Source organism: Galbibacter marinus, assembly GCF_000300875.1.
In the GTDB taxonomy this organism is placed as follows: domain Bacteria; phylum Bacteroidota; class Bacteroidia; order Flavobacteriales; family Flavobacteriaceae; genus Galbibacter; species Galbibacter marinus.
The window spans coordinates 57,672-115,342 of record NZ_AMSG01000003.1; the positions used below are offsets into that span (position 1 = coordinate 57,672).

Genomic DNA, 57,671 nt, shown 5'->3' on the forward strand with positions numbered 1-57,671 from the left:
CTTAACGCCTAAGGCGTTTAATTCTTCTTCTAACGCTTTTGCAGGGCCTTCAGAGGAACTATACGTAAATGCGACATTCGCACCTTGTTTAGCAAATTCCTCAGCAATGCCTCTACCGATACCTCTACTGGCTCCAGTTACAATGGCTGTTTTACCGTCTAATAATTTCATGTTTATCTGTATTGCATTTCAGTAACGATCTGTAAGTTTCATTTATGACCTTTACATCGTTGGTTTTTAATTATCCAAATATAGCAATTCGAATTTTCATCTTACAAAAATCGATTGAAATAAATTCTCCTATTGTGCATAAAAAAATCCATCCTCTTTACACAAGATGATGGATTTGATTTTATAAATGTTGTTTTCTAGAATTATGCGCCCACTACTTCAGCAACTTTTTTCCCGATTTCAGCAGGAGAATTTACCACATGGATACCACATTCTTGCATAATACGTTTTTTAGCTTCTGCTGTATCATCAGCACCACCTACAATTGCGCCAGCGTGACCCATGGTTCTACCTTTAGGTGCAGTTTCACCAGCGATAAATCCAACAACTGGTTTCTTATTCCCGTTTTCTTTCACCCATCTTGCAGCATCGGCTTCTAATTGTCCACCGATCTCACCGATCATAACAATACATTCTGTTTCTGGATCGTTCATCAATAGTTCCACAGCTTCTTTTGTAGTGGTTCCGATAATAGGATCTCCACCAATACCAATTGCGGTGGTAATTCCCAATCCTTGTTTTACAACTTGATCAGCTGCTTCATAAGTTAGGGTACCTGATTTTGAAACGATACCAACTTTTCCTTTTTTGAAGACAAATCCTGGCATAATACCAACTTTTGCTTCACCCGGAGTAATAACACCTGGACAGTTAGGACCAATTAAGCGACAATCTCTATTTTTAATATAGTCAGAAGCTTTGATCATATCTGCCACTGGAATTCCTTCAGTGATCGTTATAATTACTTTAATTCCTGCATCGGCAGCTTCCATAATTGCATCGGCAGCAAATGCTGGCGGAACAAAAATAATAGAAACATCAGCTGCGGTTTTCTCAACAGCATCTTTTACAGTATTAAAAACAGGTTTACCTAAATGTTCTTGCCCCCCTTTTCCTGGTGTAACACCACCAACAACTTGGGTTCCGTATTCGATCATTTGTTCAGCGTGAAATGTTCCTTCGCTACCTGTGAATCCTTGTACTATTATTTTTGAATCTTTGTTTACTAATACACTCATTAGGGTTGAATTTAATTAAAGCTATGCAAAAATAGCCTTTTGCATAGGAATAGAGAAATAAAGAATTGAAAATTAATCAATAATTTTAAACCGATTTTGCTTTTCACAATGGTGCATAAAATTACAGTCGTCTAGTTTCGATTTTAACCAAGTTTCTCAATTATCGTAGGTATTTTACGTATGGCAGCAAGTTCCTTGTATTTCTTTCTAGCCTCCTCAGCTGGATATCCAAAATAGGTCTTGTCTCCTTCTAAGGATTTGCTAATTCCTGACTGGGCAAGTATAACTGCATTTCTTCCGATACTAATGGCGCTTGCAATCCCAACTTGTCCCCATATAGTTACTTGGTCCTCTATAACAACACATCCTGCAATCCCTACCTGAGAGGCGATTAGACATTTGTATCCTATTACTGAGTCATGACCAATATGAACTTGATTGTCAATTTTACTTCCTTGTTTTATTAGTGTTATACCACTTACACCTCTGTCGATAGTGCAAAGTGCTCCCAGGTCAACATGATCTTCAATGACCACTTTACCTCCAGATTTTAACTTATCAAAACCTTCTGGTCTGTTTTTATAATAAAATGCCTCCGAACCTATAACGGTTCCAGCGTGAATGGTAACATTATCTCCGATCTCGCAGTGGTCATAAATAGCTACATTTGGGTGAATGACGCAGTTTTTTCCAATGCGAACATGATTTCCTATAAATGCCCCAGGTTGAACAATTGTTCCCTCTCCTATGATAGCGGTAGAAGCAATATGCTGTGTCGCTTTTTCAAAAGGCTTAAAATAATCTGTCAACTTGTTGAAATCACGAAATGGATCATCAGAAATTAACAAGGCTTTGCCCTTGGGGCATTCCACTTGTTTATTAATCAATACCACCGTGGCAGCTGATTCTAAAGCTTTGTCGTAGTACTTAGGATGATCGACAAAAACAATATCACCAGGTGTCACCACATGAATTTCGTTGATCCCCAATATTGGAAAATCATCATCCCCGACATAGGAGCAGTCTAACAGACCTGCAATTTGCTTTAAGCTATGTTGCTGTGGAAATTTCATTGAATAATTGTATTACTCCTTAGCGCGTTCCATGTATGCACCTTTTTCTGTATCGATCTTAATACGGTCACCTTCATTGATAAAAAGTGGAACATTAATTCTAGCTCCAGTCTCTACAGTTGCAGGCTTGGTAGCATTGGTTGCTGTATTACCTTTTATACCTGGCTCGGTATGGGTAACCTCTAGGATCACATGTGCTGGTAAATCAACAGATAAAGGCATGTTGTCCTCGGTATTAAATAAAATGGTTACAACCTCTCCTTCTTTTAATAAATCTGGAGCATCCAAAGCTTCTTTTTGAAGGGAAATCTGATTGTAATCATCTGTGTTCATAAAGTGGAACGTATCACCTTCAGGGTACAGGTATTGGTAAGATCTTGTTTCCACTCGAACATCATCAATTTTATGACCTGCTGAAAATGTATTTTCAAGCACTTTTCCAGTTGTTACACTTTTAAGTTTAGTACGGACAAAGGCCGGACCTTTACCTGGTTTCACATGTAGAAATTCAGTGATTTTATAAATGTCGTGATTAAAACGAATGCATAATCCTTTTCTGATATCTGATGTTGATGCCATATATAATATTTAATGATTTGAACTAAAATAACCTTTCATGATTCCGCGTTGAGAATCTTTGATGAATTGAAGAATTTCATCCCGCTCCGGCGTGGCTTCCATCTCGGCCTCAATAATTTCTACAGCCTGAGAATTGTTGTAATTCTTTTGGTATAGAATTCTATAGATATCTTGGATCTCTCTAATTTTCTCTGTAGAGTATCCCCTTCTTCTTAGTCCTACTGAATTAATTCCTACATAGGATAAAGGCTCTCTTGCGGCCTTAGTATATGGAGGAACGTCTTTTCTAACCAAAGAACCTCCAGTTACAAAGGCATGATTCCCGATGGAACAAAACTGGTGTACTGCAGTCATTCCTGCAAGAACAACATAATCCCCTACGGTAATATGTCCAGCCAAGGTGCTGTTATTTGAAAAAACACAGTGATCACCAACCACACAATCGTGTGCGATATGGCTATAAGCCATGATCCAGCAATTTTTACCTATGACTGTTTTCATGCGGTCTGTGGTTCCTCTATTGATCGTGACACATTCTCTAATGGTAGTGTTATCTCCGATTACAACAGTAGTATCTTCGTCATTATACTTTAAATCCTGTGGGACGGCTGAAATCACAGCGCCTGGAAAAATACTACAATTTTTACCGATACGTGCCCCCTCCATAATTGTGACATTACTACCAATCCATGTACCTTCTCCGATGATCACATTATTATTAATGGTCGCAAAAGGTTCTATTACTACATTTTTGGCGATTTTCGCGCCAGGATGCACATAAGCAAGTGGTTGATTCATTATTCCTTTGTTTCGTCTTTAACTTTTACTATTTGTGCCATTAATTCTGCTTCGGTCGCTAATTTTCCATTAGCGTATGCATAGGCTTGCATATGACAAATGCCTCTTCGTATAGGGGAAATTAATTCCATCTTAAATATAAGAGTATCCCCTGGAATTACCTGTTGTTTAAACTTAACATTATCAATTTTCATGAAATAAGTTAAGTAATTTTCTGGATCAGGGACCGTGCTTAAAGCTAATATTCCTCCAGTCTGGGCCAAGGCCTCTACCTGTAAAACTCCAGGCATAATTGGAGCCCCTGGGAAGTGCCCTTGGAAGAATGGTTCATTCATGGTGACATTTTTCATACCAACCACATGATTGCTTGATAATTCAATAATGCGATCCACCAATAAAAATGGGAATCGATGTGGCAGAATATTCATGATTTGATTGATGTCCATAAGTGGAGGCTGATTCAAATCATATTTAGGCACCTTATTTCTTCGTTCTATTTTGATTATTTTAGATAACTTCTTAGCAAACTGCGTATTGACATAATGTCCTGGTTTGTTTGCAATTACTTTACCACGAATTCTACATCCTACAAGAGCTAAGTCCCCGATCACGTCTAATAACTTATGTCGGGCAGCTTCATTAGGATGATGAAGGGTTAAATTATCCAAAATACCGTTAGGTTTCACTGATATAGAATCCTTTTTGAAAGCGACTCTAAGCTTCTCCATGGTTTCTTGAGATAGTTCCTTATCCACATAAACGATTGCATTGTTTAGATCACCTCCTTTAATAAGTCCGTGTTCTAGCAAAGTTTCTATTTCGTGTAAAAAACTAAAGGTTCTAGCATTAGAAATTTCAGATTCAAAATCACTCAACTTTTTAAGTGTTGCATTTTGAGTACCCAAAACTTTGGTTCCAAAATCCACCATGGTAGTGACTTGATATTCGTCCGCAGGAATTATAGTGATTTCACTACCAGTTTCTTCATCTGAATAAGAGATTACGTCAGTGACGATAAACTCTTCGCGATCTGCTTTTTGTTCTACAACTCCAGCTTCTTTAATAGCTTGTATGAAGAACTTAGAAGAACCATCCATAATTGGAGGTTCGGAGGCATCTAACTCGATAAGTACATTATCGACCTCTAAGCCTACTAATGCAGCCAGAACATGTTCTGAGGTTTGAATTTTCACCCCATTTTTTTCCAAATTGGTACCCCTTTGGGTATTGACCACGTAATTTGCATCTGCTTCTATTACGGGTTGACCTTCCAAATCTATTCTTTTAAACGCATAACCAAAGTTTTCTGGCGCTGGTTTAAAAGTCATGGTCACCTCTTTACCTGTGTGTAATCCTACACCTCTCAAAGAAACTTCGTTTGCAATAGTCCTTTGCTTTGCAGCTTGATTACTCATTGTATTATTTTTTTTCCAGTTGATCAATTCTATCTACCAATTTTGGTAAATTCTTAAAATGTACATATGATTTGTTAAAATCGCCGTAGCTTAATGCTGGCGAACCTTGAAGTACTTCGTCATCCTTAACATTGCGTCCAATCCCTGATTGTGCTTGTATTTTCACACGATCTCCAATGGTGATATGGCCCACAATACCTACTTGTCCTCCTATAATGCAGTTTTTACCTATTTTGGTCGACCCTGCAATACCAGTCTGGGCTGCAATTACAGTATCTTCTCCAATTTCTACATTATGGGCAATTTGAATTTGATTATCTAGTTTGACACCATCCTTTATGGTAGTAGAGCCTAATGTAGCACGATCGATTGTTGTCCCTGCACCTATTTCTACAGAATTCCCTAAAATGACATTTCCAGTCTGCGGTACCTTTTGATAATGTCCATCCTGGTCTGGAGAGAAACCAAACCCATCCGCCCCGATGACACACCCGCTATGGATGATGCAATTTTTCCCAATCACAGTTTCAGATTGGATCTGTGTACCTGGGAATATTGTTACATTATCATCGATTTTAGAGTTGGCCCCTATGTACACATTGGGATAAATTTTGACATTTTCCCCAATTGAAACATTTTCACCAATATAGGCGAAAGCTCCAATATAGTGATCGGCACCATATGTTGCAGAGTCTGCAATATATACAGGTTGCTCGATTCCAGTTTTATTAAGCTTTACCTGATTGTAGTATTCCAATAATTTTGAAAACGACTTATAAGCATCCTCAACTAATATTAGAGTGGTGCTTATGTTATGTTCGGCATCAAAGGTTTTGTTAACAATCGTGATTGAGGCTTTTGTTGAGTATATATAGGATGTGTATTTGGGATTCGCTAAAAATGTCAGCGACCCTTCAGTCCCTTCTTCGATCTTGGAGAGCTTGGAAACTTCCACGTCGGGATTTCCTATAATTTCTCCGTCTAGTATTCCGGCTATTTGACTTGCTGTAAATTTCATTTCCCGACAAAAGTATAAAAAAGTGCCATTATTTTTTAGGATAACACATGTAATATTTCGTTACTGGTTTAGAGAGTGCCTTTAAATTGAATTGATCAGAGGCTTTTGTAACATCTCGAATCTTTGCAGTTTTCATTAAAATATGAATATTTTGCTTGTCTAAATTGTAGGCTTGATTCTCTATAACCCCAGTAAACACAAAGTACTCAGCCTCCTCTCTACTTAAATTGTATTTGGTCATTAAATTTTCTAGATGCGTTTCCTTTAAGGTGTTTTTTATTGGTTTATTCTTAACTTTTATTTTCAATAAATTTCGGTTCAAAAGCATTTGACAAAGCTGTGATAGCACAAAATCCTTTTCTTCACTCCACCCTTTCATAGCAGAAAGGATATCGATGTCATCTAAATTTGAAAATACATCTAAGACTGATCGATCGAATTGATCTTTTCCTACTTGATGATCTAAGAAATATAGTAATGCCTTGTTAGCCTGAAGTTTGTAGGAAGAATGGTGTAGTTCTTTAGCCCTTTTTAGGATTCGGATCAGCAATTGTTCTGCAGCAAGGGATGTTTTATGTAAATACACCTGCCAATACATGAGTCTTCTCGCTACAAGGAACTTTTCAATTGAATAGATGCCCTTTTCTTCTACTACCAATTTATCATCCACCACATTAATCATTGTTATAATACGCTGAGAATTTATGTTTCCTTCGGATACACCAGTGTAAAAGCTATCTCTTTTTAAATAGTCCAAGCGGTCCATATCCAATTGGCCAGAGATTAATTGATTCATAAATTTACGATGATAATCTCCTTTGAAGATCTCAATAGCCAAGCTAAGAGCGCCATCAAACTCTTCATTGAGTGCTTCCATAAACTTTAATGAAATGTACTCGTGAGAAATCCCATTTACAATACTGTGCTCCATGGCATGAGAAAAAGGACCATGACCTATGTCATGAAGAAGGATTGCGATTAACAAACCATCCTCCTCCTGCTTTGAAATTTCTATTTTTTTAAAGCGCAACACACTAATTGCGTTCTTCATTAAATGCATACAACCTAAAGCATGGTGAAACCTAGTGTGGTGTGCACCAGGGTATACCAAATAAGAAAGACCCATTTGGGATATCCGCCTTAGACGTTGAAAATACGGGTGCTCTATTAAATCAAAGATAAGTTCGTTTGGGATGGTAATAAATCCGTAAATTGGATCGTTAAATATTTTAAGTTTGTTTTTTGTATTCAAACTGATAGAATTGAAAAGTTACATACAAATATATACATCAATAAGCATATATGGATGAAATAAAGATACTTTGGGTAGATGATGAAATTGAACTCCTTAAGCCTCACATTATATTTTTAGAAAAGAAAAATTATATCGTACAAACTTGTATTAGCGGAACAGAGGCGGTAGAGGCTGTTAAAGACACCAATTTTGATATTGTTTTTTTGGATGAAAATATGCCTGGATTATCTGGACTTGAGGCCTTGTCAGAAATCAAAAGTATTCGCCCTTCCCTCCCTGTGGTTATGATAACCAAAAGTGAAGAAGAGGATATTATGGAACAGGCCATCGGTTCAAAAATTGCGGACTACCTTATTAAACCAGTAAATCCGAATCAAATCCTTTTAAGCTTAAAGAAGAATCTGGATCATTCCAGATTAATTTCAGAAAAAACTACCTCTAATTATCAACAAGAGTTTAGAAAAATCGCCATGGATCTGACCATGGTAGATACGCCTGAACAATGGGTGGAACTTTATAGAAAGCTAATTTTCTGGGAAATTGAGTTGGAAAATATAGAAGATAGCGGGATGACCGATATATTGGAATCTCAAAAGGCAGAGGCCAATTCACACTTTGGAAAATATATTGAGAAAAACTATGAAAATTGGTTTAAAGGAAGTTCTGATATGCCACTGATGTCACATACAATTTTTAAGGATTTAGTATCTAAACAAGTCAATAAAAAGACACCTACCTTATTAGTGGTTATTGACAATTTGAGATACGATCAGTGGAAATCCATTGAAGGGATTGTTAATCTCCATTACAAAAAGGAAAAGGAAATCCCTTATTTCAGCATACTTCCTACGGCAACGCAATATGCCCGAAATGCTATATTCTCAGGATTAATGCCCTCTGAAATGGAGCGTCTACACCCAGAGTTATGGAAGAATGAGCACGATGAAGGAGGAAAGAACCTCTATGAAGCTGAGTTTTTAGAAAAGCAAATACGTAGGCTAGGTATGGATATTCAGTGGGAGTATCACAAGATCTCGAATCTTAAGTCTGGAAAGCAGCTTGCACAAAACTTTAAATCCAAAAAAGATAATGATTTAACGGTCATAGTCTACAACTTTGTGGATATGTTATCCCATTCCAAAACAGAAATGGAAGTGGTCAAGGAACTAGCCTCTGATGACAAGGCATACCGCTCTTTGACCCAGAGTTGGTTTAAAAATTCTCCTTTGCTAAATATTATTCAACAAGCACAACAATTAGGTTTCAAACTAATTATAACTACGGATCATGGAACCATAAATGTTAAGAACCCTTCAAAAGTTATTGGGGATAGGGACACCAGCTTAAATTTAAGGTACAAAACTGGAAAAAGCCTTACCTTTAATGAAAAGCAGGCTTATGCAGTTAAAAACCCTAAAGCCATTCATCTCCCCTGTCTTAATATGAGCAGCTCATTTATATTTGCCAAGGACGACATGTTTTTCGCCTATCCAAATAGTTACAATCACTATGTGAGTTATTACAAAAACACCTATCAACATGGTGGGATTTCCCTTGAGGAGATTATTATCCCTTTTATTCTATTGAATCCTAGAAATTAATGAGTGAAATTTTAGAAATTTTAAATTCTTAAAAAGTCGAAAAATACGGATTTCCACAATGAAATATCGTTGAAATACACAAATAGACGATAAAATACATGGAGGTGTTAATCTTTTCTAAAAAAATAACATTCCTTCTTTGGTGTTTAGTTTTTTTTCTATTTTTGAGGGAACCCTCAATTTAAGTAAAAATGGCAAAAGCAATTGATAGAATTTTCTCTATCATCCAATCCTTAGGAATGAGCGCAAGACAATTTGATATGTCTATTGGCGCATCTAATGGTTATACACTTCGTATGAAAAAGAATAATGCTTCCGTAGGTAGTGATATTCTAGAGAGAATTGTCGAGAAGTATCCCTTTGTAAACATTACATGGGTAGTTACCGGAAAGGGTACCATGTTTGGTACTGAAAACACCACCTCTGCAGACAGCAGTGCAAATCACGACAAAAGACTCACATATAAAGAAGTGGAAGCTATTATCGAACAAAAGATCAAAGCTCATCAAGAACGTGAATTGAGCAATTTGATGGATCAGATTAAAAATGAAATTGACACTACAAAAAGAAAAATCAGCGAGTAGACAGATTGCTTCTCAATGTAAAAGTTAAACACCTCATTGGGGTGTTTTTTTATTTATATACTTGATCAATACACCATTTTCTATTTTAGTGGTAATTTTGCATAAAAATTAGTGAAACAAATGGTTCAATACACCTATGGTCTCGAGGACTTGGAAGACATCTCAAATAAAATTATCGAAAATTCAAAAAGCAAGATATTGTGTTTTTATGGTGATATGGGGGTTGGTAAGACTACCCTTATAAAAGAGATCGTAAAGCAATTAGGAAGTAAAGACAGGGTGTCAAGTCCAACCTTTGCACTTGTCAATGAATATGATGCTAATGGAGCTGTGGTATATCATTTTGATTTCTACAGGATAGAACACAGTGATGAAGCCTACCAAATAGGGCTAGAAAACTATTTGTATAGTGGGGCTTGGTGCCTTATTGAGTGGCCTGATAAGATAGCAGAGTTATTACCTGAAAATGTTACTATAATCGATATTAAAGAGCAATTGAGCGGAAAAAGAACCTTAGTACTGCAATAATTAATTACATTGGTGAACTTTACGGAATAACATAATCTGCTGTGTATGAAAAATTTATCAAGATACGGCAAAGGTTTTTATTTTCCGCATCTAATTTTTTGGTAGGTTTGACGTACTAATAACCAATTAAATTATTACTCATGTATACTATCAAAAAGTATTTATTCGCCGCTGCAGCAGTTGCATTATTAGGTGTATCTTTTGTTTCATGTTCTAACGATAGCGTTGCTGATACAGACGCGTTATACAACAACACACAAGGATTTATTGATAAAGGTGATATCGTAGTTCCTCCACATGGATGATTAATAACGAAATAAGCAAAATATATGTAAAATCCTAATGTTTTTACATGCTATCAGATTTGGATATATTCTACAGATTGATTTAATTTGTGGTTATATCCAAATCTGATATATTGTGAACAATATAGGAAATAAGAAAATAAGAATTCTCTCCGTCGGTTCTTTGATGGCAATTCTAATTGCAATTTCTCCATACCTATTTTACCTCTACGAAAGCTTCCCCAATAATAATGTTTGGACTACAAGATTCTTTGACTTCAAAACTGAGTTCTATCCTTCTTTATATGTAGCAGCTTGGACTATTATTAATAAGCTTGTTCCTCTGATGCTACTGACCATTTGGTTTTTTACCTGCAAACATTGGTGGTACCATGTGATTCTTATTCCTATTAGTATGTATATACTTCAGTTATTAAGTTCCATTAATGCAGAAGTTCAATATGTGGATGAATTTGAAATATATTATATAATACCCGTAATGATGATTGTTATCCCAATAGTGTATATCGTTCGACTAAAATTAGTTGATAAATATGTACACGGTATTGATATGGATAAAATTAACAAGGAACTGAAGGCCTATAAAGAAAAAGAAAATAAGCCCTAAAGCATATTATTTCTTTTAGACTTAAAAAGTTTAAATTAACTTTGACCTTTTGAAGTAAACTAGATGTCGTATCCGCATACACCTTTTACGAAACAGGAATTAATCCCCCAGGAAGAAACGCTTGAGCTGTTAAAGCAAAAAGGTGAGTTATTTATTGGGATTCCTAAGGAGGTCTCTTTTCAAGAAAATAGGGTCTGTCTGATTCCTGATGCTGTAAGTGCACTTGTTTCCCATGGACATAGGGTTATTATCGAATCTAATGCTGGGGTTAGTGCTAATTATACCGATAAGGAGTACAGTGAAGCTGGGGCGCAAATTACTAGTGATCGAAAAAAAGTTTTCTCCTGTCCAATTATACTAAAAGTCGAACCGCCTTCTCTAGGGGAATTGGAGCTTATTAATCCACAGTCTATTATAATTTCAGCCTTGCAGATTAAAACTCGGAGCAAGAAATATTTTGAAACACTTGCTCAAAAGAGAATAACAGCCCTAGCTTTTGAATATATAAAAGATGATGATGGAAATTATCCTGCCGTTAGAGCCCTAAGTGAAATTGCTGGAACTGCCTCTGTGCTTATTGCCGCGGAATTAATGACCAATGCCAATAGCGGAAATGGATTGATGTTTGGAAACATTACAGGTGTGCCACCAGTGGATGTGGTTATTATTGGTGCGGGTACAGTAGGAGAATTTGCGGCTCGGTCTGCCATTGGCCTTGGTGCTAACATTAAAGTTTTTGATAATTCTATTACACGACTCAGGTGTATACAAAATAATTTAGGTAGAGCACTTTACACCTCTACCCTACAACCAAAGTATTTACTTAAAGCTTTGAAACGATGTGATGTTTTAATCGGCGCCGTTAGAGGTACTGATAGGGCGCCAATTGTCGTATCACAAACCATGGTTGAAAATATGAAAAATGGAGCGGTCATTATTGATGTCAGTATTGACATGGGTGGATGTATTGAAACCAGTGAGGTTACCTCACACGACAACTCTACTTTTGTAAAGCATGGTGTTATACATTATTGTGTGCCTAATATTCCAGCGCGATATGCTAGAACGGCATCCGTTTCATTGAGTAATATTTTTACACCATATCTTTTAAAAATTGGCGAAGATGGAGGTTTAGAACAGTCTATTCGGTTTGATAGAGGTCTGAGAAACGGGCTTTACTTCTATCACGGTATTCTAACAAGCAAATCCGTTGCACAGTGGTTCGATCTTTCCTATCGTGATATTAATTTATTGATTTTTTAAACTTATGTCTTTATTTAAACGGTTTGGTTTTTACTTATTTGGAGTTTGTTTAGGCCTGATTTTCGTAGCTTATTTTTTTAAAGAAAAAAGAGCTGAATTTTGTTATTTACCCAATTGCAGGACTCTTAAAACTATTAGAACTCAAGACACCTTGAGTTTTAGCCCTTCTGTACAATCCCTTATTGATAATAAGAAAATATTAGAAGAAAATATCGACTCCATACTTACTTATGGGTCGGTGAATTTTACTAAAAGTAAAATTGATAGAAGCGATGTCTCTTCTTTTGAGGTTTGTAATACTTATTACATCGATGGGTATGTTAATAAACAGCCCGTTGAACTTGTGGTTTATAATTGTAAATTTTCTGCTGAAATTCAAAAATTGAATAGAATTGCGAGCCAGTAGGATTAGATGGTATTAGAGAAGGATCATTCCATTGACTACCGTAAAAATACGAAAGCTACCTTAGCTAACGAAATCATCTATTAAAATATAAATATAGTGAATTACCCATCTTTAGGTTTACTATTGATGGGTAATATCATTCTTTATAATTTTCTTCTTTTTCGCTCTTGAGATAAAAGACTTAGCTCTCTTGTTGTTTGACCCGCTACCGAAGTGTTTTCTTCTGCTCTTCTAATAAGGTAAGGCATTACGTCTCGAACTGGTCCAAATGGAAGATACTTTGCTACATTATAGTTGCGGTTTGCAAGATTGTAGCTTATATGATCACTCATTCCGTAGAGTTGGCCGAACCATATTCTTGAGTCGTTGACTGCAAGATTCTTTTCCTTCATGATGTTTAGCGCTAACATGGTGCTTTCCTCATTGTGAGAACCAAGGAACAATTCCAATTCTCCGATGTGATCTAGCATATAACCAACGGCAGTATTGTAATTGTCATCGGTTGCTTTTTTTGACTCGCATATAGGTGTTGGATATCCATTCTCTTCTGCCCTATCATTTTCTTTTTCCATGTAGGCTCCACGTACAAGTTTCATTCCCACAACGAATCCATCTTCTTTTGCTCTTTGATGAAGGCCCTTGAGGTAATCCATGCGGTTCCATCGGTACAATTGTAGAGTATTGAAGACAATAGCCTTATTACGATTGTATTTTTTCATCATCTGCTCAACAATTTCATCGGCAGCATCTTGCATCCAACTCTCTTCCGCATCGATCAATAGCGCAACATCGAGTTCGTAGGCTTTGTTACAAATAGTTTCATAGCGCAAACATACTCGATCCCACTCCTGTTGCTCCTCTTTGTCAAGAGTTTTACCCTCTCCTATTTTGACATATAAGTCAAAACGACCAACGGCTGTAGGTTTAAAAACGGCAAATGGTATGGCCTGTTTCTCCTTAACTAGATCAAGGATTTTAAGAGTACGAGCAACCACAGCATCGAATTCTTCATCATTCTCATTCCCTTCTACAGAATAATCGAGCACTGAAGAAACTCCAGCGGTGTGTATGGCATCAACAGTCTTCATACAGTCGAGTTCACTAACACCACCACAGAAATGATCAAATACAGTCGCCCTTATCAATCCTTCCACAGGAAGATGTGCTTTGATAGCAAAATTGGTCACTGCAGTACCTATTCTTACTAGTGGTTGATGAGCAATCATTTTAAACAAAAAATATGCTCTTTCAAGTTCAGAATCGCTTTTTAATTTGAAAGCTATTTCCGTATTATCAAAAAAGTTTTCCATTTAACAAACCCATTAAATTTTTGCAAATATAGGACGAGAAAATAAAGATATATCTATAAAAATCTTGTTATTTTTGTGCGTGTTATAAAATATAAACCAATTCTTATGTCAGCAACCATTTTCAGTAATGATTCCCGTGTAATTTTTAATGATCAGGCCTATTTAGAACTCAATAATTTGTTAGCAGATCACCGTTATTCTAAGTTATTTCTTTTAGTAGATCAAAATACACACCAACATTGCTTGAGCTCCTTCCTGGGAAAGCTAGACAAAGAGCATGAATTTGAGATTATAGAGATTCCAGCAGGTGAAGCTCATAAGCAGATTGAGACTTGTTCACAAGTATGGGCGGCAATATCAGAACTTGGAGGCGATCGAAAATCTCTTTTGATTAATCTGGGTGGAGGTGTTGTGACTGACTTAGGTGGATTCGTTGCTGCAACCTATATGCGTGGAATTGAATTTATAAATATCCCGACAAGCCTATTAGCCATGGTTGATGCTTCGGTAGGTGGGAAAACTGGTGTGGATTTAGGTCCTTTAAAAAATCAGGTCGGTGTTTTTACAGAACCTTTAATGGTACTAGTGGATGTAGAATACCTTAAAACATTGCCTCCAAATGAATTACGAAGTGGTTTAGCTGAGATGCTTAAACACGGTTTAATTTGTGACAAAAACTACTGGGAACAACTCAGTGAGATGGATAAACTTGATCCTTCAGCACTTCAAGATTTAATTTACCGATCCGTTGAGATTAAAAACCAAGTAATTAAACAGGACCCTAAAGAAAGTGGCTTAAGGAAGATTTTAAACTTTGGACACACTTTAGGTCATGCCATTGAATCTTATTTCCTAGAACAGCCGGATAAAACAACCCTGCTTCATGGCGAGGCTATCGCTATTGGTATGATCATGGAATCATATTTGTCGGTTCACTTAACAGGATTATCCCAAGAAAAATTAGAGCAAATAAAAGACGTTTTCTCGAACTACTACCCTAGCCAAGAAATAAGTTCTGAAGAACTCGAAAGCATTATTGAACTAATGCGATTTGACAAGAAAAACAACAACGGTAAGGTGAATTTTGCACTTTTAAAAGACATCGCAAAACCAATCTGGGACATTAATGCAGACAACGAATTGATTCACAGGGCTTTAGAATACTATAAAAAATAATATTTTTAGTTGTGATTTTAAAAAAAATAATGATTTTTGTCTAGGTATAAATTTCATTGTACTTTTAAATGTATTTTTCAATCTGGCAGTTGATAAAGTAAACTGTCATATCGTATTAATGAATGTTTTTTTAAATTCCGCGTATATAGCGTCCAGGAAGTCTTCGCTATATGTATCTCAAGGTTTGAGGTCTCGGTTCTTAAATGTTACTTCCACTGATCTAATCAATAAGACCATGGCTATTTGGGTCATGTACTCCCCTGCCTATTTGCGTATTTAATAAACGGTAATAATTAACTAAAAAATCGAATTCTAAAAAATTTTCATTTTTAATTAATATTACACATCGCGTTATGAAAACCAAATATATCGATCTGATCGATCAATCATTTTATTTTCCTCAAGAGGAATTTACTTTAGCAGAGGATAAATTACAATTCCACGGCATCGACTTAATGGATTTGGTGAAAACCTACGGTGCACCTTTGAAATTTACTTACTTGCCGCAGATATCTAATAATATTAATCGAGCTAAATATTGGTTTCAAGAGTCCATTAAAAGGCATAACTACAAAGGGGATTACCATTACTGCTACTGCACTAAGAGCTCACACTTTAGCCATGTTCTAAACGAGGCCTTGAAAAACGATATTCACATTGAGACCTCTTCGGCCTTTGATATTGATATTGTTAAAAACCTGATAAAATCAGGAAAGCTTAGCAAGGATAATTATGTCCTTTGCAACGGTTTTAAAAGGGATAAATACATCGAGAACATCGCTGAACTTATTAATGGTTCCCATAAGAAATGCATTCCCATTATTGATAATTATGAGGAGTTAAACCTATTGACCGAAGCGATCGATGGTCCATTTAATGTCGGAATACGAATTGCCTCAGAAGAAGAACCTAAATTTGAATTTTACACCAGTAGATTAGGTATTGGTTATAAAAATATCGTTCCTTTTTACAATAGAGAAATTAAGGGTCAGGAAAACGTTAATTTGAAAATGCTTCACTTTTTCATCAATACCGGAATCCGCGATACCTCATACTATTGGAACGAGCTCTTAAAATGTTTAAAAGTTTACATCCAATTAAAGAAGGTTTGTCCTACGCTGGATTCACTTAATATTGGCGGTGGGTTCCCTATTAAGAATTCTCTTGCCTTTGAATATGATTACCAATATATGGTCGATGAGATTATCCACCAAATTCAAAGAGCCTGTGAGGAGGCTGGAGTTGATGTCCCAAATATCTTTACAGAATTTGGAAGTTTTACTGTTGGAGAAAGTGGTGGCGCCATTTATCAGGTGTTATATCAAAAGCAACAAAACGATAGAGAGAAATGGAATATGATAGATTCCTCATTTATTACCACTCTTCCTGATAGTTGGGCGATTAGTAAAAAATTTATCATGTTGCCTATTAATCGTTGGTATGAAGACTATGAAAGAGTATTACTTGGAGGACTAACATGTGATAGTGATGATTATTACAATTCAGAACAAAACCTAAACGCTATCTATCTGCCTAAATATATTAAGGATAATCCATTATACATAGGTTTTTTCAACACTGGGGCCTATCAAGAAAGTGTTGGAGGCTTTGGCGGGCTACAACACTGTCTAATCCCTTCGCCAAAACACATATTAATTGACAGAGATGACCATGGAAATGTGGTGACAAAACTTTTTTCCGAACAACAAACAGCAAATGACTTTTTAAAAATACTAGGTTACGATGAACAAAACTAATTATGCTGGTATACCAGATAAATACGCCCGGTTAGAAGATGCTAAAGTCGTCCTTATCCCGGTACCATACGATGGAACAAGCACCTGGCAAAAAGGTGCAGATAAAGGACCTGAGGCATTTTTGCAGGCTTCAGAAAACATGGAACTTTTCGATATTGAAACACGAAGTGAACCCTATAAAAAAGGCGTTTACCTTGCTCCTGCCGTTTTAGAGAATAACAGCCCAGAGAAAATGGTTGAGGCGGTGTATAAAACCACTAAGAACTATATTAACCAAGATAAGTTCGTTACTCTTTTTGGTGGTGAACATTCTATTTCAATCGGTTCTATTAAAGCTTTTACAGAGCTCTTTGAGGACTTAACGGTGCTTCAACTTGATGCACATGCAGATCTTAGAGAAGAGTACAACGGAAGTAAGTGCAACCACGCATGTGCGGTTTACCAAGCAAGTTTAACGACCAAATTGATTCAGGTAGGGATTCGCAGTATGGATATCTCAGAATTGGACAATATGGTTGAAGAGCAAACCTATTTTGCTGAACAAATTATTCAGGATGAGGATTGGATGTCGGACTCCATTGATCAAATGACTGAAAATGTCTTTATCACTATTGATCTTGATGCCTTCGACCCATCTATTCTACCATCCACTGGCACCCCAGAACCAGGTGGACTGTTGTGGTTTGAGACTTTGGAATACCTTAAAAAGGTATTTAAAAAGAAAAACGTTGTAGGATTTGACATTGTTGAACTATGTCCAAATCCAACTGAGAAGTCATCTGACTTTTTAGCTGCAAAGTTGTATTATAAAATGTTAGCATATAAATTTAAATATTCGAATTCCAAAAACATAAGCCATGAGTAGGACAAAGGGTGAAATCAGTAATTTTATAGAGAAATATTATTTACATTTTAATGCGGCTTCCTTAGTTGATGCTGCCAAGGCATATGAAGAGCAACTTGATAATGGTGCCAAAATGATGGTAACTTTAGCTGGTGCGATGAGTACTGCTGAACTCGGTAAAATATTTGCAGAAATGATCCGTCGCGATAAAGTGCAAATTATTTCATGTACAGGTGCAAACCTTGAGGAAGATATAATGAATCTTGTGGCCCATTCTCATTATAAAAGAGTTCCGAATTACAGGGATCTTACCCCACAAGAAGAATGGGATTTAATGGAAGGTGGGCTTAATCGTGTAACCGATACATGTATCCCAGAGGAAGAGGCCTTTAGAAGACTTCAAAAGCACATTTATAAAATATGGAAGGATGCAGATGATAAAGGAGAGCGTTATTTGCCTCATGAGTATATGTACAAATTGCTACTCTCTGGAGTTTTAGAGCAGTATTATGAAATTGATATCAAAGACTCTTGGATGTATGCAGCGGCCGAGAAGAACCTTCCAATCATAGTTCCAGGATGGGAAGATAGTACGATGGGAAATATCTTTGCCTCGTATGTTGTTAAAGGAGAACTCAAGGCCCAAACTATGAAAAGCGGAATAGAATACATGACTTTTCTAACGGATTGGTATACTAAAAATTCCTCTCAAGGTGTTGGCTTTTTCCAAATTGGAGGAGGAATTGCAGGTGACTTTCCAATATGTGTGGTACCGATGCTTTATCAAGATCTTGAAAGAACAGATACTCCATTTTGGAGTTATTTCTGTCAAATATCAGATTCTACCACTAGTTACGGTTCATATTCAGGTGCAGTACCAAATGAAAAAATAACTTGGGGAAAACTAGATATCAACACTCCGAAGTTCATTATAGAATCTGATGCAACCATTGTGGCGCCCTTAATTTTTGCATATCTGCTGGATATGTAATTTTAGAAATAAAATAAAAAATATTATTAACTTTCGTTTACATTTACAGCTGTAAACTTAGATTCTTTATCAACTATGAGACGTGTAATTGTTGATTTTAAAAAACTGACAAATGAGATTCTCTCTATGTTAGTAGAAAAGTATCCCGATGGTTATGGGGATGATGACATCATTAGATTCAAAAACGCTAATAACGAGTCTGTTGAAGCGGTAGAGGTGCGAACAGATGATACCATTTACCTAGTTAAAGTTAGTACGCGTTTAGCAAATACTATGGAGAAGTTTGAAGACGAAGATGAGGAAGATTTCGTTTCTGAAGAAATGAGTGATAATCTAGATATTCCTGGGGACGATGAGGACCAGGATGATGAGGAGTAAACAGTAAAAATCTTACGCCTGGAAATTAATTCAGGCGTAAGTATATACTTTGACTGTCGTTTTTAAAGATATCTGTTTTTTAAAATATCCAAATGGTGCTTCTGGTGCCCTAAAATGAAAAATCCTAATGCACCTACACTAGCATACTGACCTATTAAAATACCACGGTTTAATAATTCTTCATTTGAAAAACTCTCAAAGAGTTTCACACTACTATTACGAACACTTTCATATTGCTCCAGAAGGCTAGACTTAGAATTGAGCGATCGTTTTGCATTTTGAGCAAAAAGTTCATGATCATATCCTAGTAATTCGGATTCTGGATTTCTGGCAAAGTGGAATGCCCGGTACTGAAAGACACGTTCAGTATCCGTTAAGTGTTGGACAACCTCGGCTATACTCCATTTTCCTTGCTGATAGGAATAATTATATCGTTGTTCTTCTATGGTTTGCATATAGATTAAGAAACTGTCTTTGGATTGGTTTAAACCCTCTATTAAATTAACTGATCCCAGTGGGACAATATATTTGTTAAAATAGTCAGGGTAATCCTTTTGTTGTAAATCTGTAGAATACATCGGCTGGTTTTATGTATTTGCAAATTAAGTATTTTGTTGTGGAAGTCTAATATTTTTTAGCTAATATTGTAAACACCACAACCCAAAACTATAAGTGTTGGAATATAGGTTCAGCCTAGACCAATTAAATCAATGATTACGCATGAATCAAACTTCTAAGTTGAAGCTTTTACAACATATTCTCATTCTATTTTTCTTGCTTACCAGCTCGGTAGTGCGTGCTCAAGACTTCAATCAAATTAAAGCAGAGCTTATTGCGAAAACCCACACAATAAACATTCAACAAGAATTAGTATATACCAATAAAAGTTTAGATACACTAAATGAAATCTGGTTGTACGATTGGAATAACGCTTACGTTGACAAAACGACTCCCCTTGCAAAGCGTTTTGCGGAGGAGTTCAATAAGAGTATCCACTTAGCCAGGCCACAGCAAAGGGGATATACAGAAATTATTAGTCTGACGGATCCTAATTATGGGTTTTTGAAATGGAAACGATTAGATGTTCAAGATATTATAAAGGTCCAGCTAAACTACCCAATATATCCTGGCAAATCCTACCGTTTAAAATTGTCCTATAAAGTAAAATTACCTAGTGCAGAATTTACGGGTTATGGATACAATGATTTTAATGATTATAGACTGCGGTACTGGTACATCGTCCCTGGAATATACGACGGAAAGTGGTTGCCTTATAGCAATAAAAACCTCAATGATTTAAATCAATTAGTCAAGGAGATTTCTATTGAAATGACCCTTCCAGCCTCTTATGATGTTATCAGTGAACTTGATGAGGTCTCTTCCATTACATCGGAAGATAAAAAGACTTTGTATTTAAAAGGACAAAATCGAGGACAGATAAACCTAAACATCACCAAATCTCATGGATTTAAAACCGTTCGAACAAACGATATTGATCTTGTTACCAATCTGCAAAGTAAGGACACCCTGGAGGTTAATCAATTCCTTTCAGCCCAGCGGATCTTTTCCTTCTTAGAAGATAGACTAGGGACTTACCCTCATCAAAAAATTATGGTAAGTGAACAAGAATACCAACGAAGTCCGAATTATGGAATCAATCAGTTGCCATCCTTTTTAAGGCCTTTTCCTGATAGTTTTCAATACGATTTGAAACTTCTTAAAATTGCCACACAAACCTATTTAGACAATACGTTGTTTATTGATGATCGAAAGGAACATTGGGTGAAAGAGGGAATTCAAATTTACCTTATGATGGCCTATATTGATGAGTATTACGACAATATGAAGCTTTTAGGTAAATTATCTAAAATTTGGGGAATACGTAGCTATCATTTTGCACAGATGGATTTTAATGATCAGTATCCCCTACTCTATATGCTCACGGCAAGGAATTACACCGACCAACCACTTAGCACTCCAAGAGATTCGCTAATCAAATTCAACGAACGTATCGCTAACCGTTATAAGTCAGGAGTTGGTCTGGCATATCTGAATAGTTATTTAGGAGATCATTATATTGATCGAAAGGTAAAGGAGTTTTACAATAAGTATGCACAAAAAAATTGCGCTGCATCCGATTTTAAATCCATTCTGATGGATGATGCGACAAAGGACATCAATTGGTATTTTGATTCCTATGTGGGAACAGAGGATAAAATTGATTTTAAAATCACCAATTTCCACAGAACAGAGGACTCGGTTTATGTCAATATAAAAAATAAAAGAGGTACAAAGGCGCCTATCACACTCTTTGGAATGGATAGAAAGGATTCCATCTTATTTAAAACTTGGTATAGCGGAATTGATGACAGTAAAAGGGTACGTGTACCTAGAGAAAACCTAAAGCGTTTAGTGTTAAACTATGACCGTGTAATACCAGAGATTAATGAGCGTGATAATTGGAAGTCAATAAATGGATTTTTATCCACGGATCGCAAATTAAAATTCCAATTCTTTAAAGATTTTGAAGATCCTTATTACAACCAGATTTTTTACGTACCTGTGTTTAGCTTTAATATCTATGATGGTATAACAACAGGACTTCGATTTTACAACAAAACATTTCTGGCCAAACCTTTTATATACGATCTTAAACCTTCCTACGCTTTTGGAGAAAGTGCTCTTGTAGGATCTGGAACCTTTCAATATAGAGATTATGTGGAGCACGGCAATATGTATCAAATTGATTATTATCTCTACGGCTCGTCTTTTCACTATGCCCACGGGTTACGGTATAGTACCATAACACCTTCGATTACCTTTAAATTTAGAAATGATGACCTGAGATCAAATGAGCGCGAACTTCTCAATGTTCGTTTTGTGAATGTGATAAGAGATGAATCACCGACAATCGATTCAGATCCTGATTACAGTGTGTTAAACGCAAGGTATGCGTATGGAAATAACGGGATTATTGATTTTCGCTCTTGGTTTGTTGACTTGCAAGTAGCTAGTGAATTTTCCAAACTTTCCTTTAATTGGGAAATGCGTAAACTATTTCCCAATAACCGTCAGTTAAACCTAAGGTTTTTTGCTGGAAAATTTATTTACAACCAAACCAATTCAGATTTTTTCAGTTTTGCTCTTGATCGCCCTACTGATTATATGTTTGACTATGATTATTTAGGACGCTCTGAGGATACAGGGATATTTAGCCAGCAACTCATTATATCTGAAGGTGGATTTAAATCCAAACTGTCAACTCCTTATGCCAATGATTGGATTGTGACCACTAATGCGAGTATCAATGTATGGAGATGGGTAGAGCTCTATGGAGATATAGGTATGATAAAAAATAAATATCAAGACGCTCACTTTGTGTATGATTCAGGAATTCGGTTAAATCTTGTGACTGACTATTTTGAGCTGTACTTCCCTATTTACTCTAATAATGGTTGGGAAATAGCTCAACCGCAATACGATGAGAAAATTAGATTCATTGTTACCTTAAGTCCTAAAACACTTATTGGGCTTTTTACAAGAAAGTGGTTTTAATTAAAATTAATTTAAAAAGGACATTTTAAATACTATACGGTTATAGTTGTTTTTAAAAAATAATGAAAATTATTCAGTAAATTAGGTGATTGTTAATTATATTTTAAAGAATCATCAATTGATTAAGATATTTATGGTTTATTGTTAAAAATGGCTCATTTTTTTTAATTGCATAACCGATTCTTTTTACCTACTTTTGCGTTGGTAAGATCTAATATTTTATGCAAGCTACATCGTTTACTAAAGAAGATATTTCATTCGAAGATTTTAAAAGCCAAATTCTCAATGACTACAAAGTTGCTCTCATTAGCCGAGAGTGTAGTTTATTAGGAAGGCGTGAGGTTTTAACTGGAAAAGCCAAATTTGGAATATTTGGTGATGGAAAAGAATTACCTCAATTAGCCATGGCAAAAGCTTTTAAAAATGGTGATTTTAGAAGTGGTTACTATCGTGATCAGACTTTTATGATGGCCATCGGTGAGCTGAGTATAAAAAACTTTTTTGCTGGATTGTATGCCCATACTGACATTGAAAAGGAGCCCATGAGTGCTGGTAGGCAAATGGGTGGGCACTTCTTAACTAGAAGTAATAATCCAGATGGCAGTTGGTTGGATTTAACCAAGCAAAAAAACAGTGCCGCTGACATCTCCACAACCGGTGGACAAATGCCTAGATTACTTGGACTTGCACAAGCCTCTAAAATATATAGAGAAGTTAACGACATCGACAGTACAGGCTTTTCAGTAAATGGTAATGAAGTCGCTTGGGGAACTATTGGGAATGCCAGTACAAGTGAAGGAATTTTCTTTGAAACAATTAATGCTGCTGGTGTTATGCAAGTCCCTATGGTAGTTAGCATCTGGGATGATGATTACGGGATTTCTGTACATGCAAAGCATCAAACAACCAAAGAAAATATTGGTGAAATTCTCAAAGGATTCCAGAGAACGGAAACAGAAAATGGTTTCGAAATTATCGTTGTTAATGGGTGGGACTATGTGGAATTAACCAAGGCTTACTCTAAGGCAGAAAGTATCGCTAGAGAACAACACGTTCCCGTAATTATCCATGTGAAAGAACTTACCCAACCTCAAGGACATTCAACCTCTGGTTCTCATGAGCGTTATAAATCAAAAAAGCGCTTGGATTGGGAAAAAGAATATGACTGTAATATCCAGTTCAGATCGTGGATTGTTTCAAATAACTTTGCCACCACTCAAGAATTGGAGATAATTGAAAAACAGGTCAAAAAAGATGTCCGTGATGGGAAAAAAGAAGCGTGGTTAGAGTTTATTACTCCTATCAAAGAACAAAAGAAGATCGTTGTTAAATTGCTAGCTGAGTTAGGCACCTCTAGTAAAAATAAAAACTTCATTGACAAAATCAAAAATGACCTTATTGCTTTAGACGATCCTGCTAAACGTCAGATTTTAGGTTCAGCTCGAAAAGCACTTAGGTATGTTGTTGGTGAGAATTCTAAAGAGAAAACAGCTTTAATCCAGTGGATTGATAGTTTCTATGTCAAAACACAACCAGAATACAGTTCGCACCTTTATAGTGAAACCAAAAATAATGCAGTAAATGTGGCTGCCGTAGCACCGCTCTACGGGGATAACCCAGAGCAAGTAGATGGAAGAATTGTCCTTAGAGATAATTTCGACAAGCTTTTTGCAAACCATAAAAACGCTTTAGTTTTTGGGGAGGATAGCGGAAAGATTGGAGATGTAAATCAAGGTTTAGATGGGCTTCAAGAAAAATATGGCGAACTCCGCATAGCGGACACTGGAATCCGTGAAGCATCTATTGTTGGTCAAGGAATTGGACTTGCTATGAGAGGTTTGCGGCCCATAGCTGAGATTCAATACTTGGATTATATCTTGTATGCACTTTATGTCTTAAGTGATGATTTGTCTACCTTGTTATACCGTACTGTAGGTAAACAAAAAGCTCCTGTTATTATTCGAACGCGTGGACATCGTTTAGAAGGAATATGGCATGCCGGATCGCCAATGGGAGGGTTAATTCACTTATTAAGAGGAATGTATATTCTGGCGCCTAGAAACATGACTAAAGCAGCTGGATTCTACAATACCTTGATGGAGAGTGATGAACCTGCACTTATTATTGAAAGCCTTAATGGGTATCGCCTAAAAGAACCACTTCCAGAAAACATAGGAGAATTCAGGGAGCCTATTGGCGTTGTTGAAACCCTTAAAACAGGAAGTGATATTACAATCGTATCTTACGGATCGACTATTAGAATTGTAGAACAAGTTGCAAAAGAACTACAAGAAGTTGATATCGATGTTGAACTCATCGATGCTCAGAGCTTACTTCCTTTTGATATTGATCATCATACGTTAGAGAGTTTGAAGAAAACCAATCGTCTGTTAATTGTAGATGAAGATGTACCAGGTGGATGTTCAGCTTATTTACTTCAAGAAATAGTTGAAAATCAAGGTGGTTACAAATACCTGGACAGCGCTCCACAAACGCTAACCTCTAAAGCTCATAGAACAGCCTATGCGAGTGATGGAGATTATTTCTCTAAACCAAATGCTGAAGATATATTTGAAAAAGTATATGCTATTATGCATGAGTCAAATCCAAGTAAGTATCCAACATTACGTTAGATATCCTTTAAAACCACTTGTGAAAAGCTAAAATAATAGGTTTTAAAAAAGGGCAAGTTGTAATTCTTTAAGTAGGTCTTCTTGAGACATATTGGTTGCTCCTACCCCTTTACCTTTCATATCGAGTTGGCGCAATTTTGAAACCACTTGACTACACCGTTTCATGGGAAAGTTTCTTGCCGCCGTTTGGTATTCGGAAACAAAATACGGATTTATTCTAAGGGCTGAAGCTACTGCAGATTTTGATTGATCTTTTAATCCGTGATACTGCAATAGTTGTGAGAAAAAGCTATACAGCAAAGATACGGTAACTACAAAAGGATTGTCCTTTGGGTTTTGAGAAAAATACTGAATGATTCTTGCTGCTTTAACCACATCCCGCTCGCCTATGGCTTTGCGTAGTTCAAAATTATTGAACTCTTTACTAATCCCTATATTTTCTTCTATATGGCTAGGTGTGATCTCAGTACCTTTTGGCACAATGATTTGTAGCTTTTCTAATTCTTTACTAATTCTACTGAGGTCATTTCCTAGAAACTCTACGAGCATTTGAGTGGCTTTAGGGGCGATTTGATAACTCTTACCACTTAGAATTCTTCGAATCCACTCTCCTACCTGGTTTTCATAAAGTTTTTTACTCTCAAAAATATACCCATTTTTAGCGATCGCTTTATAGGCTTTCTTGCGTTTGTCTAATTTTTTATATTTATAACAGAAAATAAGCACAGTGGAAGGCTGTGGATTCAGTGCATAAGACTCAATTTGATCAATCGTTCTAGAAAGATGTTGGGCTTCTTTGACAATGATTACCTGTCGCTCTGCCATCATAGGATAGCGTTTTGCACTTGAGGTAATAGCTTCCATGTTTACATCCTTTCCATACATTACCATTTGGTTAAACCCCTTCTCCTGTTCACTTAAAATTGACTGTTCCATGAATTCGGCTATTTTGTCGATATAGTAGGACTCCTCACCCATTAGAAAATAAATAGGTTTTATTTCCCCAGCCTTAATTTGCTTCACTATTTTGGCAACTTCATCCATTTTATTCTAAGCCTAAATTTAAATAATCCATGAATTAATCTGATATTTGCCACTATGCAGCAATTATCATTTCCAACATATGAGTTTCGATTCAAAAATAGCAAAAATAAAATCCATATTTTTGATCAGATCAGGAAAAAGTTTATCCTTCTTCAACCAGAAGAATGGGTGCGTCAGCATGTGGTTAAATACTTAATACACCAAAAGAATTATCCGATCTCTTTGATTAATGTTGAAAAGGTACTCACTGTGAATGGTTTAAAAAAACGCTACGATGTTATTGTTTATAATTCTGACGGAAGCATTGAGTTAATCGTTGAGTGTAAAGCACCCACAATTCCCATCTCCCAAGCAACCTTCGATCAAATTGCACGTTATAATAGCGCATTAAGAGGAAATTTATTAATGGTAACCAATGGTCTGCAACACTATTACTGTAAAATGGATTACGAAAAAGAAAAGTATATCTTTCTAAAGGATATCCCACCATATATGCTTTAATTTGCAGGCATGTTTAAAATATGTTGTAATTAAATGTTACCAATGGAAGTAGCAGTTGTTATTCTTAATTGGAATGGAAAGGATTTATTAGAGAAATTTTTACCCTCTGTGGTAAAACATTCCAATAAGGCCACCATATACGTGGCAGATAATGCCTCTAGTGATGAATCGGTGGAATTTTTAAAGACCCACTATCCCGAGATTACTATCATTAAAAATGCGACCAACGGAGGGTTTGCTAAAGGGTACAACGATGCTCTTGTCCATGTAAAGGAGCCTATATTTTGTCTTTTAAATTCCGATGTGGAGGTTACACCTAATTGGATCGATCCCATTGTTGAGCTTTTTGAAAAGAATCCAAACATAGCTATTGCTCAACCAAAGATTATGGATTATAAAAGTAAATCTTACTTTGAATATGCTGGTGCAGCGGGTGGATATTTAGATAGGTTGGGTTATCCCTTTTGTAGAGGTCGGGTATTTCAAACCCTAGAAGAAGATAAAGGGCAGTACAATGATAATAGCGAAATATTCTGGGCAACAGGGGCATGTATGTTCTTGCGAAACGACGTTTTTCACAGCCTAGGAGGTTTTGACGAAGACTACTTCGCTCACCAAGAAGAAATCGATTTGTGTTGGAGGGCCCATAATCATGGGTTTAAAGTGTATTATACGGCAGAATCACATGTGTTCCATGTGGGCGGTGCAACGCTGGCTAATATGAATCCGAAAAAGACATTTTTAAACTTTAGAAACTCCCTCTATTCTATTACCAAAAACCTACCCAAACGCAAAGTATTGCCTATAATTATTGCACGATTATTTTTAGATGGAATCGCTGGAATACGCTTTCTTTTTCAATTTAAATTCTTACATTTATGGGCAATAATAAAGGCGCACTTTAGTTATTACTATAATTTTAATAAAACATTCAAAAAGAGAGGTTTTATTGAAAAAGATATAAAGTATTATGAAGGCAATTCTATTGTTTTAGGTTATTTTGTCAAGGGAAAACGACATTTCAGTCAATACGCAAGAAAACATTCCGCATAAAAGCGGTGTTATTACTGATTTAAGAGAAAATTAACTAAAAACGAAGAACAAACATGCGCTTTTTATCTATTTTTGTGTAAAATTGTTAAAACGTTAATTAAGTAAAATCATAATCATGAAACAAATTTTATTATTTGGGGCAGCCGCTGCAATTTTTCTTTCTTCCTGTGTGTCTTCTAAGAAGTACGCGGAATTACAAACGAAGCAGAAGCAAACCGAAGACCTATTAAACTCTGCAACTGTAAAGCTTAATACATGTTTGGAAGAGAAAGATAGTTACAAATCTCAGTTGGATGTTCTTAGAAGAAACAACCAAGATTTAATAAACAATATGGGTAACCTTACTACACTAACAGCTAAAGGTGCCGATAACTTAGAAAAATCATTAGAAAGCCTAAGAGAGAAAGACTTAACAATTCGCAAATTACAGGATGCTGTAACTCGTAGAGATTCTGTTAACCTTGCTCTAGTACAAAGCTTGAAAGGAGTTTTGGGTAACCTTGATGATGAGGATATCAACATTAGCGTTGAAAAAGGAGTGGTTTACGTAAACATCTCTGACAAATTGTTATTCTCTAGTGGTAGTACTACGGTATCTGCAAGAGCAAAAGAAGTGTTAGGTAAAGTTGCAACTGTTGTGAAAAATAAACCTGACTTTGAATTTATGGTTGAAGGTCACACTGATACTGTGCCAATTCATACAGCTAGAATGAGTGATAACTGGGACTTGAGTGTTCTAAGAGCAACTTCAGTTGTTAGAATTCTTCAAAATGATTTCGGAGTATCTCCTTCTAGAATGACTGCTGCGGGTAGAAGTCAATATATCCCAGTTGCTTCTAATGATACTAAAGATGGAAGAGCTAAAAACAGAAGAACAAGAATCGTTATTCTTCCTAAATTGGATCAGTTCTACAGTATGATCGAAGAAGGAATGAAAGATCCTGAAATTAACTAATTGGGTTTTATCACCTTAAATTAGAGTAATATATATTTAATATGGTTGTCTATTTTATTAGACAACCATATTTTTTTTACTCACTATCCAAGGCATACATAATTCCTTTTGATCGGAATGTCATTGTAACAGAACCTTAATAAGGTCAGTTTCTTCACTTCCTCTTGGGAGAAGCCTGTAAAATTTTCATTGTTTTTTAAGAGTAAGCGGATAAGTCCAAAAGAAGGTTAGATCCTTTGGAAATGGACTAAAGCGCGAACTTCTTTTCTGCCACAATTAGTTTATAAAAATATTTGCTAGAAATAAATCATTTTAAGGAAGTAAAAAAAAACCTCTAAAGATTTCTCCCCAGAGGTTTAAAAAAAATATGATACGTATTACTTTCTTAAGCTTTAAATAAAGGTCTGTGCGCCATAAGTTCATGAACCTCTTCCTTGATTGCCTCTAGGACAGCTTCATCCGATCTATTAGACAATACATGGTCAATTAATTCAACGATGATCACCACTTCTTCTTCATTAAGCCCACGAGTAGTTACTGCAGAAACTCCAATTCGAATACCACTAGTCACAAATGGACTCTTATCATCAAAAGGAACCATGTTCTTATTCACGGTAATATTTGCCTTCCCTAATGCTTCTTCTGCATCTTTCCCAGAAATATCTTTATTTCTTAGATCTATCAACATCATATGATTGTCAGTGCCGTCAGAGATAATGTTATACCCTTTTTCTACGAAAGCTTTAGCCATTGCTGCAGCATTCTTTTTCACTCGAACAATATAATGTAGGAAATCCTCCGAAAGTGCCTCGCCAAAAGCAATAGCTTTGGCTGCTATAATATGCTCTAATGGACCACCTTGATTGCCTGGAAAAACTGCGCTATCCAATAAAGATGACATCATTCGTAGATTTCCATTTTTAAGTTTAATACCAAATGGGTTTTCGAAATCTTTACCCATTAATATCAAACCACCTCTTGGCCCTCTTAGAGTTTTATGTGTAGTTGTGGTTACGATATGACAATGAGGAATCGGATCGCTCAACACACCTTTTGCGATCAATCCTGCAGGATGAGAAATGTCGGCAAATAAAATAGCCCCTACTTGGTCTGCAATTTCTCTGAATTTTTTAAAATCAATATCTCTAGAATATGCAGAAGCACCAGCGATAATTAATTTTGGTTGCTCTTTTTTGGCCACCTCTAATATATGGTCGTAATTCAATCGGCCTGTCTCCTTCTCTACTCCATAAAATACAGGATTATATAATTTACCGGAGAAGTTTACTGTTGAACCATGCGTAAGGTGTCCACCGTGGGAGAGGTCAAACCCTAAAATTTTGTCACCTGGCTTTAAGCAAGCAGCGAACACAGCAGTGTTAGCCTGGGAACCACTATGTGGTTGTACATTGGCATAGGTAGCTCCGAATAATTCTTTAGCTCTATCAATGGCAATACTCTCTACAACATCAACTACTTCACAACCTCCGTAGTATCGTTTTCCAGGATAGCCTTCGGCATACTTGTTTGTCAGTACTGATCCTGCTGCTTCCATGACTTGTTCACTAACAAAGTTTTCGGATGCAATAAGTTCTATCCCCTCCAATTGGCGCTGCTTTTCAGCTTCAATAAGTTCAAAAATTTGATCGTCTCTTTTCATTTTGAGTTGTTATCGTTAAAGAAAGTTCAAAAATATAAAATACATTCGGTAAATTAATATAAATTAATACCTTTAAATCCTAATTAACAACTCATATCTAATAATTTTGTTATGTCTCAAACAGCTAACGATCCTAATAGAAAGTCCTGGATAACTGTTCCAGCAGATTCTGATTTCCCAATTCAGAACATTCCCTTTGGTGTTTTCTTAACCAGAGATGATGTAATTACCATTGGTACACGGATTGGGAACACTGCTATTGATCTAGGGGCACTTCATCAATTAGGATATTTCAGAGACATTCCTCTAACAGATGATATATTTTTGCAGGATACTCTGAATGATTTTATTTCCGACGGAAAAAAAACATGGAGACTGGTTCGCAATTGTATTGCCAGCCTCTTTGATAAAAATAACCAAGAGTTGCAAAACAACGCTGAGCACAGAAAGATTGTTTTGTTTGATCTTGATGAAATAGAAATGCAACTCCCAGTTCAAATTGGAGATTACACTGATTTTTATAGTAGTAAAGAGCACGCGACAAATGTCGGGAGTATGTTTAGAGATCCTAATAATGCGCTACTTCCGAATTGGTTACATGTTCCAGTTGGATATCACGGTAGAAGCTCAACGATTGTTCCAAGTGGAATTCCGATTCATCGACCGATGGGTCAAACCTTACCTCAAGACTCAGAAACACCAGTATTTGGTCCTTCAAAATTGGTTGATTTTGAACTGGAGATGGCGTTTATCACCACCGATGCCAATCAGTTAGGTGAGCCTATTCCAGTGGATGAGGCGGAAGATTATATTTTCGGAATGGTATTGTTTAATGATTGGAGCGCAAGGGATATTCAAAAATGGGAATACGTCCCTTTAGGCCCGTTTTTAGCCAAAAACTTTGCATCTTCTATTTCTCCATGGATTGTTACTTTGGATGCTTTAGAGCCCTTTAGAGTAGAGAGTCCAAAACAAGAACCTACGCCACTTGAATATTTGCAATATAGTGGCAAGAAAAGTTTTGATATTCATTTAGAGGTAGATCTCACTTCTGAAAACAATCCACCACAAACAATATCCAAAAGCAACTTTAAGTACCTCTATTGGAATATGTCTCAACAATTAGCCCACCATACCGTTAATGGATGTAAGGTCAATAGCGGAGATATGATGGGAAGTGGTACCATATCAGGAACCACTAAGGATTCTTATGGTTCTATGCTTGAACTGACTTGGAAAGGAGAAAACCCAATAGAATTAAGCGATGGATCTAAGCGAAAATTTATAGAAGATGGCGATACTATAACTCTAAGAGGCTATTGTAAGAATAAAGACGTTCGAATTGGCTTTGGAGAGGTTTCCAATAAGTTACTCCCCACTTTTAACTCTAAAAAAAGAAAGTAATACATATTAAGATCTAATTCAGGTATTTAATGTTCCTGAATTAGATTTTGTATTTCTTGAGTGCTAATGTGCCCATGAGATTCCGTGTATATGACATTAGAATCTTTAATCAACAATACTTGTGGGCTCTGATGAACGACATCAAAGCGCGAAGCGATCTCATTTGAGATTGCTCTATGATTTAGGATATCCAAAAAGTACAAGGATACTTTTGATGGATCTGGCGTGAAGTCAGATTCGAAATTCTGTAGACTAAACCGACTGATTCCACATCGTGTACTGTGCTTAAATATAAGAACATAGCGCGTTTTTGATTCCTGTGTGAGTTGATTTACTTGTTCAGTCTGATTCAAAGATACCCATGGGAAATTTTCTTTTGGAATTGAATCCTTGGAACCAAAGATAGAATTAAAAAAAGCCATAACTTTAAAAGTATTTAATTAGGACACTACAATTTAGTGACGCTATGTCATTAATTTAAAAGCAAAAACAAGACAATGTGTCATGTATTTGCTTCGGTACATGTTTTGCTTTACTCTGTTTGAAAACAAATTATACAAAAAAATGAACTTAAACAACTTTACGATAAAATCTCAAGAAACCATACAGCAATCGCAACAAATTGCACAAAGTTATGGCCACCAGATTATAGAAAATGAGCATATTTTTAAAGCACTATTTGATGTGGATGAAAATGTACTTCCGTTTCTGCTTAAAAAGCTAGATGTCAATGTGAGTTTGTTGAAACAAATTCTCGAGAGTACACTTCAAAGTTATCCCAAGGTTGAGGGGGGTGATCTTCAACTATCAAGGGATGCAGCCACTACCCTAACTCAAGCGGGTAATATTGCTAAAAAGATGCAGGATGAATTTGTTTCAGTGGAACACTTGATTCTCGCTATTTTTAAATCTAAAAGTAAAATTGCGCAAATCTTAAAGGATCAAGGTGTTACTGAAAAAGATTTACAAGCTAGTATAAACGAACTCCGAAAAGGAGAACGTGTCACATCTGCAAGTGCTGAAGAAACCTACAATGCTTTAAATAAATACGCTAACAACCTAAATCAATTAGCAAATGATGGAAAATTAGATCCTGTCATTGGTCGTGATGAGGAAATTAGACGTGTATTGCAAATACTATCGCGTAGAACAAAAAACAACCCGATGCTCGTTGGTGAACCTGGGGTAGGTAAGACAGCAATAGCAGAAGGACTAGCGCATCGAATAATCCAAGGTGATGTTCCTGAAAACCTGCAGGATAAGCAAATATTCTCTCTTGATATGGGTGCTTTGATTGCTGGAGCAAAATATAAAGGAGAATTTGAGGAGCGTCTAAAGTCAGTTATTAAAGAAGTTACCACTTCAGATGGTGATATTGTACTGTTTATTGATGAAATCCACACACTTGTTGGCGCAGGTGGTGGTCAGGGCGCTATGGACGCGGCTAATATTTTAAAGCCAGCACTTGCTCGTGGAGAGCTAAGAGCCATAGGAGCTACTACCTTGGACGAGTACCAAAAGTATTTCGAACAAGACAAGGCACTTGAGCGTCGATTCCAAAAGGTTATTGTAGATGAACCAGATACAGAAAGTGCTATTTCCATTTTAAGAGGGATTAAAGAGAAGTATGAAACACATCATAAGGTTCGTATCAAGGACGAAGCAATTATTGCAGCTGTCGAGCTGTCTGAGCGTTATATAACCAATAGGTTTTTACCAGATAAGGCTATTGACCTAATGGATGAGGCGGCCTCAAAGCTTAGAATGGAAATCAATTCTAAACCTGAAGAGTTAGATGTCTTAGATCGGAAAATCATGCAATTAGAAATTGAAATTGAGGCCATAAAAAGGGAGGATGATGAGCAAAAACTTAAATCCCTTAATTCAGAGCTCGCGAATTTAAAGGATGACCGAAAAGAAGTGTACGCGAAATGGAGAAGTGAAAAGGATGTTGTTGATGCTATTCAAACAACTAAGGAGGAGTTAGAAAACCTAAAATTAGAGGCTGAGAGAGCAGAAAGAGATGGTGATTACGGTAAGGTTGCTGAAATCCGTTATGGTAAAACCCAACAGGCCCAGGAACGATTAGATAAGCTCCAGGATCAACTAGCTCAAGAGCAATCTTCAGGAACAAACCTTATTAAGGAAGAGGTTACTAATGAAGATATCGCTGAAGTTGTTGCGAAATGGACTGGAATTCCGGTGACAAAAATGCTTCAAAGCGAACGTGAAAAGCTATTGAATCTAGAGGAACAATTACACAGAAGGGTGGTTGGACAACATGAGGCCATAGAATCAGTATCTGATGCCATTAGAAGAAGTCGCTCAGGGTTACAGGATGCGAATCGGCCTATTGGATCCTTCCTATTTTTAGGAACCACAGGAGTGGGGAAAACTGAGTTGGCTAAAGCGCTGGCAGAATACCTTTTTGACGATGAATCAGCACTTACACGCATTGACATGAGTGAATACCAAGAGCGTCATGCAGTAAGTCGATTAATCGGGGCGCCTCCAGGGTATGTCGGTTATGATGAAGGAGGTCAGCTCACTGAGGCAGTTCGAAGAAAACCATACTCAGTGGTGCTTTTAGATGAAATTGAGAAGGCACACCCTGATACTTTTAATATTCTATTACAGGTGCTTGATGAAGGAAGGCTCACCGACTCAAAAGGACGTTTGGCCGACTTTAAAAACACTATTATCATCATGACAAGTAATATAGGGAGTCAAATTATACAAGAAAAATTTGAAAACTCAAATGATATTGCTAGTGCAACAGAATCAGCAAGAGTAGAAGTTCTTGGAATACTCAAACAAAGTGTAAGGCCAGAATTTATAAATCGTATTGATGATATTGTAATGTTTACACCGCTAAGTAAGGTAGATATCAAAGAAATTGTAGAATTACAATTTAAAGGAGTTGCCAGGATGGTTGCCAAACAAAATATAACTTTAGATGCAACCCAAGAGGCTATAGAGCATCTATCAAGAGTAGGATTTGATCCGCAATACGGTGCTAGGCCTGTAAAACGGGTAATACAGAAGGAAGTACTCAATAAGCTTTCTAAGGAAATCCTAAGTGGAAAGGTCAACGCAGAAAGCATTATTTTGCTTGATGAATTTGATGGCGAACTTGTTTTTAGGAACCAGACAGATTTAATAGAAAATTAACACAACACTAGTGTAAGTAACTTTAAATTTGTCGACTTATTAAACAGTTGATAGTTAAGGACATAATACAAGAAATATAAAGATAAAGTTAGGTAGTTCGTAAGGATTATTTAGTTTTAAGTTGGTTGGTTAGTTAAGGCACCCGTAACAGTACGTTACGGGTGTTCTTATATTAAGGCATTTTTTCTTATTAGATACAAATCATACCTTACAGTATTTTATTTATATTTGGACTCAACATTTCTAAAATGATAACCAAAGCGGAGAAAACCACACAGTATATTATTCGAACCGTAGCCCCTATCTTTAATAAAAAAGGTTATGCTGCCACTAGTCTCAATGATATCACAAAGGCTGCTGGCTTAACCAAAGGAGCCATTTATGGTAATTTTAAAAGTAAAGATGAGATTGCGATAAAAGCCTTTAAGCACAATACCACGATGGTATTAAGTCGTATCAGGCAGTACATGGATAAAGGCAATACACCTTTGGAGCGACTGCTAAATCTAGTGGAATTTTATAAAAATTATTACGAGTTTACCAATGATTTTGGAGGATGTCCTATAATCAATACAGCTGTGGATGCAAAAAATACCCATCCTGCCCTACTTCATCATGCTCAAGAAACCATCGCTACAATTGAAGGACTTATCGCCGAGCAAATAGAATACGGAAAACAAATTGGTGAAATTCGAAAAACGATACCAGGCCCTGTATATGGAAAACGATTCTTTAGTTTAATTCAAGGGGCTATTTTCATGAGTCAGACCACTGGAAAGAAAGAGTATACTACTGATTGTCTCAATGTTATCATAGACACCATTAATCAAAGGTTTAAATAGGCTCTATATCCTTTTTCTTGGTACTCTTAGTAGTAAAAACATACCCAAGAAAAAGATCAAAGCAATTAAAACAATAGAGGTACGCATACTTCCTGTTAGTTGAGCAATAAAGGCATAAAGGAACATCCCAATGACAATTCCTATTTTTTCAGCGACATCGTAAAAACTAAAATATGAAGCCGTATCCTTTGTTGGAGGTAAAAATTTAGAATATGTAGACCTGGATAGTGCTTGTATGCCTCCCATTACAAGACCAACAACTGAGGCGGTGATGTAAAATTGATTAGGGGTGACCACAAAATACGCCACCATACAAACCATTACCCAGATAAGGTTAATACCAATTAATGTTTTAATATTTCCAAACTTAGCTGAGGCCCTAGAGGTGAGTATTGCTCCAAGGACTGCTAAAAGTTGAATAAGTAAGATGCTTATAATTAGGCCTGTTGTACGTTGACTATCACTCTCCCATGCCAATTCTTCTTCTGCAAAATAGGAAGCCACTAACATCACCGTTTGTACTCCCATACTATAAACGAAGAAGGCTGCTAAATAACGTTTTAAAGTTTTATTTGTACCTAGTGCACCCCATACCTTTTTAAGTTCCTTAAAACCGCTCAAAAGTATGCTTCTTGTAACCTTTCCTTGATTTCCATTACCCTTGGGAAGATAATAAAAGGAATACTGACTAAATCCCGCCCACCATAAACCTACAAGTACAAAGGAGAATTTTGTCGGAGCGGTGGCGCTTTCAAATCCGAACCATTCGAACTTCATTATCATTATAAGATTAAGAACCAAAAGAATCACACTGCCTATATACCCTAATGAATACCCTTTGGCACTAATACGGTCTTGTTGCTCAACAAAAGCTACATCTGGCAGATAGGAATTATAAAAAACCAAACTGCCCCAAAACCCGATAAGACCTAAGAGATAAATCCCAAGACTTACATAAATTGCATCTAAACTGAACCAATACAAACCTATACTTGCTGCTGATCCTAAATAGCAGAAGAATTTCAAAAAACCCTTCTTATTACCGACATAATCAGCAACTCCAGAGAGTAAAGGTGTTAAAAATGAAACGATTAAAAAAGCAAAGGATGTTACATAGGTAATTAGGGGTCCTCTAGCAATTTCTCCTCCAAAGATCTGTATTTTTTCGATGCCTTCGGCCCTAAATAGCGCACCGTAAAACAATGGAAATATGGCAGAGGCGATCGTTAGGCTATAAACAGAATTTGCCCAATCGTAAAAAGCCCATGCATTGAGTAGTTTTTTACTTCCTTTTTCTAATGGTTTCATAGAGTTTTAAAATAACAAAGCAAGAGGCGCGGATTCACCTCCTGCTTGCTTGATTGGAAAAAGTATCATTAAATTAAAATATTATTCAAATGAAGTAACCCCATATTTAGCTGCTTCACTTTTAGCTGCTGGGGCTAAAGCTCTTAAGTTTGCAATTCTACTCTCATTAGAAGGGTGAGTACTCAATATTTCAGAAGGTTGAGATCCTCCTGAATTAGCACTCATACGTTCCCATAATCTAGCCGCTTCTGTTGGATCGTAACCGGCAATGGCCATAAGTCGTAAGCCAATTGCATCAGCCTCCGTTTCATGGCTTCTACTAAAGGGAAGCATCACTCCTACTTGTGATCCAATACCATAAGCCTGGTTAAATATATTAATGGTTTGTGCACTACTTCCACCAACACCTAAAGCAACATTTCCAGCTAAGCCAATATACTGCTGTAAAGCACTAGCACTCATCCGTTGGGCCCCGTGATTAACTAAAGCATGTGCAATTTCATGTCCCATCACAACGGCGATACCTGCCTCATTCTGGCAGATGGGTAAAATTCCTGTATAAAAGACAATTTTACCTCCAGGCATACACCAAGCATTGACAGCTTCATCAGCGACAAGATTATACTCCCACTGATAATCATCCAAATATCCTTGATAACCATTGGCGTTAAACCAAATTTCAGCAGCTCTTGTGAGTCGCTTACCGACCTCTTGAATGGTTTTCGCCTCCTTAGTTCCTTTGATAACCTGGTGAGAATTTAAGAATTTGTCATACTCTGCGAATGCTGTTGGGAATATTTCCGCATTGGAATGGAAATTTATCGTTTTTTTACCGGTAAATGGATTGGTCGAACACGACAAAACCAAGACCATAAAAATTGCTAAGGATAGATACTTTTTCATGATTGCTTTATTTAAAAAGGATAAGTTTATATTATAATTTATAGAACTAATTTAAGGAAAAAATTACAATCTCTTTAGCAGAAGATTGCGATTGCTTCTTTTACAGATACGGTTAAATCAACCATCTTAGACGCATCACGGATACTGTAACAAAACTTGATTTGATCAAATTATTGGATTTGTTGTTCTTTTTGAGTCACTTAACCACCCTTAAAAAGTTAGAGCGAATAATAGTGTGAATTTTTAAAACATTAAATATGGACTTTGGAAAAATTATGCGTTACTTTGACAAAGCTGTTGGATTTATATGGAATATAGCTAAACTCTCCTCTATTAACCTCCCTTTACAAGTAAAAAATAAAAAGATGCCAAAGAATACTAACGAAAATTACCGTCAGAATCTTAAAATACCAAAATCCATTCTTTTTACTGCTAAAGTAATACAGTACTTATCGCCTAAACAAGCAGAAAAATTTGCTGCTAAATTGTTTCAGACACCTATTAAATACGCAACACCAAAGCGGGAAGAACATATGGAATTAAAGGCGACAAAGGAATTATTGGAAGTCCCTGGAATCCATAAATCAATACAAACTTTTCGTTATGGGAATGGACAGAGGAAAGCATTGTTAGTTCACGGTTGGAGCGGAAGAGGGACACAACTTGTTAAAATCGCGGATGCATTGTTGGAGCAAGGTTATACCACCTATAGTTTCGACGGACCAGCTCATGGTAAGTCAAGTGGTAAAACTACCAATATGGTTGAATTTGTAAAATGTATCCTTGAAATGGAATCGAAGTACGGACCATTTGAGGTAGCTGTTGGACATTCTTTAGGTAGTATGGCGCTACTGAGTAGTGTCAAAGAAGGTCTCGATGTTAAAAAGATGACACTCATTGGTTCTGGAGATAGAATTGAAGATATCATTTATGACTTTACCGATAAGTTAGGGCTCAATCGATCCATTGGTCATAACCTCAAAAAATCCTTTGATAAAAAATTTCAAACAGACATCAATTCCTATTCAGCTAGCATTAGTGCAGAGAGCGTGCATATACCAGTGCTTTTAATTCATGATAAGAAGGATTTTGATTCTCCAATGCAGGCTTCCCAAAAACTCAATGGTATTTTGAAGGAATCTAAACTTATTTTAACCCAAGGACTAGGACATAGAAAAATTTTAGGAGACGCTGATGTAATTAAACAAATACTTCAATTTTTCAAGACTAATTCGAATTAAAACGTAACTTTAATCTGCATAGCCAATACTATTTTGGCATAACATTTGTTTTATAACTATAAAAACTCAACAATCATGAAAAAAATAATCACTTTAGTAATCGCTAGTATTTTTATATTTACTGCTTGTGAAGGTCCCGAAGGGCCTATGGGCCCTCCAGGGGAAGAAATCGTTGGTGAAACATTCGAGTATACAAACGTTAATTTTACTGCAGGAAACAACTATACATTTATAGCAACTTTTGATCCACCGTTAATAGAGGGTGATGCCATGATTGTCTACAGGCTTGAGGCCGTTGATGACGGAGTAGATGTTTGGGAGCCACTTCCTACGGCATTTTTCTACAATGAAGACACAGGTGACCAAATGCAGTACCGATTCAATTATACGCGTGGTGATGTACATATAATAGTTGAGGGCTCTGATCTTACAGCCTTTGGTGCTAATTTGCTAAGCAATCAAGTATTTAGAGCAGTTATTGTTCCTGCAGACCTAATGAACTCTGTAGATACAGATAACATTGACGCCGTTATGAAAGCTGCAAATATAAAAACAATACAAAAACTTCAATAAAGGATTTAAAACTTTATAATTCAAAAAATCCCTAGTATATATACTAGGGATTTTTTGCATCTTCACCTGAGTGTAATCCTATTCTAAGCTTTTAAATTCTGTGATGGCCTCATTAGGAGTTAGGATGTTATATCCTTTCCAAAACATGGGATCGTATTGAGGTAGGTATACAGGCTCAATATCACCTTGGCCATCGATTTCAGCAAAGGACTCAAAGGTAAGCGGCACGTCATCAAATACCAAAAGCGTTTTCTTTTGACTGTTCCGTATTTTAAAATCTACCCCTAGCCGAACTTGGTTTTGCTTTCTTCTTCCCTTGACATGTTTATTTTTTTCAATAATTTTTACAGCACGGTCAATACCAAAGATTATACTGTTACTTTCTTCTTGGAACTTCAAACTATAGCCGCCATTTTGGTCTCTTGAATACATATAAGTTCCTTGTTTTAGGTCATGCCTAAAAGAAATCCCAAAAAGATTAATCTTTCTTAAAGGTTCGACATTTTGATAATCAATGCGCATAACACCAAAATCATCGGTATGTACGTATACCTTCCCACTATAATCTCCTCTTTTTGGTTCAAAAGTTATTCTGTACACTAACTCATTGTCAATATAGGTTAATCCATCTAGGTTAAACTCATACTTTCTTTGATTATGGATTACATCCAAATCGGAGTCGTCCCTAAAAAAATTATCGTTAAGAAAATTACGTATTCCGACCCGAAGTGATGAATTAAAGTGTTCTTTTGATTTCTTTTGATTTTCAACTGAATCTTTTGCTGTGATTAAGGAATCAACTTTTTGATTAAAAAAACTAGAGTCAATCTCATCCGTTTTTGTACCTATTAGTCCAGATTTTATTTTGAAATACGAATTCCTTTTAACATGTTTACGCAGAAGGTCTTGCAATTTACCTTCTAGCTTATCACTTGAGAACTCATTGTCTTTATCATATAATTCGCAAGCTTTAATGGGATTTAGTTTTAACTCCTCTACCCCATTGGCTGAACATTTTAGGTAAAGATCCGCCAGTAATTCTCTGTGATAAGGGAATTCTTTTGGGAACTCATCTATAATTTGATCAGCAAAATCTTGATTAAACTCCTCAATGGTACTCTGCTTTACATCTACATCAAATTGATTCATCTTATTGATATCAGAATCTCTATAAAATATTCGCTGGCTGGAATACCTGGGTAAATAATTTGCCTGAAGACTATCCAATACTTTCTCCATAATTTGATCAACGGTATACTCATTATACAATAAAACGACCTCGCCTAATATGATATCTTCAGGGTGAAGTTCAATGACACTATCGGTAAAATTTAATGCTTGAACAACCCTTTCTTTATAGCCTAGGGATCGAATATATATTGAATCTTGTTCAGAAATCTCACTAGGTAAATGGAAAGTAAACTCTCCATTTTCTGAGCTTATTATTCCAGATTTTTGATTAAGACTCACAGTGGCAAAAGGAATTGGGTCTTTAGTATCTTGATCAATTAGAGTGGCCTCAATAGATTGTGAAAAAACAGAAGAAGTCAACAGACAGGTCAGTAGTAAACAAAATATTGTATTAGGATTCATGAGTTATGGTTATTTAATTTGGGGTAAATTATATATTTTAGGATATATTAAAATACAGTTTGTGGAGAATTTAACACTCAAGAGGCAAATAACTAGCCACTACTTTTTGTTAATGTTTTAGATCAAGATGCGGCAAAGTCCTAAAAAAATTTACCCTTTAAAAACTTATTGCTTAACTTCGTATCCGCAAAATTTTAGCTCATTAAAAAATCATACGAAATGAATAAATATGACGTAATTGTTTTAGGAAGTGGACCTGGTGGATATGTAACTGCCATACGCGCTTCTCAACTAGGCTTTAAAACCGCAGTTGTCGAAAAAGAAAATCTTGGAGGCGTATGTTTGAATTGGGGATGTATCCCAACTAAGGCATTGTTGAAATCAGCACAAGTTTTCGAGTATCTTAAACATGCTGACGATTACGGATTTAAAGTAGATAAAGTTGAATCGGATTTTAGCGCTGTGGTAAAGCGTAGCCGAGGAGTTGCAGATGGAATGAGTAAGGGTGTTCAATTTTTAATGAAAAAAAATAAAATTGACGTTATCCAAGGGTACGGAACACTTAAGAAAGCAAAGCAGATAGAAGTTAAAGATGACCAGGATAAAGTTACTCAATATAGTGCTGATCACATTATTATTGCAACAGGTGCTCGTTCTAGAGAGCTACCTAGCCTTCCACAAGATGGTAAAAAAGTAATTGGATATCGTGAAGCTCTAACCTTAAAGGAGCAACCTAAAAAAATGGTTATTGTAGGTAGTGGGGCCATCGGAATCGAATTTGCCTACTTCTACAATTCTATGGGAACTGAAGTTACCGTTGTAGAGTACCTTCCAAACATTGTTCCAGTTGAGGATGAAGAAGTATCTAAACAATTAGAACGCAGCTTTAAAAAGATGGGAGTTAAAATCAAGACTTCCGCTGAAGTTACTAAGGTAGATACTAGTGGTAAAGGTGTTAAAGCAACTGTAAAAACAAGCAAAGGAGAAGAAGTTATAGAAGCAGACATCGTTCTTTCTGCAGTTGGAATAAAAACAAATATTGAAAACATTGGTTTAGAAGAAGTTGGTATTGCCACAGATCGTGATAAGATATTAGTTAATGATTACTACCAAACCAACATCCCAGGGTATTATGCTATTGGTGATGTAACTCCAGGGCAAGCTTTAGCACACGTAGCTTCAGCAGAAGGAATTCTTTGCGTAGAAAAAATTGCTGGTCAGAATGTAGAAGCACTCGATTACGGCAATATTCCTGGATGTACCTACTGTTCACCTGAGATTGCCTCAGTTGGTCTTACAGAAAAACAAGCCAAAGAAAAGGGATACGATATCAAAGTTGGAAAATTCCCATTCTCAGCCAGCGGAAAAGCAAAAGCCAGTGGTCATTCTGATGGATTTGTAAAAGTAATATTCGACGCCAAGTATGGAGAGTGGCTTGGTTGCCATATGATTGGGGCTGGAGTAACCGACATGATAGCAGAGGCTGTAGTTGCTAGAAAATTAGAAACAACCGCTCACGAGGTGTTAAAAGCAGTACACCCACACCCTACTATGAGTGAAGCGGTGATGGAAGCTGTTGCAGCTGCCTATGGAGAAGTGATCCATATCTAATAAAAATAAAAGCTTTAAGAAAAGTACTTAATAATTAAGCACAATGGGCGGAACCTTAGGGATTCGCCCATTGTTTTTTGGTTAACCTTGACTTTTTAAGGGTGAAGATCACAATACCAAAACTTTGAATCCCAGCCCTTCTCCCCTTTTTCTTCATGGCCTTCAAAGTTTACTAGCTTTTTTTCTCCAATTTTAAAATCGACAGGTTTATTAAAAATAGGACCATCGTAGACAAAGGTGTGAAACTCTCCGTTTTCTCCACAGGGATCAACTCCCTTAGGTAATATCTTTAAGAAGTCTTCATCAATCACTCTACCAACGGTATTATCGTCTAAAACTTTAGCATTTACAGAGACGATAATGGCTTTAAATCCTAATTCTAGAAACCTAGTCATCAGGGTAAAACTATCCATTTTCCAAAGAGGAAAAAGAGCTTTAAGACCAATAGATTCCAACTTCGTTTCTCTGTATTGCTTTAAATCTTCCAAAAAAATATCACCAAAGGCACTGTGGGTATATCCTTGAGCTTTTAGATTAATTAAGCTAGATTTAAAAATTTTACCATAATTAGTCATAGAAATATCTTTCTTTAGCTCAAGAATCGAAAGCGGGAGGCCAATGTGTCTAACCTGTTTTAAAAGTAGTTCTTTTCGAATCCCATGCATGGATACCCTGCTATCTTCTACGCTGAGAGTGGTTAGAAGTTTTTCAACGCTGTATTTAGGATCTTGCATAAGAAAGTAAAGCGCTAAAGCACTATCCTTACCGGTGCTCCAATTTAAAAAGGTTTTATGTGTCATAAAACTTAAAATCTAAATTGATAAGTCCTGCAAAAAACTTATAAGTGCTAGTTCATAACTCTGCATTCCAAATCCAAGAATAACCCCTTTGGCGCTTGCAGAAATATAGGATTGATGACGAATCTCTTCTCTTGAGAAGGTGTTGGATATATGGACTTCCACTACTGGTGTGCTTATACCTTTTACGGCATCACCAATGGCTACTGAGGTGTGTGTATAGGCACCGGCATTTAGTATAATTCCATCACCTTGAAAACCTGCCTGGTGAAGTTGGTCAACTATTTCGCCTTCGACATTAGATTGGAAATATTCAAAAGATACCGATGGGTATTTTGCTTTTAAACTTTGTAGATAATCCTCAAATGTCTCAGATCCATAGATCTCTGGTTCGCGTTTACCCAATAAATTTAAATTAGGACCGTTTATAATTGTAATTTTCAATAGCGTAAATTTAATTTGACCTTATGCTGTAAATTTAAACATTATCCAATTAAAAAAGAGGCCGAAGCCTCTTTAATTCTATAATTGTAATTTTCTTGGATCTTATGCTCTAAAAATGAAGCGCGAAACCAACATTTAGACCTAAACCACCGAAATTATCAGCATCATCATTGATGTCTATATCATATCGTACTCCTGGCTCTAAAGAAATGTTGTCTGCTACAAACCAAGCATATCCTCCTTGTAAACCAACGAATAATGGACTGAAGTTATCTCCGCTACTACCGTTTAAATCTAGTTGAACTGGGAATTGAGACTCGATATAATATTTAGCACCTGCTTTATAGGAGAAACGTCCATCGGCATTATCACTATCTCCATAGCCAAGCCCAACTTTAAGGGCAAGGTCGTCGATGATAAAGTATCCACCCTCAAAACCGATATTCCAAACAGTATTATCATCACTTGTATTTAGGCTAAAGCCCGTGTGGGATGCATGTGCTCTTCCGAAATTTGTATTAGCTTCAACCAGCCAACTTCCTTCAGATAAGGCTGGATTAGAGGTTGTTGATTGTGCATTGGATGTTAACAATGCTCCTAAGATAAAAGTTGCTGTTACTAATAGTTTTTTCATGATTGTTGAATTTTAATTGAACAATCAAATCTAAAGATTATTCTTACATGTTCCAATAAAAATTACGGAAATCCTCATCTGCCTACTCTTCTTTGTTTGAAGTGTTTAGATATTTATTCCCTTTACCATGATTCAATAACTATAAGAGATCATGGTAAAACTAAATATAATATTTAGTTTTACATATGCATTGGAAACAGATCATATCAGACTATAAATACTACCTAAGAATTGAAAGAGGCTTATCTGTAAATTCAGTTGAAAGTTATGGTCTAGATATTTGGAAATTGGTCAATTACCTCGATCAATATCAAATTAAACACACACCTAGGACAATAGATTCACAAGCCCTTCATGATTTTATTTATCTAACTACCAAAACCCTTAGCGCAAGATCCCAAGCTAGGTTGATATCTGGTTTAAAAAGCTTTTTTAGCTACTTAGTATTTGAAGATTATAGAGAAGATGACCCTACTGTTCTAATAGAAACTCCAAAGCTAGGTAGAAAACTACCTAACACACTATCATTGTATGAAATAGATTTACTTATATCAAGTATCGATTTAAGTAAATCTGAAGGTGAACGAAACCGATGTATGTTAGAAACCTTGTATAGTTGTGGGCTTAGAGCAACGGAATTGATCAGTTTAAAAATTTCCGAATTGTATTTTGAAGAAGGGTTTATCCGTGTTCAAGGAAAGGGTAATAAGCAACGTTTTGTCCCTATTGCTCCTTCTGCAATAAAGTACATAACTATCTACGTAAATGAGATTAGATCACATATTTCTATAAAAAAAGGACATGAAGATTTCTTGTTTTTAAATCGTAGAGGTTCCCAATTAACCAGAGCAATGCTGTTTACCATTATAAAAAATACCGCAAAAAAGGCTGGTATCAAAAAAAGTATTAGTCCCCACACTTTTAGACACTCCTTTGCCACTCACCTACTTCAAAACGGAGCTGACCTGCGGGCGATTCAACAAATGCTCGGACATCAAAGCATTACTACCACAGAAATTTATATGCATCTAAATCAGAAAGATTTAGCTAATGTGATTTCAAAACATCATCCAAGAAATGATTATTAAAGGCGCAGTGGATACCGAATTTGAGAAGTTCTTTACGCATTTGAAGGTGAATCCAGAAAGAAATACTTACTTTTAGCCTAGAAAGTTTTGCAGTAATATGAATATAAAACAGCGTTTGCTTAGTCTTAAAGAATCTCTCCCCGAGAATGTAAATCTAGTAGCCGTTTCAAAGACTAAAAGTAATGATGATATCCTGGAAGCATATCAAGCTGGCCAACGGGTATTTGGTGAGAATAAGGTACAGGAGATGGTGGATAAATGGGAACAATTACCAAAGGATATTCAGTGGCATATGATTGGCCACTTACAACGAAATAAGGTCAAGTATATGGCCTCTTTTGTCAGTTTAATCCACGGTGTTGATAGTCTTAAATTACTTAAAGAGATCAATAAACAAGCCTTAAAGGTTGAACGGGTTATCCCCTGCCTTTTACAAGTTCACATTGCTGATGAAGAAACTAAGTTTGGCCTGACATCTCAGGAGTTGGATGAACTTTTAAACAGTGATACCTTTAAAAAGCTTAAAGCCATTAAAGTTGTTGGTCTAATGGGCATGGCTACATTCACCCAAGATACCAAACAAATAGAACAAGAATTCAGGTATTTAAATTCTATTTTTGAATCCCTAAAAAGCACGCACCCCAAAGCTGATAACCTTGAATTAACTGTACGGTCCATGGGAATGAGCGGCGATTTTAAGATCGCTATCCAATGTGGCAGTACTATGGTGCGCATTGGTAGTCACATTTTCGGATCTAGAAATTATAATTAAAAACTAGCTTTAAAAATTTCACTTAAAACGCATGTAAAACAATGTATGCTGTACTCGATATAGAAACCACCGGAGGGAAATACAATGAAGAAGGAATTACAGAGATTGCAATTTATAGGTTTGACGGCCATAAAGTGGAGGATCAGTTCATTAGTTTAATTAATCCGGAAAAAGAAATTCAACCCTTTGTAGTTAAATTAACAGGAATCAATAACAAAATGCTTCATTCAGCGCCAAAGTTTTATGAAGTAGCTAAAAGAATTATAGAAATCACCGACAATTGTACTTTGGTGGCCCATAATGCACAGTTTGATTACAGAATTTTGCAGACCGAATTTAGAAGGCTTGGCTATGACTACCAGCGTAAATCTCTTTGTACGGTTGAGTTATCCAAGGAGTTACTACCTGAGCAACCCTCTTATAGTTTAGGTAAACTAGTACGCGCTCTAGGTATTCCAGTGAGCGACAGACACCGCGCCAATGGTGACGCCATGGCAACGGTAAAACTATTTAAACTATTATTGTCAAAGGACGTCAATAAAAAAATAGTCCAAAATAACATACGACAAGAACAAGTTGGACAACTCAATCCTAGACTTATTGAAATTGTAGGGCGCCTCCCAAGTGACACTGGAGTTTTCTATATGTACAATGCAGATGGTGAACTGATTTATCTTTCTAAAAGCAGTAATATTCGTAAAAAAGTTAATAAGATCTTTATCAATAGCGCTCCTAAAAATCGAAAGATTCAAAAGGAAGTTAAAACGGTCAGTTTTGACCTTACTGGAAATATTTTAATTGCTGAGCTCAAAGAAATTCAAGAATCGCTTCGAAACAAGCCGCGGTATAACTCAAAGAGAAAACAAAAATTCACACACGCCTTATATCTAAATCAACAAGATGATTCGCTCTTACGCCTTGTTGTAAATAAATTTGATAGCCAGAGAGAAAGGGTCATCAATTTTGTGAATTACAATCAGGCATTAAAAGTACAACAGGATATTTTGTTGGAATTCGAATTGAGCAATAATGATGCTCAACTTCGAGAAATCAATCCCCAAGCCCCACAGAATAAAGAAGAAATTAAATCATATAATAAACGAGTTCGAAGTGCTGTACATAAGTACAGCTTATCAAAGGGTAGTTTTGCGATCATTGATAAGGGAAGAACAGTAAATGAACAAAGTGTTATTCTATTTATAAAAGGCAAGCTTAAAGGTTATGGATTCTTTGAGCTTAATCATCAACTCAACAACCTAGAGATTCTACAGTCTATTATTACCCCTATGGAGGATGTCGAAGCAGCACGTTATTGCATTGAGAGATATGTGCGAAAGAAACCAAAGCTTAAAACACTTCATTTTGAAACTCAAAAGATAACCCAGTGAGTTTTTTCTGGTTGAATACTTAGAGCACAGTGAAAAACCCTACATCGAGCAAAATATGAAAGAGAATAAGGATGTTGTTAGAAATTGGAAAGCTAAGCTTCACGAGATTATATATGAGGCAGATACTCCTACAGGAAAATGGTTTGATATTTCTCTTATATTCCTAATACTTGTCAGTATATTCTTGGTAATTCTGGAAAGTGTAGAGTCTTTCGACCAACAATATCATGACTTCTTAATAATAGCAGAATGGATAATTACAATCTTATTTAGCATTGAATACATAGCCAGGTTTTTAAGTATAAACAAACCCTTTAGGTATGTTTTTAGTTTTTATGGAATAGTAGACCTCCTCTCCACTATCCCACTATATCTATCCTTTATATTTCCAGGGTCTCAGGTTCTAATTGTTATCAGAGCGATTCGTTTACTCAGACTTTTCAGGATCCTGAAGATGGTTAAATTCATCGGAGAGGCTAGAAAATTAAAAGAAGCGCTCTGGGACAGTAGAACAAAAATTGCAGTATTTATCTTTACAATGGTAATTTTATCTGTAATTATTGGTACAGTAATGTATTTAGTAGAAGGCAAAGATGCCGGTTTCACCAGTATACCAAAGGGTATTTATTGGACAATAATTACGATGACCACAGTGGGTTATGGCGATATCGTTCCCTTGACATCTTTAGGTCAAACGATTGCTGTAATTGTCATGGTTATGGGTTACGGAATAATTGCGGTTCCAACAGGAATAGTTTCAGCAGAATTTTCCAAACAAAACAAACTAAATAAAATTCATACCAATACTCAAGCGTGTCCAAACTGTAATGCACATAACCATAACGATCATGCTAAGTATTGTTATAATTGCGGAAATTTATTAAATGAAGCCTAAAACTCTCATAACAGTTCTCGGTCCTACGGCGATTGGAAAAACGTCCTTGGCTATTGCCATAGCCAAATATTTTAATACCGAAATCATTTCTTCGGATTCAAGGCAATTCTTTAAAGAAATGTATATAGGCACGGCCGTACCAGGTCCTAATGAATTAAAAGAAGTAAAACATCATTTTATTCAGCATATCAGTATTTATGATCACTATTCGGTAGGTGATTTTGAGAAACAAGCTATAGACTCTTTAGAAGAACTCTTCACATCTCATCAGGTAGTTGTAATGGCTGGAGGAAGTGGACTCTACAATAAGGCTGTAATTGAAGGACTAGACCATTTTCCCGATGTAGATAGTACCATTCGAATGGATTTAAACCAAAGACTAAAGGTACAAGGTATTGAAGAATTGCAGCGTCAATTACAATCACTTGATCCTGTTTCTTACGCCTCTTTAGATCTTCAAAATCCGCACCGACTCATTCGTGCCTTGGAGATTTCTATAGGCACTGGTAAACCTTTCTCATCTTATTTAAAGCAAAATCAGCAGCAGCGATTCTTTAATACCATAAAAATTGGTCTTAATGCAGAGCGCTCAGTGATGTACGAAAGAATCAATAAACGCGTCGACCTTATGATGGATAATGGACTCTTAGATGAAGCCAAATCTCTTTATGGTAATCGACATTTAAATGCACTGAAAACCGTAGGGTATAAAGAACTTTTCGACTATATCGATGGAAAAATACCCCTCGAGTTTGCCGTATCCGAAATTAAAAAAAACACCAGAAGATTTGCCAAACGTCAACTTACTTGGCTCAATAAGGAGCAGGATATCCATTGGTTTGATTATCAAACTCCGTACGGGCAAATCATCAATAAATTAACCGAAATTTTAAACATATGAGTATCCACAATACAGCTGTTGTCATTATTATCATGGGAGTTTCTGGCTCTGGAAAATCAACAATAGGGAAATTACTCTCAGAAGAGCTGTCAATTGAGTTTTATGATGGTGATGATTTCCATCCAAAGGAAAATATTGAAAAGATGAAAGCCGGTCACCCTTTAAATGATCATGATAGAGCGGGATGGTTAGCAGCCATACACGATTTTGGACATCATCAGATACAAAATCAACAATCCTGTATTATTGCCTGTTCTGCATTAAAAAAATCCTATCGTGATCTACTTCGTAAGGATATGCATGATCAGTTAAAAATCGTTTATTTAGAAGGAGATTTTCAAACTATACAAACAAGGCTAGCTCAACGCAAATCTCACTTTATGCCAACCGCATTACTACAATCACAATTTGAAACTCTAGAACCTCCACAAAATGCAATTCGTGTAGATTTAAGACTAAGTCCCGAGGAAATTGTTAAAAACATTGTTAAGCAACTAAGTTAATTTTGATTCTTTTTAATTCAGGCCACACACAATAAAACGTTTAAAGCAAAATAAATTTTGTTTTAGTTTGTCTGATTTAAAATCCAATTTGTTATATCAGTTAAGACTTTGGGAGAAAACGTCTGACTTATAGACGCATACTCGGTAGGCAAACCTGTTTCACTTCGTTGAAATAAATGATTTAGATCAGGATATGATCTGGTGGTAACCCGCATATTTCCACCTTTCTTTACGGAAGCACTGATAGCTTTTAGATTTACCCCTGAGCTGACTTGTAAATCTTTTTCTCCATTTAAAGCGAGAACTGGACATTTTACCTTTTCTAAGGCAATTGTAGGGTCCAGTTTTAAGAAATATTTTGTCCAAGGACTTGAGATTTGCTCAACCTGCGTAGATATGAATTGCTCTTTGGACATTCCATTTGGTATTTGGTCAGTATTCTCCTCGGTAAGAACTTCTTTCATAAAACTAGATAAATCTCTTTTTAAGGTTTGCTCATCACTGGACTCCTTAATGATTTTAAAAATCTGTGAGTTCATCTTCAGTGATCTTTGTATCTTATCTTCAGAAACTCCATTAGATCGGGCAATTGTCTCTTGTTGAAGCAACAGTAACTCATCGCCTGGAATCCCTGTTCCCGCTAGTAAAACAATAAATTTAACATCCGTAGTTCTAGTGGCTACCATCGGAGCTATGATTCCACCTTCGCTGTGTCCAATAAGTCCAATTTTATCCTGATCAATTTCTTTAAGAGTTTTCAAGTATGATACCGCACTTTCCACATCATTAGCCAAATCATGTGTAGTTGCTGATTTGAAGTCACCCTGTGATTGTCCAACACCCCTATCATCAAATCGTAAGACAGCAATACCATTTTTAGTCAGGTAATCTGAAATGATCAAAAATGGTTTGTGTCCAAATAATTCATGATTTCTATTCTGTGGTCCGCTACCCGAAATTAAGACAACTGCCGGAAAACTCCCGGTTTCCTTTGGTAAACTTAAGGTTCCAGATAATGTAATACCAGCATTACCATTTTTAAAACTTACATCTTTTGATATATAGGGGAAAGGTTTATTTGGTTCCTGGGGGCGTAAAATGGTTTGTTTTACGATCGATTCTCTTGATAAATTCAACGGGAATTCCATTCCAGCTTGTTTTAAAGTACCCACAAATTGACCATGGTTTAGGATCCCAGAATATTCAATACCCGCATTTGCAATTACAAATTTTATTTTAGGATTCTCATAGACAGTTTGAGTAACAGGGATGTCCTTTGCACCTTGATCAGGACTGTCCATTGTAGCACTATAACCATTTTCAGACTTAGTAACTTTAAAAATGAGTCTTAATTGGATGCCTTGGATATCCAAAGCACCATTCCATTGGCCTACAATTTCTTGAGCAAAGGAGGATAATGAGAAAATAGTTGTTAAAAATAATAGAAAGGTTTTTTTCATTAGGTCTTTTATTTTTCAATACACAGTTGTTCGAAAATCATTGCGATTAATACGATAATGGACATGGATTCGCAAAATTTACAGTCCATTTTAGAAACTTCTATGGATTTTTGGAAAATCGTTCTTCCATCCTCTTTGTTGTTGAGGAAAAAGGCCAAATCTTCAACTATTAAAATCTTTGTGACGTTTCTCAATGTGTTTTTAAAAAGTGTGCAGTTGTTTTCATTTTGGCTAATTATTTTACAATGATTCATATGAATCAATATTAAGAGAATATACAATTAAAATCATTATCATGTAGAAGTATGATAATTAATTTTAATATGCTTTTAACTGCAGCATAACTTTCTTGTCAAAAACAGAAAGTACACAATATATTCCTAACTGGAAAACTCTGCCTAATAGAAAGCAACGCATTAATGATATCTGTTGATAAAAAAAACACCAGCTTAGCTGGTGTTTTAATCAATAAGGTTGATTGGTTAGTTAGTACCTTATTTAAGTTGGAACTCGGTAGAGCCCAATTCCTTTAAATTCTGATCATAAACGACAACCCCATAAGTTCCTTCCGGAAATTCAGCTCCGCTTTTGTCTATGAAATCACAAACATCAAGTGAAGTGTTTTCATAATAAAAGCTAGAGGCTTTACTATAAGTAACACTAATTGATTCATTTACCTCATCACCTTCCTTAGCTGCAACTGCTCGCTCTCCGATGATACTTCCTGTTGGATCAGTCACCTGAATGTAAAACTGTTTAGCACCTGGTTTTGTAATTTTATTAGAACCTACTGTATAACAGATCTTTAGTTTGTCAGCTCGTCTGTTATTACTAACGGAAACAATTTTTCCGCTATTACGCTCTCTTACAGCCTCTGCAGAGAATTTAGACAATCCCAATGAAGCTCCAGTCTCAACAACCTTGGCCAATTGAGTGTTTTGCATAATCAAAGAATCTGTAAACATTGATTGCTCAGCCAAAGCAGCTTGTGTGCTATCTCTTTGCATAGCCAACAAGGTGTTTGAAGCTCTTAAAGAATCGTTTTGGGCAAGTAGGTATTCCCTTTCTTTTGTCAACTGGTTTACTTGTCTTCTGTAGCGAGATAAGGTGCTGATATCCGCTTTCATTTTTTGAACAGAATCAATATAAACCGCAATCTTATTTCTGGCTTCAATAAGCTCAGCATTTGTAGATTCGTTTTCGGAGATTGCTCGATCATAATCTGATTTTAAGTTGTTCAAATCTTCAATAACCAAGTTTTTCTCCTGATTTAATTTCTGGGTAGTGTCCTTTTTACTTTTGTACAAACTACCTGTGTAAATAAGGGTCCCGATCAAAGCAACAGCCAGTAGACCTGCAATGACCTTTAAACCATTATTACTTTTTGTTTCTGCCATAAGCTCATTATTTTTTTTACAATTTGGTTCAGCAATTTAATCAATCTTTTTTAAATTGCTTTACGAATGTATATACGAATCAAAATTGAATTTAGATTATTTACATTTGCTTAACGCACAATTATTTTAACATATGAGATCGAGATTAGTGATCTATGACCTTCAAAAAATTACACCTTTAATAAAGGTTCGAAAGGGCGAAGGAAAGTTTGGAGAACATGTAAAATTATTAGCCAAAGATGAGCCACTTATGGCAGGCTTGTTAGACTCCAAAGCGAAATATGTACTATTTGGAATTCCAGAAGATATCGGAGTAATAGGCAACTTTGGTAATTCAGGAGCTCGTGATGCTTGGCAAACCTGCCTATCCTATCTACTAAATGTTCAGAACAATAAATTTGTAAAAGGCAAAGAGGTACTGCTACTAGGGCATTTGGATTTTGAAAATGAACTTCAACAAATCGATTCGCTCCAGGGAACTAAAAAGATTGAAAAGGCAATGGAACTCACAGCTTATATCGATACTGAGGTTACCGATCTTATTCGACAAATTGTTCAATCCGGAAAAATTCCGATCGTAATTGGCGGAGGACATAATAACGCCTACGGGATTATTAAGGGTACAGCTTTAGCATATAATGCTGCTATTAATTGCCTAAATATAGATGCCCATAGTGATTTTAGAAAACGTGAAGGGCGGCATAGTGGAAATGGATTTAACTACGCATACAAAGAAGGATTTTTACACCATTACTTTGTAATGGGTCTTCAAGAGAATTATAACTCCAAAAAGGTTCTTAAAAACCTAAAAGTTGAAAAAAGAATTCGGTTTGCCACCTATGAAGAACTCTTTGTTCGCAAAGAAAAAGAATTTGATTTTGAATTGCGAGAAGCTATAGAATTTGTCAAGAGCACAAAATTTGGAATTGAGATTGATGTGGATAGTATTGCCCACGCTCCTAGCAGTGCTCAAAGTAGCGTTGGTTTTCATTTGAACCACGTTCGAGAAATGGTCTATAAAGCAAGGGCAAATAAAAATATTGCCTATTTGCATATTTGCGAAGCGGCACCGAGGTTAGACCCTGAAAATCAGTTTCAAATAGGTAAAACAATCAGTTACTTGATTACCGATTTTATTAGAAGGTAATTAAACCATTATAGAGGAAAAAAAACGAGAAGACTTTTGTGGTGCTTCTCGTTTTTTATTTAAAATACGCTTTTTCTAATCGCGGATTAATTTTTTGTACTTGATACGTTTTGGTGTTATATCAGCACCAAGACGTTTACGCTTATTCTCTTCGTAATCCGAGAATCCTCCTTCAAAGAAATATACTTCTGAATTCCCCTCAAAGGCAAGAATATGTGTACAAATTCTGTCTAAAAACCAACGGTCGTGAGATATAACAACGGCACAACCAGCAAAGTTTTCCAAACCTTCTTCTAGGGCTCTTAAGGTGTTTACATCCAAGTCATTAGTAGGCTCATCGAGTAAAAGGACGTTTCCTTCTTCTTTTAGAGTCATAGCTAAATGTAGCCTATTACGCTCTCCACCAGACAAGGTATCCACCTTTTTGTTTTGTTCACTACCTGCGAAATTAAAACGGCTCAAATAGGCACGTGAGTTTACCTGCCTTCCTCCCATCATAACGAGTTCTTGTCCATCGGAGAAATTCTCATAAATGGATTTTGAAGGATCGATATTAGAATGGGATTGGTCAACATAGGCAATTTTTGCTGTTTCACCGACCTCAAAGCTCCCCTTATCCGGCGCTTCTTCGCCCATAATCATTTTAAAAATGGTCGTTTTTCCCGCCCCATTAGGACCAATAATACCGACAATTCCAGCTTGTGGAAGACTAAAGTTTAGATCCTCATAAAGTAATTTATCACCAAAGGCCTTTGAAACCCCTTTGGCCTCAATCACATTAGTACCCAAACGTGGACCATTAGGAATATAAATTTCTAATTTCTCATCTAGCTTATTTTGATCTTCATTTAAGAGTTTATCATAATTGTTCAGACGCGCCTTTTGTTTGGCTTGTCTTCCCTTTGGAGCCATTCGTACCCATTCCAATTCTCGCTCGAGTGTTTTTTGTCGTTTAGAAGCTTGCTTTTGTTCTTGAGCTAATCGTTTAGATTTTTGATCTAACCACGATGAATAGTTCCCTTTCCAAGGAATACCCTCTCCTCTGTCTAATTCTAAGATCCAACCAGCTACATTATCCAAGAAATATCTATCGTGCGTTACTGCTATGACAGTCCCTTTGTATTGCTGCAAATGTTGTTCCAACCACAAAACAGATTCAGCATCTAGGTGGTTGGTTGGCTCATCAAGCAAAAGAATATCAGGTTCTTGGAGTAACAATCTACAAAGTGCAACACGTCGGCGCTCTCCTCCAGAAAGTACATTAATTGGTGTATCCGGTTCAGGTGTTCTTAAAGCGTCCATGGCGATTTCTAGCTTGGTATCCAGTTCCCATGCGTTACTTGCATCGATCTTATCTTGCAGTTCAGCTTGACGATCCATGAGTTTTTGCATCTTATCAGCATCCTCATAGACCTCTGGTAGACCGAACATGTCGTTTATTTTGTTGTATTCATCGAGAATACCTACAGTTTCAGAAACTCCTTCTTTTACGATGTCAATGACTGTTTTAGAGTCATCTAATTTAGGTTCCTGTGCTAGATACCCGACAGAGTATCCAGAGGAGAATACAACATCCCCTTGGTAGTTTTTTTCTTCTCCAGCAATAATTCGAAGAAGTGTAGATTTTCCTGAACCATTTAAACCTAAGATTCCAATCTTCGCTCCGTAAAAGAAGCTCAAATAGATATCCTTTAAAACTTGTTTATTTGTGCTCTGGTATGTTTTTGATACTCCGGACATGGAGAATATCACTTTCTTATCATCAGCCATTATATTCTCTTATTTTTCTATTTTGTTAGTATTTTAATTTGCTACTCTAGTGATTTAATAATTTGAACATCTGGGTGTGACTTATACTCTTCCTTTTAATGCATTAAACACCCACGCGATGGCGAAAAACCCCACTCCAACAGATGCAAACCCGTATCCTGCAACATCATCATAACGAAATGCTCCCAATGCGATAAGCCCACATCCAACGATGATCATGATCCAAGTTGCCCAAGCTAAAACTGTATTTTTATTCATGCCTTGTCCTGTCTTATTTTTCATATAATCTCTATTGCGTATTTTCCAATTGACAAATATCGTACAATTTAAGCAATTATTAAACAATTCGATTTGGCTTGATTTTGTATTTTAGCAGAATATACAAGGAGTTTTAATGCATCAAAATATTAGAACGTTTGTTTTACAAAGTCTCACGCTAATAGAATCACAGTTTAATGGATTTAAAATTCAATCAGAACGAAGATCATAATAAATTATCAGTCTCTTCCTTAAAGCGCAAATTAGCTAAGGTATCATTGGGTGGTGGAGAAAGTCGAATAGAAAAATTACACGCTCAAGGAAAACTAACAGCTAGAGAGCGAATCGACTATCTTTTAGATAAAAATGCTACGGCTATTGAAATTGGTGCCTTGGCTGGTGATCAGATGTATCAAGAGCACGGTGGTTGCCCCTCAGCAGGTGTAGTTGTGAAAATCGGCTATATTGGTGGTAAACAATGTATTGTTGTAGCCAATGACGCCACAGTAAAAGCAGGAGCATGGTTTCCTATTACTGGAAAGAAAAATCTTCGAGCTCAAGAAATATCCATTGAAAACAGATTGCCTATTATTTATCTTGTTGATAGCGCGGGTGTCTACCTTCCAATGCAGGACGAAATTTTCCCAGACAAAGAACACTTTGGTCGAATTTTTAGAAACAATGCCCAAATGAGCAGCATGGGTATTACCCAGATCGCGGTGGTAATGGGTAGTTGTGTAGCCGGTGGAGCATATCTACCAATTATGAGTGATGAAGCTATTATTGTAGAAAACACTGGTAGTATATTTTTAGCGGGGAGTTATTTAGTAAAAGCCGCCATTGGTGAACAAATAGACAACCAAACCCTTGGAGGTGCCACTACACATTCAGAGATCAGTGGAGTTACGGATTATAAAGCCAAGGATGATCAACATGCTTTGGATATTGTTAAAAATATAATGGATAAAATTGGAGAGGAACCTAAGGCTGGCTTCAATCGCAAAAAAACCATCAAACCCTTATTCGAACCAC

At 36.3% G+C, this 57,671-nt stretch carries 55 protein-coding genes (2 of these 55 cut by a window edge); 31 read left to right on the forward strand and 24 right to left on the reverse strand.

Annotated features, from left to right (window positions below; translation table 11 throughout):
* The 8 genes from fabG to I215_RS03745 form a co-directional block, all read right to left on the reverse strand.
* Positions 1 to 171 carry the 5' end (the start) of a 3-oxoacyl-[acyl-carrier-protein] reductase gene (fabG, locus tag I215_RS03710; protein ID WP_008990615.1) on the reverse strand. Its footprint begins 576 nt before the window's first position, so the window shows 171 of its 747 coding nt (coding positions 1–171); the start codon lies at positions 169 to 171; its stop codon lies beyond the left edge, outside the window.
* Positions 172 to 374: 203 nt separating this feature from the next.
* Positions 375 to 1,250 (reverse strand): succinate--CoA ligase subunit alpha, encoded by an 876-nt coding sequence (sucD, locus tag I215_RS03715; RefSeq protein WP_008990616.1) that lies wholly within the window; start codon positions 1,248 to 1,250, stop codon positions 375 to 377.
* Positions 1,251 to 1,393: 143 nt separating this feature from the next.
* Positions 1,394 to 2,323 carry a UDP-3-O-(3-hydroxymyristoyl)glucosamine N-acyltransferase gene (locus I215_RS03720; RefSeq protein ID WP_008990617.1) on the reverse strand — a complete coding sequence of 310 codons (930 nt, stop codon included), beginning with the start codon at positions 2,321 to 2,323 and terminating at the stop codon, positions 1,394 to 1,396.
* Positions 2,324 to 2,335: 12 nt separating this feature from the next.
* Positions 2,336 to 2,902, reverse strand: a complete 567-nt coding sequence (gene efp / locus I215_RS03725) for an elongation factor P (protein ID WP_008990618.1) — start codon at positions 2,900 to 2,902, stop codon at positions 2,336 to 2,338.
* A gap of 9 nt (positions 2,903 to 2,911) precedes the next feature.
* Positions 2,912 to 3,700 carry an acyl-ACP--UDP-N-acetylglucosamine O-acyltransferase gene (lpxA, locus tag I215_RS03730; protein WP_008990619.1) on the reverse strand — a complete coding sequence of 263 codons (789 nt, stop codon included), beginning with the start codon at positions 3,698 to 3,700 and terminating at the stop codon, positions 2,912 to 2,914.
* Positions 3,700 to 5,115 carry a bifunctional UDP-3-O-[3-hydroxymyristoyl] N-acetylglucosamine deacetylase/3-hydroxyacyl-ACP dehydratase gene (locus I215_RS03735; RefSeq protein WP_040459830.1) on the reverse strand — a complete coding sequence of 472 codons (1,416 nt, stop codon included), beginning with the start codon at positions 5,113 to 5,115 and terminating at the stop codon, positions 3,700 to 3,702. Before I215_RS03735 ends, lpxA begins: the two co-directional genes overlap by 1 nt.
* A 4-nt stretch (positions 5,116 to 5,119) precedes the next feature.
* Positions 5,120 to 6,133 carry a UDP-3-O-(3-hydroxymyristoyl)glucosamine N-acyltransferase gene (gene lpxD / locus I215_RS03740; RefSeq protein WP_008990621.1) on the reverse strand — a complete coding sequence of 338 codons (1,014 nt, stop codon included), beginning with the start codon at positions 6,131 to 6,133 and terminating at the stop codon, positions 5,120 to 5,122.
* 28 nt (positions 6,134 to 6,161) lie between these two features.
* A complete protein-coding gene (locus I215_RS03745; RefSeq protein WP_008990622.1) occupies positions 6,162 to 7,385 on the reverse strand; it encodes an HD domain-containing protein in 1,224 nt (407 codons plus the stop codon).
* A 50-nt stretch (positions 7,386 to 7,435) separates the two neighbouring features.
* Here I215_RS03745 and porX point away from each other — a divergent pair, with 50 nt between their 5' ends.
* The 7 genes from porX (at position 7,436) to I215_RS03775 (ending at position 12,682) form a co-directional block, all read left to right on the forward strand.
* Positions 7,436 to 8,989: a T9SS response regulator signal transducer PorX gene (porX, locus tag I215_RS03750; RefSeq protein ID WP_008990623.1), complete on the forward strand. Its 1,554-nt coding sequence runs from the start codon at positions 7,436 to 7,438 to the stop codon at positions 8,987 to 8,989.
* A 191-nt stretch (positions 8,990 to 9,180) separates the two neighbouring features.
* Positions 9,181 to 9,573, forward strand: a complete 393-nt coding sequence (locus I215_RS03755; RefSeq protein WP_008990624.1) for a hypothetical protein — start codon at positions 9,181 to 9,183, stop codon at positions 9,571 to 9,573.
* 120 nt (positions 9,574 to 9,693) lie between these two features.
* Positions 9,694 to 10,101, forward strand: a complete 408-nt coding sequence (gene tsaE / locus I215_RS03760) for a tRNA (adenosine(37)-N6)-threonylcarbamoyltransferase complex ATPase subunit type 1 TsaE (protein ID WP_008990625.1) — start codon at positions 9,694 to 9,696, stop codon at positions 10,099 to 10,101.
* 140 nt (positions 10,102 to 10,241) lie between these two features.
* Positions 10,242 to 10,406 carry a hypothetical protein gene (locus I215_RS16345; RefSeq protein ID WP_193362583.1) on the forward strand — a complete coding sequence of 55 codons (165 nt, stop codon included), beginning with the start codon at positions 10,242 to 10,244 and terminating at the stop codon, positions 10,404 to 10,406.
* Positions 10,407 to 10,521: 115 nt separating this feature from the next.
* The gene (locus I215_RS03765) at positions 10,522 to 11,013 is read left to right on the forward strand and encodes a hypothetical protein (protein WP_040459805.1); all 492 of its coding nucleotides are present in this window, start codon (positions 10,522 to 10,524) and stop codon (positions 11,011 to 11,013) included.
* A gap of 63 nt (positions 11,014 to 11,076) precedes the next feature.
* A complete protein-coding gene (locus tag I215_RS03770; RefSeq protein ID WP_008990627.1) occupies positions 11,077 to 12,276 on the forward strand; it encodes an alanine dehydrogenase in 1,200 nt (399 codons plus the stop codon).
* A gap of 4 nt (positions 12,277 to 12,280) precedes the next feature.
* On the forward strand, positions 12,281 to 12,682 hold the full coding sequence (locus I215_RS03775; protein WP_008990628.1) for a hypothetical protein: 402 nt from the start codon (positions 12,281 to 12,283) through the stop codon (positions 12,680 to 12,682).
* A gap of 143 nt (positions 12,683 to 12,825) precedes the next feature.
* Here the strand turns inward: I215_RS03775 and I215_RS03780 are convergent, their stop codons facing one another.
* Complete coding sequence (locus I215_RS03780; RefSeq protein ID WP_008990629.1) at positions 12,826 to 13,992, reverse strand: proline dehydrogenase family protein; 1,167 nt, start codon at positions 13,990 to 13,992, stop codon at positions 12,826 to 12,828.
* A gap of 105 nt (positions 13,993 to 14,097) precedes the next feature.
* On the opposite strand from I215_RS03780, the gene aroB reads away from it, so the two are divergent.
* From aroB to I215_RS03805, 5 genes are all read left to right on the forward strand, one after another.
* Complete coding sequence (gene aroB, locus I215_RS03785) at positions 14,098 to 15,168, forward strand: 3-dehydroquinate synthase (protein ID WP_008990630.1); 1,071 nt, start codon at positions 14,098 to 14,100, stop codon at positions 15,166 to 15,168.
* Positions 15,169 to 15,521: 353 nt separating this feature from the next.
* Positions 15,522 to 16,925: a type III PLP-dependent enzyme domain-containing protein gene (locus I215_RS03790; RefSeq protein WP_008990631.1), complete on the forward strand. Its 1,404-nt coding sequence runs from the start codon at positions 15,522 to 15,524 to the stop codon at positions 16,923 to 16,925.
* A complete protein-coding gene (speB, locus tag I215_RS03795) occupies positions 16,912 to 17,790 on the forward strand; it encodes an agmatinase (RefSeq protein ID WP_008990632.1) in 879 nt (292 codons plus the stop codon). Before I215_RS03790 ends, speB begins: the two co-directional genes overlap by 14 nt.
* Positions 17,783 to 18,760: a deoxyhypusine synthase family protein gene (locus I215_RS03800; protein ID WP_008990633.1), complete on the forward strand. Its 978-nt coding sequence runs from the start codon at positions 17,783 to 17,785 to the stop codon at positions 18,758 to 18,760. Before speB ends, I215_RS03800 begins: the two co-directional genes overlap by 8 nt.
* A 75-nt stretch (positions 18,761 to 18,835) precedes the next feature.
* Positions 18,836 to 19,138 carry a hypothetical protein gene (locus I215_RS03805; protein WP_008990634.1) on the forward strand — a complete coding sequence of 101 codons (303 nt, stop codon included), beginning with the start codon at positions 18,836 to 18,838 and terminating at the stop codon, positions 19,136 to 19,138.
* Positions 19,139 to 19,200: 62 nt separating this feature from the next.
* Here the strand turns inward: I215_RS03805 and I215_RS03810 are convergent, their stop codons facing one another.
* Positions 19,201 to 19,716 carry a DinB family protein gene (locus tag I215_RS03810; protein ID WP_008990635.1) on the reverse strand — a complete coding sequence of 172 codons (516 nt, stop codon included), beginning with the start codon at positions 19,714 to 19,716 and terminating at the stop codon, positions 19,201 to 19,203.
* A gap of 142 nt (positions 19,717 to 19,858) precedes the next feature.
* Here I215_RS03810 and I215_RS03815 point away from each other — a divergent pair, with 142 nt between their 5' ends.
* Both I215_RS03815 and I215_RS03820 read left to right on the forward strand, forming a co-directional pair.
* On the forward strand, positions 19,859 to 22,693 hold the full coding sequence (locus I215_RS03815; protein ID WP_008990636.1) for a gluzincin family metallopeptidase: 2,835 nt from the start codon (positions 19,859 to 19,861) through the stop codon (positions 22,691 to 22,693).
* 221 nt (positions 22,694 to 22,914) lie between these two features.
* Positions 22,915 to 25,326: an alpha-ketoacid dehydrogenase subunit alpha/beta gene (locus I215_RS03820; protein ID WP_008990637.1), complete on the forward strand. Its 2,412-nt coding sequence runs from the start codon at positions 22,915 to 22,917 to the stop codon at positions 25,324 to 25,326.
* A gap of 42 nt (positions 25,327 to 25,368) precedes the next feature.
* Here I215_RS03820 and holA read toward each other — a convergent pair whose 3' ends face one another.
* On the reverse strand, positions 25,369 to 26,370 hold the full coding sequence (gene holA / locus I215_RS03825; protein WP_008990638.1) for a DNA polymerase III subunit delta: 1,002 nt from the start codon (positions 26,368 to 26,370) through the stop codon (positions 25,369 to 25,371).
* Positions 26,371 to 26,424: 54 nt separating this feature from the next.
* Here holA and I215_RS03830 point away from each other — a divergent pair, with 54 nt between their 5' ends.
* The 3 genes from I215_RS03830 (at position 26,425) to I215_RS03840 (ending at position 28,879) form a co-directional block, all read left to right on the forward strand.
* Positions 26,425 to 26,871 carry a type I restriction enzyme HsdR N-terminal domain-containing protein gene (locus tag I215_RS03830; RefSeq protein WP_008990639.1) on the forward strand — a complete coding sequence of 149 codons (447 nt, stop codon included), beginning with the start codon at positions 26,425 to 26,427 and terminating at the stop codon, positions 26,869 to 26,871.
* 42 nt (positions 26,872 to 26,913) lie between these two features.
* Entirely contained in the window at positions 26,914 to 27,924 is a 1,011-nt protein-coding gene (locus I215_RS03835; protein WP_040459832.1) for a glycosyltransferase family 2 protein, read from the forward strand.
* A gap of 115 nt (positions 27,925 to 28,039) precedes the next feature.
* A complete protein-coding gene (locus I215_RS03840; protein WP_008990641.1) occupies positions 28,040 to 28,879 on the forward strand; it encodes an OmpA/MotB family protein in 840 nt (279 codons plus the stop codon).
* Between the two features lie 385 nt (positions 28,880 to 29,264).
* On the opposite strand, the gene glyA is transcribed toward I215_RS03840, so the two are convergent.
* A complete protein-coding gene (gene glyA, locus I215_RS03845; RefSeq protein WP_008990642.1) occupies positions 29,265 to 30,539 on the reverse strand; it encodes a serine hydroxymethyltransferase in 1,275 nt (424 codons plus the stop codon).
* Between the two features lie 111 nt (positions 30,540 to 30,650).
* Here glyA and fahA point away from each other — a divergent pair, with 111 nt between their 5' ends.
* Positions 30,651 to 31,943 (forward strand): fumarylacetoacetase, encoded by a 1,293-nt coding sequence (gene fahA, locus I215_RS03850; RefSeq protein ID WP_008990643.1) that lies wholly within the window; start codon positions 30,651 to 30,653, stop codon positions 31,941 to 31,943.
* Between the two features lie 26 nt (positions 31,944 to 31,969).
* Here the strand turns inward: fahA and ytxJ are convergent, their stop codons facing one another.
* A complete protein-coding gene (gene ytxJ, locus I215_RS03855; RefSeq protein ID WP_008990644.1) occupies positions 31,970 to 32,365 on the reverse strand; it encodes a bacillithiol system redox-active protein YtxJ in 396 nt (131 codons plus the stop codon).
* Positions 32,366 to 32,507: 142 nt separating this feature from the next.
* Here ytxJ and clpB point away from each other — a divergent pair, with 142 nt between their 5' ends.
* Together clpB and I215_RS03865 are read left to right on the forward strand one after the other, a co-directional pair.
* The gene (clpB, locus tag I215_RS03860) at positions 32,508 to 35,114 is read left to right on the forward strand and encodes an ATP-dependent chaperone ClpB (protein ID WP_008990645.1); all 2,607 of its coding nucleotides are present in this window, start codon (positions 32,508 to 32,510) and stop codon (positions 35,112 to 35,114) included.
* Between the two features lie 248 nt (positions 35,115 to 35,362).
* Positions 35,363 to 35,956 carry a TetR/AcrR family transcriptional regulator gene (locus I215_RS03865; RefSeq protein WP_008990646.1) on the forward strand — a complete coding sequence of 198 codons (594 nt, stop codon included), beginning with the start codon at positions 35,363 to 35,365 and terminating at the stop codon, positions 35,954 to 35,956.
* A gap of 3 nt (positions 35,957 to 35,959) precedes the next feature.
* Here the strand turns inward: I215_RS03865 and I215_RS03870 are convergent, their stop codons facing one another.
* Together I215_RS03870 and I215_RS03875 are read right to left on the reverse strand one after the other, a co-directional pair.
* Positions 35,960 to 37,264, reverse strand: a complete 1,305-nt coding sequence (locus I215_RS03870) for an MFS transporter (RefSeq protein ID WP_008990647.1) — start codon at positions 37,262 to 37,264, stop codon at positions 35,960 to 35,962.
* Between the two features lie 81 nt (positions 37,265 to 37,345).
* Positions 37,346 to 38,167, reverse strand: coding sequence for a M48 family metallopeptidase (locus I215_RS03875; RefSeq protein ID WP_008990648.1), 822 nt, complete (start codon positions 38,165 to 38,167; stop codon positions 37,346 to 37,348).
* Between the two features lie 257 nt (positions 38,168 to 38,424).
* Between I215_RS03875 and I215_RS03880 the strand changes: the two genes are divergently transcribed.
* Positions 38,425 to 39,408, forward strand: coding sequence for an alpha/beta hydrolase (locus I215_RS03880; RefSeq protein ID WP_008990649.1), 984 nt, complete (start codon positions 38,425 to 38,427; stop codon positions 39,406 to 39,408).
* 75 nt (positions 39,409 to 39,483) lie between these two features.
* Complete coding sequence (locus tag I215_RS03885; RefSeq protein WP_008990650.1) at positions 39,484 to 39,981, forward strand: hypothetical protein; 498 nt, start codon at positions 39,484 to 39,486, stop codon at positions 39,979 to 39,981.
* 78 nt (positions 39,982 to 40,059) lie between these two features.
* Here the strand turns inward: I215_RS03885 and I215_RS03890 are convergent, their stop codons facing one another.
* On the reverse strand, positions 40,060 to 41,574 hold the full coding sequence (locus I215_RS03890) for a peptidase associated/transthyretin-like domain-containing protein (RefSeq protein WP_008990651.1): 1,515 nt from the start codon (positions 41,572 to 41,574) through the stop codon (positions 40,060 to 40,062).
* 219 nt (positions 41,575 to 41,793) lie between these two features.
* Here I215_RS03890 and lpdA point away from each other — a divergent pair, with 219 nt between their 5' ends.
* Positions 41,794 to 43,185: a dihydrolipoyl dehydrogenase gene (gene lpdA / locus I215_RS03895; protein WP_008990652.1), complete on the forward strand. Its 1,392-nt coding sequence runs from the start codon at positions 41,794 to 41,796 to the stop codon at positions 43,183 to 43,185.
* 95 nt (positions 43,186 to 43,280) lie between these two features.
* Here the strand turns inward: lpdA and I215_RS03900 are convergent, their stop codons facing one another.
* From I215_RS03900 to I215_RS03910, 3 genes are all read right to left on the reverse strand, one after another.
* A complete protein-coding gene (locus tag I215_RS03900) occupies positions 43,281 to 43,985 on the reverse strand; it encodes a Dph6-related ATP pyrophosphatase (RefSeq protein WP_008990653.1) in 705 nt (234 codons plus the stop codon).
* A 12-nt stretch (positions 43,986 to 43,997) separates the two neighbouring features.
* The gene (gene aroQ / locus I215_RS03905; RefSeq protein WP_040459807.1) at positions 43,998 to 44,426 is read right to left on the reverse strand and encodes a type II 3-dehydroquinate dehydratase; all 429 of its coding nucleotides are present in this window, start codon (positions 44,424 to 44,426) and stop codon (positions 43,998 to 44,000) included.
* Positions 44,427 to 44,535: 109 nt separating this feature from the next.
* On the reverse strand, positions 44,536 to 45,060 hold the full coding sequence (locus I215_RS03910; protein WP_008990655.1) for a hypothetical protein: 525 nt from the start codon (positions 45,058 to 45,060) through the stop codon (positions 44,536 to 44,538).
* Positions 45,061 to 45,245: 185 nt separating this feature from the next.
* On the opposite strand from I215_RS03910, the gene xerD reads away from it, so the two are divergent.
* From xerD to I215_RS03940, 6 genes are all read left to right on the forward strand, one after another.
* Positions 45,246 to 46,148, forward strand: coding sequence for a site-specific tyrosine recombinase XerD (gene xerD, locus I215_RS03915; RefSeq protein WP_008990656.1), 903 nt, complete (start codon positions 45,246 to 45,248; stop codon positions 46,146 to 46,148).
* Positions 46,149 to 46,245: 97 nt separating this feature from the next.
* Positions 46,246 to 46,920: a YggS family pyridoxal phosphate-dependent enzyme gene (locus I215_RS03920; protein WP_008990657.1), complete on the forward strand. Its 675-nt coding sequence runs from the start codon at positions 46,246 to 46,248 to the stop codon at positions 46,918 to 46,920.
* Positions 46,921 to 46,961: 41 nt separating this feature from the next.
* Positions 46,962 to 48,308: an exonuclease domain-containing protein gene (locus tag I215_RS03925; protein WP_008990658.1), complete on the forward strand. Its 1,347-nt coding sequence runs from the start codon at positions 46,962 to 46,964 to the stop codon at positions 48,306 to 48,308.
* 55 nt (positions 48,309 to 48,363) lie between these two features.
* Positions 48,364 to 49,203 carry an ion transporter gene (locus I215_RS03930; protein WP_008990659.1) on the forward strand — a complete coding sequence of 280 codons (840 nt, stop codon included), beginning with the start codon at positions 48,364 to 48,366 and terminating at the stop codon, positions 49,201 to 49,203.
* A complete protein-coding gene (gene miaA, locus I215_RS03935; RefSeq protein WP_008990660.1) occupies positions 49,193 to 50,104 on the forward strand; it encodes a tRNA (adenosine(37)-N6)-dimethylallyltransferase MiaA in 912 nt (303 codons plus the stop codon). Before I215_RS03930 ends, miaA begins: the two co-directional genes overlap by 11 nt.
* Entirely contained in the window at positions 50,101 to 50,607 is a 507-nt protein-coding gene (locus I215_RS03940; RefSeq protein ID WP_008990661.1) for a gluconokinase, read from the forward strand. Before miaA ends, I215_RS03940 begins: the two co-directional genes overlap by 4 nt.
* Positions 50,608 to 50,669: 62 nt before the next feature.
* On the opposite strand, the gene I215_RS03945 is transcribed toward I215_RS03940, so the two are convergent.
* The 3 genes from I215_RS03945 to I215_RS03955 all read right to left on the reverse strand — a co-directional run bounded on the left by I215_RS03945 (position 50,670) and on the right by I215_RS03955 (position 53,464).
* Positions 50,670 to 52,067, reverse strand: a complete 1,398-nt coding sequence (locus I215_RS03945; RefSeq protein WP_008990662.1) for an alpha/beta hydrolase family protein — start codon at positions 52,065 to 52,067, stop codon at positions 50,670 to 50,672.
* Between the two features lie 8 nt (positions 52,068 to 52,075).
* Entirely contained in the window at positions 52,076 to 52,261 is a 186-nt protein-coding gene (locus tag I215_RS16100; RefSeq protein ID WP_156800192.1) for a hypothetical protein, read from the reverse strand.
* 300 nt (positions 52,262 to 52,561) lie between these two features.
* Entirely contained in the window at positions 52,562 to 53,464 is a 903-nt protein-coding gene (locus I215_RS03955) for a hypothetical protein (RefSeq protein ID WP_008990664.1), read from the reverse strand.
* Between the two features lie 133 nt (positions 53,465 to 53,597).
* On the opposite strand from I215_RS03955, the gene I215_RS03960 reads away from it, so the two are divergent.
* Positions 53,598 to 54,611, forward strand: coding sequence for a formimidoylglutamase (locus tag I215_RS03960; protein WP_008990665.1), 1,014 nt, complete (start codon positions 53,598 to 53,600; stop codon positions 54,609 to 54,611).
* Between the two features lie 75 nt (positions 54,612 to 54,686).
* Here I215_RS03960 and ettA read toward each other — a convergent pair whose 3' ends face one another.
* Positions 54,687 to 56,381 carry an energy-dependent translational throttle protein EttA gene (ettA, locus tag I215_RS03965; protein WP_008990666.1) on the reverse strand — a complete coding sequence of 565 codons (1,695 nt, stop codon included), beginning with the start codon at positions 56,379 to 56,381 and terminating at the stop codon, positions 54,687 to 54,689.
* A gap of 81 nt (positions 56,382 to 56,462) precedes the next feature.
* Positions 56,463 to 56,639 carry a CAL67264 family membrane protein gene (locus tag I215_RS03970; RefSeq protein ID WP_008990667.1) on the reverse strand — a complete coding sequence of 59 codons (177 nt, stop codon included), beginning with the start codon at positions 56,637 to 56,639 and terminating at the stop codon, positions 56,463 to 56,465.
* A 197-nt stretch (positions 56,640 to 56,836) separates the two neighbouring features.
* On the opposite strand from I215_RS03970, the gene I215_RS03975 reads away from it, so the two are divergent.
* Positions 56,837 to 57,671 carry the 5' portion of an acyl-CoA carboxylase subunit beta gene (locus I215_RS03975; RefSeq protein WP_008990668.1) on the forward strand. The gene runs 794 nt beyond the window's last position, so only the first 835 of its 1,629 coding nucleotides appear in the window; it begins with the start codon at positions 56,837 to 56,839; the stop codon falls past the right edge of the window.

Bases quoted from the DNA above. Each gene is read 5' to 3' on its own strand.
- I215_RS03815 (WP_008990636.1), top strand. From the start codon at position 19,859: ATGAATCAAACTTCTAAGTTGAAGCTTTTACAACATATTCTCATTCTA.
- clpB (WP_008990645.1), top strand. From the start codon at position 32,508: ATGAACTTAAACAACTTTACGATAAAATCTCAAGAAACCATACAGCAA.
- glyA (WP_008990642.1), bottom strand. From the start codon at position 30,539: ATGAAAAGAGACGATCAAATTTTTGAACTTATTGAAGCTGAAAAGCAG.
- I215_RS03930 (WP_008990659.1), top strand. From the start codon at position 48,364: ATGAAAGAGAATAAGGATGTTGTTAGAAATTGGAAAGCTAAGCTTCAC.
- fahA (WP_008990643.1), top strand. From the start codon at position 30,651: ATGTCTCAAACAGCTAACGATCCTAATAGAAAGTCCTGGATAACTGTT.
- I215_RS03755 (WP_008990624.1), top strand. From the start codon at position 9,181: ATGGCAAAAGCAATTGATAGAATTTTCTCTATCATCCAATCCTTAGGA.
- I215_RS03805 (WP_008990634.1), top strand. From the start codon at position 18,836: ATGAGACGTGTAATTGTTGATTTTAAAAAACTGACAAATGAGATTCTC.
- lpxD (WP_008990621.1), bottom strand. From the start codon at position 6,133: ATGAAATTTACAGCAAGTCAAATAGCCGGAATACTAGACGGAGAAATT.
- I215_RS03870 (WP_008990647.1), bottom strand. From the start codon at position 37,264: ATGAAACCATTAGAAAAAGGAAGTAAAAAACTACTCAATGCATGGGCT.
- I215_RS03735 (WP_040459830.1), bottom strand. From the start codon at position 5,115: ATGAGTAATCAAGCTGCAAAGCAAAGGACTATTGCAAACGAAGTTTCT.
- I215_RS03900 (WP_008990653.1), bottom strand. From the start codon at position 43,985: ATGACACATAAAACCTTTTTAAATTGGAGCACCGGTAAGGATAGTGCT.
- xerD (WP_008990656.1), top strand. From the start codon at position 45,246: ATGCATTGGAAACAGATCATATCAGACTATAAATACTACCTAAGAATT.
- I215_RS03875 (WP_008990648.1), bottom strand. From the start codon at position 38,167: ATGAAAAAGTATCTATCCTTAGCAATTTTTATGGTCTTGGTTTTGTCG.
- I215_RS03790 (WP_008990631.1), top strand. From the start codon at position 15,522: ATGAAAACCAAATATATCGATCTGATCGATCAATCATTTTATTTTCCT.
- miaA (WP_008990660.1), top strand. From the start codon at position 49,193: ATGAAGCCTAAAACTCTCATAACAGTTCTCGGTCCTACGGCGATTGGA.
- I215_RS03820 (WP_008990637.1), top strand. From the start codon at position 22,915: ATGCAAGCTACATCGTTTACTAAAGAAGATATTTCATTCGAAGATTTT.
- I215_RS03780 (WP_008990629.1), bottom strand. From the start codon at position 13,992: ATGGAAAACTTTTTTGATAATACGGAAATAGCTTTCAAATTAAAAAGC.
- porX (WP_008990623.1), top strand. From the start codon at position 7,436: ATGGATGAAATAAAGATACTTTGGGTAGATGATGAAATTGAACTCCTT.
- I215_RS03810 (WP_008990635.1), bottom strand. From the start codon at position 19,716: ATGTATTCTACAGATTTACAACAAAAGGATTACCCTGACTATTTTAAC.
- I215_RS03885 (WP_008990650.1), top strand. From the start codon at position 39,484: ATGAAAAAAATAATCACTTTAGTAATCGCTAGTATTTTTATATTTACT.
- lpdA (WP_008990652.1), top strand. From the start codon at position 41,794: ATGAATAAATATGACGTAATTGTTTTAGGAAGTGGACCTGGTGGATAT.
- I215_RS03720 (WP_008990617.1), bottom strand. From the start codon at position 2,323: ATGAAATTTCCACAGCAACATAGCTTAAAGCAAATTGCAGGTCTGTTA.
- I215_RS03960 (WP_008990665.1), top strand. From the start codon at position 53,598: ATGAGATCGAGATTAGTGATCTATGACCTTCAAAAAATTACACCTTTA.
- I215_RS03925 (WP_008990658.1), top strand. From the start codon at position 46,962: ATGTATGCTGTACTCGATATAGAAACCACCGGAGGGAAATACAATGAA.
- lpxA (WP_008990619.1), bottom strand. From the start codon at position 3,700: ATGAATCAACCACTTGCTTATGTGCATCCTGGCGCGAAAATCGCCAAA.
- I215_RS16345 (WP_193362583.1), top strand. From the start codon at position 10,242: ATGTATACTATCAAAAAGTATTTATTCGCCGCTGCAGCAGTTGCATTA.
- ytxJ (WP_008990644.1), bottom strand. From the start codon at position 32,365: ATGGCTTTTTTTAATTCTATCTTTGGTTCCAAGGATTCAATTCCAAAA.
- I215_RS03775 (WP_008990628.1), top strand. From the start codon at position 12,281: ATGTCTTTATTTAAACGGTTTGGTTTTTACTTATTTGGAGTTTGTTTA.
- efp (WP_008990618.1), bottom strand. From the start codon at position 2,902: ATGGCATCAACATCAGATATCAGAAAAGGATTATGCATTCGTTTTAAT.
- sucD (WP_008990616.1), bottom strand. From the start codon at position 1,250: ATGAGTGTATTAGTAAACAAAGATTCAAAAATAATAGTACAAGGATTC.
- I215_RS03910 (WP_008990655.1), bottom strand. From the start codon at position 45,060: ATGAAAAAACTATTAGTAACAGCAACTTTTATCTTAGGAGCATTGTTA.
- aroB (WP_008990630.1), top strand. From the start codon at position 14,098: ATGTCAGCAACCATTTTCAGTAATGATTCCCGTGTAATTTTTAATGAT.
- I215_RS03880 (WP_008990649.1), top strand. From the start codon at position 38,425: ATGGACTTTGGAAAAATTATGCGTTACTTTGACAAAGCTGTTGGATTT.
- I215_RS03800 (WP_008990633.1), top strand. From the start codon at position 17,783: ATGAGTAGGACAAAGGGTGAAATCAGTAATTTTATAGAGAAATATTAT.
- I215_RS03840 (WP_008990641.1), top strand. From the start codon at position 28,040: ATGAAACAAATTTTATTATTTGGGGCAGCCGCTGCAATTTTTCTTTCT.
- I215_RS03920 (WP_008990657.1), top strand. From the start codon at position 46,246: ATGAATATAAAACAGCGTTTGCTTAGTCTTAAAGAATCTCTCCCCGAG.
- I215_RS03865 (WP_008990646.1), top strand. From the start codon at position 35,363: ATGATAACCAAAGCGGAGAAAACCACACAGTATATTATTCGAACCGTA.
- holA (WP_008990638.1), bottom strand. From the start codon at position 26,370: ATGGATGAAGTTGCCAAAATAGTGAAGCAAATTAAGGCTGGGGAAATA.
- I215_RS03945 (WP_008990662.1), bottom strand. From the start codon at position 52,067: ATGAAAAAAACCTTTCTATTATTTTTAACAACTATTTTCTCATTATCC.
- I215_RS03940 (WP_008990661.1), top strand. From the start codon at position 50,101: ATGAGTATCCACAATACAGCTGTTGTCATTATTATCATGGGAGTTTCT.
- tsaE (WP_008990625.1), top strand. From the start codon at position 9,694: ATGGTTCAATACACCTATGGTCTCGAGGACTTGGAAGACATCTCAAAT.
- I215_RS03835 (WP_040459832.1), top strand. From the start codon at position 26,914: ATGGAAGTAGCAGTTGTTATTCTTAATTGGAATGGAAAGGATTTATTA.
- I215_RS03955 (WP_008990664.1), bottom strand. From the start codon at position 53,464: ATGGCAGAAACAAAAAGTAATAATGGTTTAAAGGTCATTGCAGGTCTA.
- I215_RS03770 (WP_008990627.1), top strand. From the start codon at position 11,077: ATGTCGTATCCGCATACACCTTTTACGAAACAGGAATTAATCCCCCAG.
- I215_RS03830 (WP_008990639.1), top strand. From the start codon at position 26,425: ATGCAGCAATTATCATTTCCAACATATGAGTTTCGATTCAAAAATAGC.
- speB (WP_008990632.1), top strand. From the start codon at position 16,912: ATGAACAAAACTAATTATGCTGGTATACCAGATAAATACGCCCGGTTA.
- I215_RS03970 (WP_008990667.1), bottom strand. From the start codon at position 56,639: ATGAATAAAAATACAGTTTTAGCTTGGGCAACTTGGATCATGATCATC.
- ettA (WP_008990666.1), bottom strand. From the start codon at position 56,381: ATGGCTGATGATAAGAAAGTGATATTCTCCATGTCCGGAGTATCAAAA.
- I215_RS03890 (WP_008990651.1), bottom strand. From the start codon at position 41,574: ATGAATCCTAATACAATATTTTGTTTACTACTGACCTGTCTGTTGACT.